General features: G+C 53.0%; 59 protein-coding genes. 41 read left to right on the plus strand and 18 right to left on the minus strand.

The window, feature by feature from the left end; all coding sequences use genetic code 11:
* Positions 1 to 371 precede the first annotated feature (371 nt).
* The 3 genes from ACQUTD_RS21045 to bfr all read left to right on the plus strand — a co-directional run bounded on the left by ACQUTD_RS21045 (position 372) and on the right by bfr (position 3,485).
* A complete protein-coding gene (locus tag ACQUTD_RS21045) occupies positions 372 to 2,603 on the plus strand; it encodes a glycosyl hydrolase family 18 protein (protein WP_473277413.1) in 2,232 nt (743 codons plus the stop codon).
* Positions 2,604 to 2,743: 140 nt separating this feature from the next.
* Positions 2,744 to 2,938 (plus strand): bacterioferritin-associated ferredoxin, encoded by a 195-nt coding sequence (gene bfd, locus ACQUTD_RS21050; RefSeq protein ID WP_088222435.1) that lies wholly within the window; start codon positions 2,744 to 2,746, stop codon positions 2,936 to 2,938.
* A gap of 73 nt (positions 2,939 to 3,011) precedes the next feature.
* Positions 3,012 to 3,485 carry a bacterioferritin gene (bfr, locus tag ACQUTD_RS21055; protein ID WP_318364834.1) on the plus strand — a complete coding sequence of 158 codons (474 nt, stop codon included), beginning with the start codon at positions 3,012 to 3,014 and terminating at the stop codon, positions 3,483 to 3,485.
* Between the two features lie 38 nt (positions 3,486 to 3,523).
* Here bfr and ACQUTD_RS21060 read toward each other — a convergent pair whose 3' ends face one another.
* Genes ACQUTD_RS21060 through ACQUTD_RS21115 form a run of 12 tightly spaced genes read right to left on the minus strand, consistent with a single transcriptional unit; the run spans position 3,524 to position 14,270 of the window.
* The gene (locus ACQUTD_RS21060; RefSeq protein WP_072571587.1) at positions 3,524 to 4,303 is read right to left on the minus strand and encodes a prepilin peptidase; all 780 of its coding nucleotides are present in this window, start codon (positions 4,301 to 4,303) and stop codon (positions 3,524 to 3,526) included.
* Positions 4,296 to 4,763, minus strand: coding sequence for a type II secretion system protein GspM (gene gspM / locus ACQUTD_RS21065; RefSeq protein ID WP_473277414.1), 468 nt, complete (start codon positions 4,761 to 4,763; stop codon positions 4,296 to 4,298). Before gspM ends, ACQUTD_RS21060 begins: the two co-directional genes overlap by 8 nt.
* Positions 4,760 to 5,878 (minus strand): type II secretion system protein GspL, encoded by a 1,119-nt coding sequence (gspL, locus tag ACQUTD_RS21070; protein ID WP_473277415.1) that lies wholly within the window; start codon positions 5,876 to 5,878, stop codon positions 4,760 to 4,762. Before gspL ends, gspM begins: the two co-directional genes overlap by 4 nt.
* 13 nt (positions 5,879 to 5,891) lie before the next feature.
* Complete coding sequence (gene gspK, locus ACQUTD_RS21075; RefSeq protein ID WP_473277416.1) at positions 5,892 to 6,878, minus strand: type II secretion system minor pseudopilin GspK; 987 nt, start codon at positions 6,876 to 6,878, stop codon at positions 5,892 to 5,894.
* Positions 6,875 to 7,444 (minus strand): type II secretion system protein GspJ, encoded by a 570-nt coding sequence (locus tag ACQUTD_RS21080; RefSeq protein ID WP_473277417.1) that lies wholly within the window; start codon positions 7,442 to 7,444, stop codon positions 6,875 to 6,877. Before ACQUTD_RS21080 ends, gspK begins: the two co-directional genes overlap by 4 nt.
* Positions 7,428 to 7,811 carry a type II secretion system minor pseudopilin GspI gene (gene gspI / locus ACQUTD_RS21085; protein ID WP_318364828.1) on the minus strand — a complete coding sequence of 128 codons (384 nt, stop codon included), beginning with the start codon at positions 7,809 to 7,811 and terminating at the stop codon, positions 7,428 to 7,430. Before gspI ends, ACQUTD_RS21080 begins: the two co-directional genes overlap by 17 nt.
* Entirely contained in the window at positions 7,808 to 8,296 is a 489-nt protein-coding gene (gspH, locus tag ACQUTD_RS21090) for a type II secretion system minor pseudopilin GspH (RefSeq protein WP_473277418.1), read from the minus strand. Before gspH ends, gspI begins: the two co-directional genes overlap by 4 nt.
* Before the next feature lie 2 nt (positions 8,297 to 8,298).
* Positions 8,299 to 8,742: a type II secretion system major pseudopilin GspG gene (gene gspG, locus ACQUTD_RS21095; RefSeq protein WP_321988156.1), complete on the minus strand. Its 444-nt coding sequence runs from the start codon at positions 8,740 to 8,742 to the stop codon at positions 8,299 to 8,301.
* A gap of 11 nt (positions 8,743 to 8,753) precedes the next feature.
* Positions 8,754 to 9,965 carry a type II secretion system inner membrane protein GspF gene (gene gspF, locus ACQUTD_RS21100; RefSeq protein ID WP_473277419.1) on the minus strand — a complete coding sequence of 404 codons (1,212 nt, stop codon included), beginning with the start codon at positions 9,963 to 9,965 and terminating at the stop codon, positions 8,754 to 8,756.
* The gene (gene gspE / locus ACQUTD_RS21105; protein WP_473277420.1) at positions 9,962 to 11,461 is read right to left on the minus strand and encodes a type II secretion system ATPase GspE; all 1,500 of its coding nucleotides are present in this window, start codon (positions 11,459 to 11,461) and stop codon (positions 9,962 to 9,964) included. Before gspE ends, gspF begins: the two co-directional genes overlap by 4 nt.
* A 12-nt stretch (positions 11,462 to 11,473) precedes the next feature.
* A complete protein-coding gene (gspD, locus tag ACQUTD_RS21110; protein WP_473277421.1) occupies positions 11,474 to 13,477 on the minus strand; it encodes a type II secretion system secretin GspD in 2,004 nt (667 codons plus the stop codon).
* Positions 13,455 to 14,270: a type II secretion system protein N gene (locus tag ACQUTD_RS21115; protein ID WP_473277422.1), complete on the minus strand. Its 816-nt coding sequence runs from the start codon at positions 14,268 to 14,270 to the stop codon at positions 13,455 to 13,457. The genes gspD and ACQUTD_RS21115 overlap by 23 nt, the downstream gene beginning before the upstream one ends.
* A gap of 161 nt (positions 14,271 to 14,431) precedes the next feature.
* Here ACQUTD_RS21115 and ACQUTD_RS21120 point away from each other — a divergent pair, with 161 nt between their 5' ends.
* From ACQUTD_RS21120 to ACQUTD_RS21275, 32 genes are all read left to right on the plus strand, one after another.
* Complete coding sequence (locus ACQUTD_RS21120; protein WP_473277423.1) at positions 14,432 to 15,910, plus strand: peptidoglycan-binding protein; 1,479 nt, start codon at positions 14,432 to 14,434, stop codon at positions 15,908 to 15,910.
* Positions 15,907 to 16,353 (plus strand): hypothetical protein, encoded by a 447-nt coding sequence (locus tag ACQUTD_RS21125; RefSeq protein ID WP_321988151.1) that lies wholly within the window; start codon positions 15,907 to 15,909, stop codon positions 16,351 to 16,353. The genes ACQUTD_RS21120 and ACQUTD_RS21125 overlap by 4 nt, the downstream gene beginning before the upstream one ends.
* 240 nt (positions 16,354 to 16,593) lie before the next feature.
* Positions 16,594 to 16,905 (plus strand): 30S ribosomal protein S10, encoded by a 312-nt coding sequence (gene rpsJ / locus ACQUTD_RS21130; protein ID WP_001181005.1) that lies wholly within the window; start codon positions 16,594 to 16,596, stop codon positions 16,903 to 16,905.
* Between the two features lie 32 nt (positions 16,906 to 16,937).
* Entirely contained in the window at positions 16,938 to 17,567 is a 630-nt protein-coding gene (rplC, locus tag ACQUTD_RS21135; RefSeq protein WP_072571574.1) for a 50S ribosomal protein L3, read from the plus strand.
* A gap of 10 nt (positions 17,568 to 17,577) precedes the next feature.
* Entirely contained in the window at positions 17,578 to 18,183 is a 606-nt protein-coding gene (rplD, locus tag ACQUTD_RS21140) for a 50S ribosomal protein L4 (protein ID WP_072571573.1), read from the plus strand.
* Positions 18,180 to 18,482 (plus strand): 50S ribosomal protein L23, encoded by a 303-nt coding sequence (gene rplW / locus ACQUTD_RS21145; RefSeq protein ID WP_000617546.1) that lies wholly within the window; start codon positions 18,180 to 18,182, stop codon positions 18,480 to 18,482. Before rplD ends, rplW begins: the two co-directional genes overlap by 4 nt.
* Before the next feature lie 17 nt (positions 18,483 to 18,499).
* The gene (gene rplB, locus ACQUTD_RS21150) at positions 18,500 to 19,321 is read left to right on the plus strand and encodes a 50S ribosomal protein L2 (protein WP_000301869.1); all 822 of its coding nucleotides are present in this window, start codon (positions 18,500 to 18,502) and stop codon (positions 19,319 to 19,321) included.
* Between the two features lie 16 nt (positions 19,322 to 19,337).
* Positions 19,338 to 19,616, plus strand: coding sequence for a 30S ribosomal protein S19 (gene rpsS / locus ACQUTD_RS21155; protein ID WP_001138115.1), 279 nt, complete (start codon positions 19,338 to 19,340; stop codon positions 19,614 to 19,616).
* 13 nt (positions 19,617 to 19,629) lie between these two features.
* Positions 19,630 to 19,962, plus strand: coding sequence for a 50S ribosomal protein L22 (gene rplV / locus ACQUTD_RS21160; protein ID WP_002919773.1), 333 nt, complete (start codon positions 19,630 to 19,632; stop codon positions 19,960 to 19,962).
* Positions 19,963 to 19,979: 17 nt separating this feature from the next.
* Positions 19,980 to 20,681, plus strand: coding sequence for a 30S ribosomal protein S3 (gene rpsC / locus ACQUTD_RS21165; protein ID WP_000529945.1), 702 nt, complete (start codon positions 19,980 to 19,982; stop codon positions 20,679 to 20,681).
* A gap of 12 nt (positions 20,682 to 20,693) precedes the next feature.
* Complete coding sequence (rplP, locus tag ACQUTD_RS21170; protein ID WP_015962145.1) at positions 20,694 to 21,104, plus strand: 50S ribosomal protein L16; 411 nt, start codon at positions 20,694 to 20,696, stop codon at positions 21,102 to 21,104.
* A complete protein-coding gene (rpmC, locus tag ACQUTD_RS21175; protein WP_000644742.1) occupies positions 21,104 to 21,295 on the plus strand; it encodes a 50S ribosomal protein L29 in 192 nt (63 codons plus the stop codon). Before rplP ends, rpmC begins: the two co-directional genes overlap by 1 nt.
* Positions 21,295 to 21,549, plus strand: a complete 255-nt coding sequence (gene rpsQ, locus ACQUTD_RS21180) for a 30S ribosomal protein S17 (RefSeq protein WP_017460070.1) — start codon at positions 21,295 to 21,297, stop codon at positions 21,547 to 21,549. The genes rpmC and rpsQ overlap by 1 nt, the downstream gene beginning before the upstream one ends.
* A 163-nt stretch (positions 21,550 to 21,712) precedes the next feature.
* Positions 21,713 to 22,084 (plus strand): 50S ribosomal protein L14, encoded by a 372-nt coding sequence (rplN, locus tag ACQUTD_RS21185; protein ID WP_015960712.1) that lies wholly within the window; start codon positions 21,713 to 21,715, stop codon positions 22,082 to 22,084.
* A gap of 10 nt (positions 22,085 to 22,094) precedes the next feature.
* Positions 22,095 to 22,409, plus strand: a complete 315-nt coding sequence (gene rplX, locus ACQUTD_RS21190; RefSeq protein ID WP_003031122.1) for a 50S ribosomal protein L24 — start codon at positions 22,095 to 22,097, stop codon at positions 22,407 to 22,409.
* A gap of 14 nt (positions 22,410 to 22,423) precedes the next feature.
* Positions 22,424 to 22,963: a 50S ribosomal protein L5 gene (gene rplE / locus ACQUTD_RS21195; RefSeq protein ID WP_072571571.1), complete on the plus strand. Its 540-nt coding sequence runs from the start codon at positions 22,424 to 22,426 to the stop codon at positions 22,961 to 22,963.
* Between the two features lie 14 nt (positions 22,964 to 22,977).
* Positions 22,978 to 23,283, plus strand: a complete 306-nt coding sequence (gene rpsN, locus ACQUTD_RS21200; protein WP_039076814.1) for a 30S ribosomal protein S14 — start codon at positions 22,978 to 22,980, stop codon at positions 23,281 to 23,283.
* Between the two features lie 33 nt (positions 23,284 to 23,316).
* The gene (gene rpsH, locus ACQUTD_RS21205; RefSeq protein WP_072571570.1) at positions 23,317 to 23,709 is read left to right on the plus strand and encodes a 30S ribosomal protein S8; all 393 of its coding nucleotides are present in this window, start codon (positions 23,317 to 23,319) and stop codon (positions 23,707 to 23,709) included.
* A 12-nt stretch (positions 23,710 to 23,721) separates the two neighbouring features.
* Positions 23,722 to 24,255 (plus strand): 50S ribosomal protein L6, encoded by a 534-nt coding sequence (rplF, locus tag ACQUTD_RS21210; RefSeq protein ID WP_072571569.1) that lies wholly within the window; start codon positions 23,722 to 23,724, stop codon positions 24,253 to 24,255.
* 9 nt (positions 24,256 to 24,264) lie between these two features.
* Positions 24,265 to 24,618: a 50S ribosomal protein L18 gene (gene rplR, locus ACQUTD_RS21215; RefSeq protein ID WP_000358960.1), complete on the plus strand. Its 354-nt coding sequence runs from the start codon at positions 24,265 to 24,267 to the stop codon at positions 24,616 to 24,618.
* Between the two features lie 14 nt (positions 24,619 to 24,632).
* Positions 24,633 to 25,133 (plus strand): 30S ribosomal protein S5, encoded by a 501-nt coding sequence (gene rpsE, locus ACQUTD_RS21220; RefSeq protein WP_002438697.1) that lies wholly within the window; start codon positions 24,633 to 24,635, stop codon positions 25,131 to 25,133.
* 6 nt (positions 25,134 to 25,139) lie between these two features.
* On the plus strand, positions 25,140 to 25,319 hold the full coding sequence (gene rpmD, locus ACQUTD_RS21225; RefSeq protein WP_001140434.1) for a 50S ribosomal protein L30: 180 nt from the start codon (positions 25,140 to 25,142) through the stop codon (positions 25,317 to 25,319).
* Positions 25,320 to 25,322: 3 nt separating this feature from the next.
* On the plus strand, positions 25,323 to 25,757 hold the full coding sequence (gene rplO, locus ACQUTD_RS21230) for a 50S ribosomal protein L15 (protein ID WP_072571568.1): 435 nt from the start codon (positions 25,323 to 25,325) through the stop codon (positions 25,755 to 25,757).
* A gap of 7 nt (positions 25,758 to 25,764) precedes the next feature.
* Positions 25,765 to 27,096, plus strand: coding sequence for a preprotein translocase subunit SecY (secY, locus tag ACQUTD_RS21235; RefSeq protein WP_072571567.1), 1,332 nt, complete (start codon positions 25,765 to 25,767; stop codon positions 27,094 to 27,096).
* Positions 27,097 to 27,126: 30 nt separating this feature from the next.
* Positions 27,127 to 27,243, plus strand: coding sequence for a 50S ribosomal protein L36 (gene rpmJ, locus ACQUTD_RS21240; protein ID WP_000868187.1), 117 nt, complete (start codon positions 27,127 to 27,129; stop codon positions 27,241 to 27,243).
* A gap of 146 nt (positions 27,244 to 27,389) precedes the next feature.
* Positions 27,390 to 27,746, plus strand: a complete 357-nt coding sequence (gene rpsM / locus ACQUTD_RS21245; RefSeq protein WP_042396003.1) for a 30S ribosomal protein S13 — start codon at positions 27,390 to 27,392, stop codon at positions 27,744 to 27,746.
* A 16-nt stretch (positions 27,747 to 27,762) separates the two neighbouring features.
* Positions 27,763 to 28,152 (plus strand): 30S ribosomal protein S11, encoded by a 390-nt coding sequence (gene rpsK, locus ACQUTD_RS21250; RefSeq protein WP_034899652.1) that lies wholly within the window; start codon positions 27,763 to 27,765, stop codon positions 28,150 to 28,152.
* 31 nt (positions 28,153 to 28,183) lie between these two features.
* A complete protein-coding gene (rpsD, locus tag ACQUTD_RS21255; protein ID WP_002438686.1) occupies positions 28,184 to 28,804 on the plus strand; it encodes a 30S ribosomal protein S4 in 621 nt (206 codons plus the stop codon).
* Between the two features lie 25 nt (positions 28,805 to 28,829).
* A complete protein-coding gene (locus ACQUTD_RS21260) occupies positions 28,830 to 29,819 on the plus strand; it encodes a DNA-directed RNA polymerase subunit alpha (protein WP_002438685.1) in 990 nt (329 codons plus the stop codon).
* Positions 29,820 to 29,859: 40 nt separating this feature from the next.
* Positions 29,860 to 30,246 (plus strand): 50S ribosomal protein L17, encoded by a 387-nt coding sequence (rplQ, locus tag ACQUTD_RS21265; protein ID WP_004106324.1) that lies wholly within the window; start codon positions 29,860 to 29,862, stop codon positions 30,244 to 30,246.
* Between the two features lie 162 nt (positions 30,247 to 30,408).
* Positions 30,409 to 30,840, plus strand: coding sequence for a Zn(2+)-responsive transcriptional regulator (gene zntR / locus ACQUTD_RS21270; RefSeq protein WP_318364930.1), 432 nt, complete (start codon positions 30,409 to 30,411; stop codon positions 30,838 to 30,840).
* Between the two features lie 50 nt (positions 30,841 to 30,890).
* A complete protein-coding gene (locus tag ACQUTD_RS21275) occupies positions 30,891 to 31,109 on the plus strand; it encodes an alternative ribosome-rescue factor A (protein ID WP_072571565.1) in 219 nt (72 codons plus the stop codon).
* On the opposite strand, the gene mscL is transcribed toward ACQUTD_RS21275, so the two are convergent.
* The 5 genes from mscL to def form a co-directional block, all read right to left on the minus strand.
* Complete coding sequence (gene mscL / locus ACQUTD_RS21280; protein ID WP_072571564.1) at positions 31,106 to 31,525, minus strand: large-conductance mechanosensitive channel protein MscL; 420 nt, start codon at positions 31,523 to 31,525, stop codon at positions 31,106 to 31,108. The two genes, ACQUTD_RS21275 and mscL, sit on opposite strands and share 4 nt — an antisense overlap.
* A 148-nt stretch (positions 31,526 to 31,673) precedes the next feature.
* Positions 31,674 to 33,050, minus strand: a complete 1,377-nt coding sequence (gene trkA, locus ACQUTD_RS21285; protein ID WP_072571563.1) for a Trk system potassium transporter TrkA — start codon at positions 33,048 to 33,050, stop codon at positions 31,674 to 31,676.
* 22 nt (positions 33,051 to 33,072) lie between these two features.
* Complete coding sequence (gene rsmB / locus ACQUTD_RS21290) at positions 33,073 to 34,362, minus strand: 16S rRNA (cytosine(967)-C(5))-methyltransferase RsmB (protein WP_473277428.1); 1,290 nt, start codon at positions 34,360 to 34,362, stop codon at positions 33,073 to 33,075.
* Between the two features lie 51 nt (positions 34,363 to 34,413).
* A complete protein-coding gene (gene fmt / locus ACQUTD_RS21295; protein ID WP_473277424.1) occupies positions 34,414 to 35,361 on the minus strand; it encodes a methionyl-tRNA formyltransferase in 948 nt (315 codons plus the stop codon).
* Positions 35,362 to 35,375: 14 nt separating this feature from the next.
* On the minus strand, positions 35,376 to 35,885 hold the full coding sequence (gene def, locus ACQUTD_RS21300) for a peptide deformylase (protein ID WP_072571560.1): 510 nt from the start codon (positions 35,883 to 35,885) through the stop codon (positions 35,376 to 35,378).
* Positions 35,886 to 36,013: 128 nt separating this feature from the next.
* Here def and dprA point away from each other — a divergent pair, with 128 nt between their 5' ends.
* Genes dprA through ACQUTD_RS21330 form a run of 6 tightly spaced genes read left to right on the plus strand, consistent with a single transcriptional unit; the run spans position 36,014 to position 39,806 of the window.
* Positions 36,014 to 37,138, plus strand: a complete 1,125-nt coding sequence (dprA, locus tag ACQUTD_RS21305; RefSeq protein ID WP_473277425.1) for a DNA-protecting protein DprA — start codon at positions 36,014 to 36,016, stop codon at positions 37,136 to 37,138.
* Entirely contained in the window at positions 37,110 to 37,583 is a 474-nt protein-coding gene (gene smg / locus ACQUTD_RS21310) for a DUF494 family protein Smg (RefSeq protein WP_072571558.1), read from the plus strand. Before dprA ends, smg begins: the two co-directional genes overlap by 29 nt.
* A gap of 27 nt (positions 37,584 to 37,610) precedes the next feature.
* Positions 37,611 to 38,168, plus strand: a complete 558-nt coding sequence (locus tag ACQUTD_RS21315) for a DNA topoisomerase family protein (RefSeq protein WP_072571557.1) — start codon at positions 37,611 to 37,613, stop codon at positions 38,166 to 38,168.
* On the plus strand, positions 38,158 to 38,730 hold the full coding sequence (gene tsaC, locus ACQUTD_RS21320) for an L-threonylcarbamoyladenylate synthase type 1 TsaC (protein ID WP_473277426.1): 573 nt from the start codon (positions 38,158 to 38,160) through the stop codon (positions 38,728 to 38,730). Before ACQUTD_RS21315 ends, tsaC begins: the two co-directional genes overlap by 11 nt.
* A gap of 3 nt (positions 38,731 to 38,733) precedes the next feature.
* Positions 38,734 to 39,552: a shikimate dehydrogenase gene (gene aroE / locus ACQUTD_RS21325; RefSeq protein ID WP_473385750.1), complete on the plus strand. Its 819-nt coding sequence runs from the start codon at positions 38,734 to 38,736 to the stop codon at positions 39,550 to 39,552.
* Positions 39,549 to 39,806 carry a DUF1488 family protein gene (locus ACQUTD_RS21330; protein ID WP_318375188.1) on the plus strand — a complete coding sequence of 86 codons (258 nt, stop codon included), beginning with the start codon at positions 39,549 to 39,551 and terminating at the stop codon, positions 39,804 to 39,806. Before aroE ends, ACQUTD_RS21330 begins: the two co-directional genes overlap by 4 nt.
* Here the strand turns inward: ACQUTD_RS21330 and ACQUTD_RS21335 are convergent.
* A complete protein-coding gene (locus ACQUTD_RS21335; protein WP_072571553.1) occupies positions 39,782 to 40,336 on the minus strand; it encodes a gamma carbonic anhydrase family protein in 555 nt (184 codons plus the stop codon). The genes ACQUTD_RS21330 and ACQUTD_RS21335 overlap by 25 nt on opposite strands.
* Positions 40,337 to 40,659 lie beyond the last annotated feature (323 nt).

Here is a 40,659-nt window from a genome sequence, read left to right on the forward strand (position 1 = left end):
GGGCGTTGTTGCTAAAGTTCTGGGCTAATTGCCGCTGAACTTAACCTTTCGGGGTTAATGTGACATGAATGCCAGCCACTTATGTGGCTGGCATTTTTTTTGCCTGATAATTAATTTGATTATTACTTTGTCGTATATTATTCATTTGTTAAATATATTTCCTCTTTTATTATTAACGACACCAGCCTCTATATGAGGTAGTTCTTAATATTTAATATTTTTACCTTATGCTTGCAGTAATGGTTAATTGATCTCTTAAATAAACCCTGAAAAAATAAAGATGAAAGTGTGAGGATATTGTCTTCTTTATTACTTTCACCTGGAAAGTATTAATCATAATTTTTCTGTATATATTTAAGAGGGATTTTATTATGCATTTTAAAAAGCATACGCTGGCGCTATTAATGGCGCTGGCGTGTACCCCTTTTGGCGCATCCGCCGGGACCTTGGCCGCTAACGATCAAACGAATACTATTAGCGGGCTTGACGCCAGCCAGATGTTATCTAAGGACAATGGAAATACCTGGCTGGCGTACAGCACCGAGAATCAGAATAACTTCCCGGGTAATGTCGTGGTCATGGTGGCCGTAAAAGACGACAAGGTAATTAATTCTCAGACCTATGATCCATCCCAGTCTTACCCTACAGCAGGCACGGTGGTTCGTTACAATGGTTATTACTGGACCAGCCAGTGGTGGGTAAATCCAGGTGAAATGCCCGGCAGCAATAGCGTATGGCTGCAGGGTAAGGAAGTGAAAATCAATACTCTGGCGACCTTTACCTTCACGCCTTATACCGGCCAGGCAGCCGTGGATTTTCAGAATGAGCAAAAAGGGAAAGTGGCTGCACAACGAAAAGTCTATGGTTACTTCCCGGAGTGGGGCGTGTATGACGCGCATAAGAACTTTACCCCGGATAAAATTGATTATACTGGCATTACGCACCTGAATTATGGCTTTGCGGTGGTTAAGCAGGGCGTTGTAGTGACACATGACACCGAAAAAGGGCCTGGTTTGATGCGCGAGCTGGATCAGCGCACGGAGCTGGCGGGCGTAACCAATATTCTCTCCGTGGGTGGTTGGAACAACTCCGAAGAGGGCCAGTTTGAAGCTGCAACCGCCACTGATGCAGGTATCGAAAAGCTGGCTAACAGCATTGTCTCTTACATGATGACCTGGGGATTTGATGGCGTTGATATCGACTGGGAGTACCCGGATACCGACGCCGAGAAAACCCAGTTCACCAGGCTGATTAAGTCCCTGCGCACTAAACTGGACGCCGAGGGTGTAAAAGAAGATCGCTACTATCAGCTTTCTGCCGCGGTAACGGCAAACCACAATAAGATCCAGTATATCAATCCGGCTGAGACGGTACCGCTGCTTGATTCGGTTAACGTCATGTCTTATGACTTCCATGGCGCATTTGATCCGATCACTGGCCACAACTCACCGTTGTTCGCCAACAGCAAGGATGCCGATCTGGAATTCAACTCAGCATCGGCAATGACCGCCTACAGCACCACCTGGAAAGTGCCTAAATCTAAACTGATGATGGGACTGGCCTGGTATGGACGTGGTTGGGGCAACGTGGAACCCACCGAAATTGTGAAGGGGTTGCCAGGGTTGTTTGCGCCGGGCACGGCTACTATACATGGCCAGTGGGATGACAACGGACAGTACACTGGTACCAACCCATGGTATTACCTGAAAGGTCTGGTGAATAACGGTCAGTATACCCGTTATTGGGATCCTGAATCGCGAGTGCCTTATTTGTACAATAGTGCAACTAAAGAGTTTTTGACTTACGACGATCCGCAGTCAATCCGGGAAAAAGTTGATTACATCAATCAGGAAGGCTACGGCGGCGCTATTGTCTGGGATCTGAGCGGCGATACGCCGGAGCATGAACTGGGCAACATTGTGAAAGAGATCATCACGACGCCTGCGCGTGATCCGGATCTGAAAGGGTTGTTTGTCACCCTGTTTGATAATCAACAGCGTGTCGTTATCAACCTCGATGCGTCTAAGTTGTCTCCTGGTAATGCCTACCGTGTGGAAGTTGACGGGCAGTATCTCTTCTCCACGGAAGGGGCAACAGCTTACTACTCATATCGCTACAACTACGGTAAAGAGGTGTCTTTACGCACAGGTAATGCGGCTTATATCCTGCACCCCGGGGCCAAAATCACCGTTAAACGTACTCAGCCTAACCCAGCCGTCATCGGCGAGCTGATCGTTACCGAAGATATGCTGCAAGGAAATAATCCGGTTGTTAACGACGGCGACGTTAAATCCTTGAAAGTTATCCAGGAAAATAATATTCCCTACGTTCTTGTCGAGTTTGCAAAAGATAAGCTGAAGAGTGCCGACGGCTCATCTTATATTGCGAAAGTTATCGATGATGACAAGAAAAAAGGGAATTACATTTTCAGTTGCGACAATGGTTCCTGTTTTTACAGTTCCGTCAGTGATAAGGGCGACACTATGGTTGTGAAATCAGATGAGCGGGATATCTCCGTAGGCGAAACTGTGGTGGTTGAGCGTACCTCCCCGAATCCGGCGACCATTGCAAAAATTGTCGTTACTGCCGATATGCTGAAATAACAGCTTGTATAAAATGTTATGCCGCCTGCTTGCAGGCGGCTTTTTTACGTTGTGCCCTGTTCCATACCACCCTCTTTTCTGGCATTGAAATCATAACCATTCTCATTTACAATCTGGATAGATTTTGAACGGGAGTGCATATGTACATTTGTCTGTGTAATGGCGTGAGCGATAAAAAGATCCGTCAGGCGGTACGCCAGTTTAGTCCTCAGTCATTTCAGCAATTGAGGAAGTTCATACCGGTTGGCAATCAGTGCGGGAAGTGCGTACGTGCGGCGCGTGAAATCATGCAAGATGAGTTGATGCAACTCCCTGAGTTTAAAGAAATCGCCTGAATTTGTTCTTTTCTTAATCGTTTTCCTTTGCATCTACTACGCTTGTAAAGAGTGGAAGCGGAGGAACGATAAAATGAAAGGTGATGTTAAGATAATAAATTATCTCAATAAATTATTGGGAAATGAGCTTGTCGCAATCAACCAGTATTTTTTACATGCTCGCATGTTTAAAAACTGGGGTCTTAAACGTCTTAACGACGTCGAGTACCATGAATCCATTGATGAAATGAAACACGCCGATAAATATATTGAGCGTATTTTGTTTCTTGAAGGGATCCCCAATCTCCAGGATCTTGGCAAACTCAACATTGGTGAAGATGTTGAGGAGATACTGCGCTCTGACCTTGCCCTTGAACTTGATGGTGCGAAGGATCTGCGCGAAGCCATTGCCTGGGCGGACAGCGTTCATGACTATGTCAGCCGTGACATGATGATTGAAATTCTGGCCGATGAAGAAGGGCATATCGACTGGCTGGAAACGGAACTGGATCTCATCCAGAAAATGGGCATTCAGAATTACCTGCAGGCCCAGATCCGCGAAGAGTAAGCATTATCCACGGAGCGGCGACAGTTCGCCGCTCTGCTTCAGTATATTTCCCACCCCAACAACTGTGCGCTGAAAATAACCCATCCCGCCAGCCCCAGCCAGGGACCGAAGGCGATTTGTGGAACCTGCGTACCCCGCGTCAGGCGCAGCGCCATCCAGCAGACAATCCCCATCAGTGACGCGCCCAGCAGCACCGTCGGTAACGCCTGCCAGCCACTCCAGGCTCCCAGCGCCCCCAGCAATTTCGCATCCCCAAGTCCCAGCCCTTCTTTACCGGTTATCAGCCGGTATATCCACCACACCAGCCACAGCGAAAGGTAGCCTGCCACCGCGCCGAACAGCCCATCCGTTAAGGTGTTCTGCTGATACAGCGCATGATAAAGCATACCGAGCCAGATCAACGGCTGCGTCAGCCGGTCCGGCAGCAAGTACGTGCGGGCATCGATTTGCGCCAGCGCCAGTACAAACCAGAACAGCAGCATCACGGCAAAGGCATCGGCATGGTCCGGGAACAGCGCGGCAATCAGCGCGAAAGCGACGCCGCAGGTCAGTTCGGTCAGAGGATAGCGAGCGGAGATGGGCTGCCGGCAGTCCCGGCAGCGGCCATGCAGCAACAGCCAGCCGAGCAGCGGAATGTTATCCACGTACCTTATGCGGTGCTGACAATGCGGGCAGTGCGAGGGCGGCCAGGCGATATGCCAGTTTGCCGGGCAGTCGTTCTCCATCATCAGCGGCAGACGGTAAACCACCACATTCATAACGCTGCCGGTAAGTAACCCTACCAGCGCCAGCATTGCGACGTACGTTTCGTTAATCATGCGTGCCTGCCTGAGCGAATTCGAGTGTTGCAATGGTGATGCTGCCCGGCGCGCTGCCAGCGCTGAAGGCTAATCGTGATACCTGCAAACCCCGGTTTTGCATCTCATCCAGCCAGCTGAAAAACGCGCTGCTGCTGGCAGCGGAAAGCGCGACGGTAAAACGACCGGGCGTGGCTGGCGTCACCACCACGTTCAGGCCCGCCTGCGCCGCGCTGTGCTGTATCAGCGTCGGGACGTCACCGGTCAGCGGCTGGCTGCCCACCAGTCCGCTGCGCTGTGCGGCCTCGCTCACCCACTGGATCTCGCTTTTCAGCCGGGCGTTTTCCTGCTGTTGTTGCAGGATGGCTTTGTTCAGCGGCTGTAGTACGCCGTACCAGAACGCCAGCAGCAGGCTGAACAGCGCGAGCAGCATCAGGCTGCGTTTTTCGCCAGCGCTTCTTGATTGCCAGAAAGAATTCATTTGCGCTCCTTTAAGCTGATCTTCACACCGTCCGGTTGTTGCAGAACGGTATATTCACCGGCGGCCTGGGCCATAAATCCGCTGAGCTGTCCGGCATCGTTCGCGTGGAGGATCGCCTCAAAACGGTGAGTATCGAGATCGTAACTGACATGGCTTAGCGTCAGCCCCGGCCAGGGCTGTAACTTTTCCTGAAGCTGCGTCAGCAACGTCAGCACGTCCGAATGACGGTTTTTAACGGAGGAGGCGAAGAAAAATTTGAAGTTATTACTGCGATCCTCGCCGGGAAAATAGCGGCTCCACAGCGTCCGTCCTTCGGATACCAGCGCCTGTTTTTGCTGATGCAACTGCCAGAGCGTCAGCCCTTTCAGACCGAAAAAGAGCGCCATTGCCAGGCCTGTCATTACCGCTGCGCCATATTTCAGCGCGCGTGGCGCCTGTCTCACAGGCCGGGCCGGGCGAAACGCGCCCTGAATGAGGTTAACCGCAGGCAGGGTGTCAGCGTCGTACCAGTGTCCGGGCTCCTGAATATATTCAACCGCGGTGTGCTCCACCGGAAATGGGCTGGCGCTCACGACAGGCATCTCCGGGCAGGAGCTGAGCAAATAACCTAGCAGCGCCTCGTCCAGCACGCCCGTTTTCCAGGCGTCGTAACGGATCATCCACCGCGACGCCTCCCGATTCAGACTCCAGCCGTTCGCCACATGAGGCAGCCAGAAACCATCCGGCACCATATGGGTGAGCGTCACGCCCGCCACGGAGAACGCCGCCAGCATCTCCGCGAGGGCGCGCCGGGCGATCCCCGCCAGATGCAGCGTATTCTCTTCCCGGCAAAGTACCGTCCACAGCAGATCGTCGGCGTTGCCGGTTACGCTGTCTTCCACCAGCCAGCTCAGGGTTTGCGGCGTAATTTTGTAATTTGCAGCAGGAAGTTCGGCGCGGCGAAAACAGAGATATTCCGGCGACAGCAACAGGCAGACGGTATCGGCGGGCGGCAGATGTGCCAGCGCGCCCGGCTGAAGATAGTCCTCCAGTTCGTGAAGCGTCGGCGCGGGTGTTTCACCGGCAATGCACCACACCAGTTTTCCTGGTAAAGGGCGTAAGATAATTTTCTGCACGAGGTAAATCCTTTTAATGCCCGACCGCCGCGCGTCGGCGGGCGGTGATAAAGAGTTGCGACTTTTTCGTATCAAATTCCAGATCGCTGATCGTGCCGCTGCGGCTCTCCCCCTGATCCACGATGGTTTCCAGCCGGAAATACTGGCTGGTGGTGGCAGCGATATTTTTGAACGCCTCCAGTTCTTCCTTGCGTCCCGGAAAGGATTTTTCGATGGATGCTTTCAGCGCGGCAATGCTCGTCCAGCCCTGACGCTTCTGTTTATCAAACAGGGCGCGAATGTCGCTGACCTGCACGGCGTTATTCAGCATCGCCGCCAGCAGAGGCGCATCGTCACGTGTCAGAGTGCTGATGTTGATCTTCAGCTCATCGTTCGGCAGCGCACACGTAAAAGGGATGAGCTGCTGGTACAGCGCAGGCGTCATCCCTTTGATCTGCCGGAGTTCGCTCACCGAATACAGGCGGCGTCCGCCGATGGTATGGGGATCGCCACTGGTGCGGTAATAGTCGTTTTCCGCACCGGCACGGCGCGGCGTTTCATCGCTGTCGATATAATCAGCAATGGCGTCGATAAGCGCTTCGGCTGGTGCGCCGGTCACGCCAAGATTGGCGAGCAGGGCGGTAAAGACCTGTACGCTGGCGGGCACGTCCGCCATGATGTCAGTGGGCGCATTCACCAGCGCATTGATGTTAAAGCAGGCCTGGCGGTCAGTCAGTTGCCAGTTGATGGTCTCGCCGCTGGCAAGCGCCAGCCGCTGTGGCTGCGCCCACAGTTGATCGCGCGTCAGCAGTTTGGCGTTATCGCGCAGATCCTGCGCAAGCGTCAGCATCGCCTGATGCTCAGCCAGTCCGAGCAGCCAGTTCTGCTGCAACTGTTGCCGCGTATAACCGGTGCGCTTGATATTGATCTGATAGCGCAGCGTCATTTCACTGGCCAGCGCGGCCATGATCGCGAGGATCATCAACACCACCAGCAGCGCCACGCCTTTTTGCGATCTCATGGCGTGCCTCCGTTGCGGCGGTTTTCCGGCAGCAGAAGCAGGCGCGTGATCGTGCCTGACCCTTTGATATTGATTTCGGCTTCGATCGCCCTCGGGTATTCCCCGGGCGGAAGCGTGGTCACCACGGCATCCTTAAGGTAATAACGCAGGGTAAAGGCGATCACGTCCGTCAACATGGGCTGCGTGATGGACGGCTGCTCATCCTCCGGATAGCGCCAGATGGCGCGGTAAAGGGTGTGATTTTTAAGCGACCACTCGACGCGCTGCAGATCCGGCGCACAGCAGATATCCGGCATGTCATTGTTGCTGGCGGTGGTGAGCATCAGGCGGCTTTTTTCCCCCTCCGGCGACATCAGCGGCACGATCTGCCAGACATCTTTATCCAGCAGATTGACCGCGCGAACCAGGGTCGCAAAACGTTGCTGATGCTGTTTCGTCACCTCATTGCTGTTTACCGTTGCCCTCAGTAACTGGCCGGTGAGCAGGCTGAGCACCGCAAAGAGCGCAATCGCCAGCAGCACTTCCAGCAGCGTGAAGCCGGTCTGTGCTTTAGCGTGTCGGGGCATCGGCGGCTCCTTTCTCTGCGGGCACATAGCGGCGGAGCCGCATTTTCTGCCCGTTATCAATAGAAACTTCCGCCGTTAATAGCTGCATACCCGGCACGTCCGATGCCGACGCCGTTAGCGTCCATGTCCAGCTTCGTTGGCCCATCTGGCTTTTACCCTGCGCGGTGACGGCCAGCGGTGTGGCGGATAGCTGCTGCTTTTTCAGCACATTATCGGCAACCCAACTGGCGAACACCTGCTCTTCCATCTTGGAGGTGGCGGCGATTTGCCCGCTCAGGCTGTTGATCAGCGTCAGCGAGACGGAGGCGAAGATCACCATCGCCAGCAGCACTTCCAGCAGGGTCATGCCGGTCTGCTGGCGGCTCATGGTGTTGCTCCACTGCTGAATTGCAACGGCAGGCCGCCGGTGCTGGTCAGGGTGAAAAGTACCGCTCTGCTTTGCCGATCCTGGATTTGCAGCGTAAAGGGCGTGATTTCGCCGTCCGGACGGATAAGGATTTGCGGCGTCCCGGCGGCCTGTCTGGCCAGAGAGGCGGGCGAGAGCGTGACCCGCCAGCTGTCGTGCCAGTCGCCTTCGGTCGCCAGCCGGAAATAGTTTTCAGGGGGCTGCCAGCGGTTACGTACTGGCGTCACAATGCGCCAGCCCCGTTCACGGATCTCAATACCCGCGCTGCGGTCTTCCATGGTTGACCAGTCAGCGGTGTATTCCATCAGCGCCGCCAACTGCTCACCGGCGGTGATGGCTTTTTTGCGATCGTCGTCGCTCACCATCATCACCAGCGTGGCGCTTAACGCCAGCAGCGTCAGCACCAGTAATATTTCCAGCAGGGTAAATCCTTTTACCGCCTTCATGGTCAGGGCTTCGCGTTATCCATTTCCCAGTTCGTGATGTCATCCTGGGTACCGGCTTCACCGTCAACGCCCGCAGAGATAATGTCGTAATCCCCGTGTTCGCCAGGGCTGACCAGTAGATAATCATTCCCCCAGGGATCCTGCGGCAGGCGTTTGATATAGCCGGAGGTGTTGTAATTTTCCGGGATCGGCGAGCTGGTGGGCTTTTCAACCAGCGCTTTCAGCCCCTGAGCCGTTACCGGATAGCGATGGTTGTCGAGCTTGTACATATCCAGCGCGTTTTCCAGCGCCACAATGTCGCTGATGGCTTTCTGCTTGTCGGCGCGCTCTTTATTACCCATTAAGTTAGGCACCACCAGGCTTGCCAGCACGCCAAGAATAACGATTACCACCATCAGTTCGAGCAGGGTAAACCCCTGCTGCCGTTTCTGAGACTCTGTGTTCATATTGCTTTTCCTTAAGTCACTAATGAATTGAGTTGTAAGATTGGTTGCAACACCGAGACGATAATGAACAGTACAATCATCGCCATGGTGATAATCAGCCCCGGCTCAAACAGTGCCAGCGCCAGCGCGATGCGGTTTTGCAATAAGGTTTCCTGCTGTTCGGCGGCGCGGGCCATCAGCTCGCTGAGCTGGCCACTCTTCTCGCCGGAGGCGATCATATAGAGCATCATCGGCGGAAAGAGATCGCATTTATCCAGCGCCAGGTGAAAACCCGATCCCTGACGCACACGGTCGGCGGCGTCGCGCAGTCGGGCCTGGATCTCACGATTGTTAATGCCCTCTGCCGCCAGACTCATACCTTCCAGCAGCGGCACGCCGCTGGTATGTAAAATGCTTAAGGTATGCAGATAACGGGCGCAGTGCACGGCGCGCAGTAGCCCCCGGCTGAGCCGGAAAGCCAGCAGCCAGCGGTCGAACTGATGACGTTTGCCGGGTCTGGTAAGCCAGTGGCGGAACAGCAGCAGCGCGACCACCAGCGCCGCCAGCAAAAAAGGACCAAAATCGCGAAGCGCATCGCTGATCGTAAGGAGTGCGCGCGTGGACAGCGGTAACTGCTGTTTCATATGCAGAAACTGCTCCACGACTTTAGGTACCACCGTGGTCAGCAAAATGGTCACCACGATCACCGCGACGCTGGTCAGCATGGTGGGATACACCAGCGCCTGGATGAGCTTACTGCGCATTTTTTGCCGCAGCTCGTTATAGTCCGCGAGTTTTTCCAGCACCGTGCCGAGCTGGCCGCTTTTTTCGCCGGCTTTGACCAGCGTGCGGTAAATGGTGTCGAAAATACGCGGCCAGGCGGCCAGCGCATCGGAAAGCGTGTGCCCGGCGAGAATATGCTCGCGCAGATCGGTCAGGATATGGTTGAGCTTGCTGTTCTGGTTCTGACGGCCAATAACGGCCAGCGCTTCCTCCAGCGGCAGGGAGGCGCTGGCGAGGGTGGCCAGCTGGCGGGTAAAAAGCGCCAGTTCGTTGCCGCTCAGCCGCAGCCGCGCGGTTTTTGTCGGGGGGGTAAACCATGACACCGACTTTTTTTCCCGCAGCGTCAACGGGTAAAGCCCCTGAGCGCGCAGCGTGTCACGGGCCTCTTTACTGCTGGCCGCGCTTAAAGTTCCATGGCGGGTCACGCCGCTGGCATCCATTGCCTGCCACTGAAATTTCATTGCAGTTCTTCCTGCGCTGAGGTGACGCGCATGACTTCTTCAATGGTCGTTTCACCGGCAAGGGCGCGCAGCAGACCGTTTTCCCGCAGGCTGCGGCTTTGCTGGCGCAGGCACTGCTCCAGCGCATGTTCGTCGGCATCACGATGAATAATGCTGCGCATATGCTTATCCACTACCATGATCTCGTGGATCGCCAGTCGCCCCTGGTAACCTGAACCCCGACAGTCGCTACAGCCCACCGCCTGCCAGCAATGGGTGGCATCCGGGGCGAGGGTACGCAACAGGGCTTTTAGCTCCCCGGGCAGGGCGGTTTGCGTGCGACAGGAAGGGCACAACCGGCGCACCAGACGCTGGGCAATCACGCCGGAGAGGGAGGACGACAGTAGAAACGGCTCCACGCCCATATCGCGCAGGCGCGTGATCGCCCCGCAGGCGCTGTTAGTGTGCAGCGTCGATAAGACCAGGTGGCCGGTCAGGGAGGCCTGCACCGCAATCTGCGCAGTTTCCGTATCGCGGATCTCACCCACCATCACCACGTCCGGATCCTGACGCAGAATGGCGCGTAAGCCGCGGGCAAAAGACATGTCCACGCGGCTGTTCACCTGCGTCTGGCCGATGCCTTCCAGCTCGTATTCAATAGGATCTTCCACGGTCAGGATATTGCGCTGGGGGGAGTTCAGCTCAGAAAGCACCGCGTACAGCGTGGTGCTTTTACCCGAACCGGTCGGGCCGGTCACCAGGATGATGCCGTGCGGCTGCCGCACCAGAAAATGCAGACGCTGCGCATCGCCGGCGGTCAGCCCCATCGTGTCCAGCGACAGCCGTAAATTGTTTTTATCCAGCAGGCGCAGCACGGCGCGCTCGCCGTACTGCGAGGGCAGCGTCGAGACACGCACATCGATATTTTTACGCCCGAGGCGCAGGGAGATGCGGCCGTCCTGCGGCAGGCGTTTTTCCGCAATATCCAGACGCGCCATCACTTTAATACGTGAAATCAGCAGCGGCGCGAGTTTTTTGCCCGGCTGCAACACCGGCTTCAGGATGCCGTCAACGCGAAAGCGCACCACCAGCGATTTCTCGAAGGTTTCGATATGAATATCCGATGCGCCTTCTTTTACCGCCTCGTGAAGAATGGCGTTGATCAGGCGGATCACCGGCGCGTCATTTTCATCGCTAAGCAAGTCCGCATTATCCGGCAGCTCTTCGCTCAGCGTCGCCAGATCGACATCCTGATCGAGATCTTCGGCAATCTGCCGCGAGTCCCCGGTGCCGTTGCGGAACAGCGGCTCCAGATAGTCCTCAAACTGTGCAGGCTCCAGACGCGTGAATCGGACACGGTCGGGCAGGGCGTAGCGGGCTTCCAGTAAGATTTCCAGCGGCGTATCGGTACGGCAGATCAGTTCATCGCCGGTCACTGCCACGCCCTGTTTTTGCACCTGCGCATAGCTCACCGGCAGCGGTTGTCCTGGCGGGATGCGTTTCCATAAATCAGCCATGTTGCGAACCCCCTATTCCCTGAAAGGATTGCGTGCTGACGGGCCGGGCGCGGGCGCCAGATCCTCATCCATCTCTTTCAGCATCGGGCGCTCGTCATCATCGACTTTGATCAACGCGCTGGTGGACTTATCGATACGCTGCTTTTGCATATCGCGGTAGCGGGTGTATTTGTCTTTCGACAGCGAACGGTACACCTCATCATCGCGAATAATGGTCGGGCGGATAAAGACCATCAGATTGCGTTTGGCGCTGTCGGTGGAGGTATAGCGGAACAGCTGGCCTATAAGCGGAATGTCCCCCAGCAGCGGCACCTTGGAGACCTGCTCTTTGGCGGACTCATCCAGCAGCCCACCCAGCACCACGGTTTCACCGCTTTTCACCAGCACGGCGTTTTGTATGGTGCGGGTATTGAACGTGGGGCCGAGGGAGCTGGCGTTACCGGATGAGCTGTCAACGCTGGACACCTCCTGCTCGATCTCCATCAGGACGGCGTCGCCTTCGTTGACCTGCGGTGTCACTTTCAGTTTAGTACCGACAGTTTTACGCTCAACGGTGTTAAAGACGTTGTCGCCGGAGGTGGTTTGCGAGCCGGAAAGAACAGGGACATCCTGGCCTACGTTAAAGGACGCTTCTTTGTTATCGAGGGTGACGATACTGGGAGTGGCGAGAATATCGTTCTTGTTATCAGACGCCAGCGCGGTGAGCAGCACGCTCCAGTCGCCCTCGAAAAAGCCCGTCGCCAGCCCGTTAAAACTGCTCAGCGCGCTGGAGATAGCGTTATCGCTGCTCATGGAACCGCTTTTTTCAAACTGGCGCGCTCCCTGGGAGGCGTCAAAGATCGGCAGCCCGGTCTGGGTAAACTGCTGACCGCCCACATTGCTGTTCGCCCACTGCACGCCCAGGTTCAGCCCTTTGCCATCCTGTACTTCAACGATGATGGCCTCAACCAGCACCTGCGCGCGGCGAATGTCCAGCCGCGCAATCACCTTTTCCAGCTCCTGGAGAGTGCTTTGATCGGCGGTGATAACGATTGAGTTGGTCTGTTCATCGGCGGTAATGGAGACATCGCTGGAACCCGATGACACGCTCTGCGGCGAGGACTGTTTGTCTTCAGACAGCTTCGCCGAGACGCCGGTCAGCACTTCGACAATTTTGCTGGCTTTTGCATACTGCAGATAGAAAACGCGGGTGTTGCCGAGGTTGGTCTGCTCAATATCCAGCTTGTAGACCAGGGATTTCAGGCGCTGGCGCACGTTGTCGGGCCCGCTGATGAGCAGGGCGTTGGTACGTTTGTCGGCGACGACTTTCGGCAACAAGATCTGCGTCGGGTTTTCTTTTGATTCTTCGCGTAGCAGGTTATTGATCACTTCCGCGAGATCGACCGCCGAGGCGTAACGCAGCTTCACCAGTTCCCGCTCCTGTGTGCCAATCACATCCACCCGCTTCACCACTTCAAGAATGCGGTTAACCATAGTGGCTTTGCCGGTCACCAGCAGCACGTTCGAGGGATCGTAATGCACCACGTTACCGATGCCGCCGCCCTCCATCATCTGGCGTAATAGCGGCGCAAGATCGCGCGCAGGCACGTTTTTCAACGATACCACGCGGGTGATAAACTCATCGCCCACTGCTGGCTGCGAGGACTCCTGCAGTACGCCGGGCGCGGTTTTAAGCGCAGCGGAACGCACCACCTTCAGCAAGCCGTTATCCAGCGTAACCACGGTATAACCGTAGATATCCAGTACGCTGAGGAAGAACTGGTAATACTCCGCCTCATTGAAGTTATCAAAGCTGCGGACCGAGATACTTCCCTGGACGGAGGGATCGACCAGAATGGTTTTGCCGATTTGCTTACTGACTGAAGAGATAAAATCCCTGATGTCGGCATTTTTGAAGTTTGCAGAGTACTGCGCCGCCACCGATGAAGGGGCACTGCAACAAAGTTGTAAGGCCAGCATCCATGCGGCGGTTCGTGTCATTCCCTTGAGCAATTTAGTTATCCTTATTATTGTCATCCGCGTCCGTTGACACGTTGACCAGTTCTTCCTGTCCATCGCGCAGCACGGTGAATTGCGCGCTGCGTAATGAGGCCAGCGCCTGAATGGCCGCTTCTGCGGAATCTTTGCGCGTCAGGCTGTAGCTGTTCATCTTAATCGCCAGATCCCCGGGCTTGAGTCCCGCCGTAAGGGATCCGGCGGCGTCGGTACGCATATTCAACCTGATGCCCTGTAAAGCGTCCTGCTGATAAACCAGATTGGTAATCAGGAGATCGCCGAGATAAACCGTGCCAGTTTCCGAAGCCGCTGACGATAACGATGTCGATAATGATAATTCGGGTGAATCATTTAAAATAAAATTTTGTGGCTCACCGTTGTTATTAATGGTTACGCTGTTGCTGTCGATCGAGGAAATAAAGACGCCGGGAAGATCTTCTATATAATCACCAAAATTATATATTTCTGTTTTGTTATTCACCGTAATAATGGCCTGGGAACGATCTTTTAAGTTGCTGGCGATGACACCATTAACAATGAGATTGAGCGGCGTGCTTTGGTGTTGTCTGGGGTTATCACTATTTTTCGGCAAGGCCTCGGTATTCTGCGGCATGTTCATTGGCAGGCTGAATGCGGCCATGCGCCGCGAAACGCCTGCGGGCTCATCTTGCGGAGTAAATTTACGGGACAATTGCGCGTAATCATACACGGAATAAATAATAAGTATCGCGGATAAGCAAACCAGCAGTCCGCATAATACGGTCTGTCTTTGTTGTTTAATAGCGTCAGCCAGCTGCTGAATTCTTGTATCCATGAGTCTGCGTACTTATCCTGAAGAAGCTGAATATGGTATAGTCTTTAAATATCGTATTCAACCTCATCATATTTAATGATGATTGTAGTGAAATAACTGTACGATTCTTCTTATATTCTGTGGTGATAATATTAACGGCTCTGATGGATGACCTTTTATAAATGAGCAGTACAGAACGTCTATCGACGTTATATCCTTTTTCAGGATATGAATTAATTAAAACCTTTATTGTTCAGGAGCTGCGGTCTGGCAGTGTGGGCCTGTTGTATGGTGCGCCCGGATGTGGAAAATCGACGCTGGCGCACCAACTCGCGGCGGGTTACACCGGACACGCCTGCGTCTGGCGGGCTGGTGGCGAAGCGTACCGTTGCCGGATGATGCCCGCCGCGCCCGTTAATGCAGAGCCTGTTGCGATAACGCAGTTCTGGCAGCACGCGATGTCAGCGGTGCCGGAGGCCGAACAACCTGTACTGTTCATTATTGATAATGCGGATGTGCTGACCCGTCACCTGCCGGTGCTGATACATGATTTCCGTCAGCTGGCAGCGTCCCGACAGGCTGGCGTCAGCCTGCTGTTGGTAGGCAGCAAGGCGTTAATGCGCCATAGGAAAATCAAATCGCAAATCGATTTTCCGATCGGCATGCCTCTGCCCGACAGTGACGAAACCCATGCTTTTATGCTTCACCAGATGAATAAGGGAGAAGCGGTAAGTCTGCGCCGGGCATTTACCGATCGGGCGGCAAACGCGGCGCGGGGCAACCTTGCACTGCTCAGCCGTATAGCCAGATCGGCGTATCAGCTGGCGCTTGCAGGCCAGATGACCACGCTGACAGCGCGACAGGAAGGGCAATTACTGAATCTGCTGGCGCCGCAACGCAGCGCGGCACGCTGTGGCAGCCTGCTGGCGCTATACGCCGGGCTGGCATTCACCGTTGGCTGGCTGAGTGTCGATACGCTAAAACCGGCGCTTCCTGTTCCGGGCTGGATGATGATCCCCACAGAAGAAAAAGAGCCGGTCGTTGATATCACCGATAGCGGAACCCACATGCGCGACGGCATGCAACAACTGTTCAGCACCTGGGGCTATGACGTCCTCCCTGAAGAGGCCTGGTGTGATCAGGCCGGACGCGCAGAACTTGCCTGCGAAAGTGGCAAAGCGAGCCTGAACGATCTGGCCGGGCGTGGGCTGCCGTGGATGGCGCAGTTACGCATAAATAAAGGATTACATGCGGTGGTGATGCGCATGTCGGACACTGAACTTGATCTGCTGATTGCCGGTAAGACGTGGACCGTGCGGCGCGACTGGTTTGCAGCGCACTGGGACGGGAACTATGTGCTGATGGAGAAGCAGACGCCGGACGGAAAAATGACCGTTTCCGATAAAAGCTCGCCGGAAAGTATCGTCTGGCTGGATGCGTTACTCAGCCGGGCGCTCAACGTGCCGGTCGACAAGCAAGGTGAATGGACGCCGGCGCTCACCGAGAAAGTGAAGCTCTTCCAGCAACGGGAAAATCTCAGGCAGGATGGCAAACCGGGAAAACGCACGCTGATCCGTTTACAGCAAGCGCTGGGCGAGGCGCCGCAACTTATTAATGAAAGTACGTCAGATACAGTAGCAATAAAGGAAAGCGCAAAATGATGCGGATCTTCAGGGCTTACCAGGCGCAAAATGGGGACAAAGGCGCCGTCACGCTGAAAGCAACACCCGACGAGCGCAGGCGCCATGGTCTGCGGGCAGGGGGCTGGACACTATGGATCATGCTGATGCTGGCGTGCGGCTATTACGGGCACGTCATCGGGCAGCAGTTCTTCCCTGAGATCTCTGACCGCGCTGCATATGAACCAGCCCGTAACTACTGGCTTTCCGATGTGCATTATGTGTTTAAAAAGAAACCGTTGCCTGCCCGCATTGAGATTGAAACCGATGAAGCAGAAGAAGAGGGGATAATGGCCGATGAACTGCTGTCCAGCGATGAGGATGCGGCTTTGGACGACGAGCGCGAGGACACCGCAAGCGACCATGACGCATTGCGGCTGCGCGTCCGGCAAGCGCTGAAAGAGGTGCAGGGTGAAGAACAGTGACGGGGCCGCGAATATCGTGCAATTTTGAAGCGTAAGACCTTGCATCCAGGCCATGTATAAGTATAATACGCCGGCTTGTCGTAATTGACGGCTGGTTCAATATGAACCCTGGCAGCGCTTTTGGCTACCAAACAATGTTCCCAATCGGGGAACTCTGTAAGAACGGTTACACTCTCCCATCAATCGTAATGGGTATGAGGAGTAGCTATTTGTCTATAAAATAATTGGAGCTCTGGTCTCATGCAGAACCAAAGAATCCGTATCCGTCTTAAAGCGTTTGATCATCGTCTGATCGATCAATCAACCGCGGAAATCGTCGAGACTGCCAAGCGCACTGGTGCGCAGGTCCGTGGTCCGATCCCGCTGCCGACCCGCAAAGAGCGCTTTACCGTTCTGATCTCTCCGCACGTTAACAAAGATGCGCGCGATCAGTACGAAATTCGCACTCACAAGCGTCTGGTTGACATCGTTGAGCCAACCGAGAAAACCGTTGATGCTCTGATGCGTCTGGACCTGGCTGCCGGTGTAGACGTGCAGATCAGCCTGGGTTAATCAGGTCATCGAGCGATTGAGAGGTTGATACAATGATTGGTTTAGTCGGTAAAAAAGTGGGTATGACCCGCATCTTCACTGAAGATGGCGTCTCTATCCCAGTAACCGTAATCGAAGTAGAAGCAAACCGCGTGACTCAGGTTAAAGACCTGGCTAATGACGGCTACCGTGCTGTTCAGGTAACCACCGGTGCTAAAAAAGCTAACCGCGTCACCAAGCCTGAAGCGGGTCACTTCGCTAAAGCTGGCGTAGAAGCTGGCCGTGGTCTGTGGGAATTCCGTCTTGCTGACGGTGAAGAATTCTCCGTAGGCCAGGACATTAGCGTTGAGCTGTTTGCTGAAGTTAAAAAAGTTGACGTAACCGGTACCTCTAAAGGTAAAGGTTTTGCTGGTACCGTTAAGCGCTGGAACTTCCGTACCCAGGACGCTACCCACGGTAACTCCTTGTCTCACCGCGTTCCGGGTTCTATCGGTCAGAACCAGACTCCGGGCAAAGTGTTCAAAGGCAAGAAAATGGCAGGTCAGCTGGGTAACGAACGTGTAACTGTTCAGAGCCTGGACGTAGTACGCGTTGACGCTGAGCGCAACCTGCTGCTGGTTAAAGGTGCTGTCCCGGGTGCAACCGGTAGCGACCTGATCGTTAAACCAGCTGTGAAGGCGTGAGGAGATAGCAATGGAATTAGTATTGAAAGACGCGCAGAGCGCGCTGACTGTTTCCGAAACTACCTTCGGTCGTGATTTCAACGAAGCGCTGGTACACCAGGTTGTAGTTGCTTACGCAGCTGGGGCTCGTCAGGGTACTCGTGCTCAGAAGACCCGTGCTGAAGTAACTGGTTCTGGTAAAAAACCGTGGCGTCAGAAAGGTACTGGCCGTGCGCGTTCTGGTTCTGTTAAGAGCCCGATCTGGCGTTCCGGTGGCGTAACCTTCGCTGCGCGTCCGCAGGACCACAGTCAAAAAGTTAACAAAAAGATGTACCGCGGCGCGCTGAAAAGCATTCTGTCCGAACTGGTACGTCAGGATCGTCTGATCGTTGTCGAGCAGTTCTCTGTAGAAGCGCCTAAAACTAAGCTGCTGGCTCAGAAACTGAAAGACATGGCTCTGGAAGATGTGCTGATCATCACCGGTGAGCTGGACGAGAACCTGTTCCTGGCCGCACGTAACCTGCACAAGGTTGACGTACGTGACGCAGCAGGTATCGACCCGGTTAGCCTGATCGCCTTCGACAAAGTCGTAATGACTGCTGATGCTGTTAAGCAAGTTGAGGAGATGCTGGCATGATTCGTGAAGAACGTCTGCTGAAGGTGCTTCGTGCGCCGCACGTTTCTGAAAAAGCGTCTACTGCGATGGAAAAAACCAATACCATCGTTCTCAAAGTTGCTAAAGACGCGACCAAAGCAGAAATCAAAGCTGCTGTGCAGAAACTGTTTGAAGTCGAAGTCGAAGTCGTTAACACCCTGGTAGTTAAAGGGAAAGTTAAACGTCACGGACAGCGTATCGGTCGTCGTAGCGACTGGAAAAAAGCTTACGTCACCCTGAAAGAAGGCCAGAACCTGGACTTCGTTGGCGGCGCTGAGTAAGTCGGAGGAGTAATACAATGGCAGTTGTTAAGTGTAAACCGACATCTCCGGGTCGTCGCCACGTTGTTAAAGTGGTTAACCCTGAGCTGCATAAGGGCAAACCTTTTGCTCCGCTGGTTGAAAAAAACAGCAAATCCGGTGGTCGTAACAACAATGGTCGCATCACCACTCGCCACATCGGTGGCGGCCATAAGCAGGCTTATCGTATTGTTGACTTCAAACGCAACAAAGACGGTATCCCGGCTGTTGTTGAACGTCTTGAGTACGATCCGAACCGCTCCGCGAACATCGCGCTGGTTCTGTACAAAGACGGCGAACGCCGTTACATCCTGGCCCCTAAAGGCCTGAAAGCTGGCGACCAGATTCAGTCTGGCGTTGATGCTGCTATCAAAGCGGGTAACACCCTGCCGATGCGCAATATCCCGGTTGGTTCTACCGTTCATAACGTAGAAATGAAACCAGGTAAAGGCGGTCAGCTGGCGCGTTCTGCTGGTACCTATGTTCAGATCGTTGCTCGTGATGGTGCTTATGTCACCCTGCGTCTGCGTTCTGGCGAAATGCGCAAAGTTGAAGCTGACTGCCGCGCAACTCTGGGCGAAGTTGGCAATGCTGAGCATATGCTGCGCGTTCTGGGTAAAGCAGGTGCTGCACGCTGGCGTGGTGTTCGTCCTACCGTTCGCGGTACGGCGATGAACCCGGTAGATCACCCACATGGTGGTGGTGAAGGTCGTAACTTTGGTAAGCACCCGGTAACTCCGTGGGGCGTTCAGACCAAAGGTAAGAAGACCCGCAGCAACAAGCGTACTGATAAATTTATCGTACGTCGCCGTAGCAAATAATATTAGAGGATAAGCCATGCCACGTTCTCTCAAGAAAGGTCCTTTTATTGACCTGCACTTGCTGAAGAAGGTAGAGAAAGCGGTGGAAAGCGGTGACAAGAAGCCCCTGCGCACTTGGTCCCGTCGTTCAACGATCTTTCCAAACATGATCGGTTTGACCATCGCTGTCCATAATGGTCGTCAGCACGTTCCGGTATTTGTTTCCGACGAAATGGTCGGTCACAAACTGGGTGAATTTGCACCGACACGTACTTATCGCGGTCACGCGGCTGATAAAAAAGCCAAGAAGAAATAAGTAGGAGGAAGAGATGGAAACTTTAGCTCAACATCGCCACGCTCGTTCTTCTGCTCAAAAGGTTCGCCTGGTGGCAGACCTGATCCGCGGTAAGAAAGTGTCGCAGGCCCTGGACATTTTGACCTACACCAACAAGAAAGCGGCTGTACTGGTCAAGAAGGTTCTGGAATCTGCCATTGCTAACGCTGAACACAACGATGGCGCTGACATTGACGATCTGAAAGTTGCGAAAATTTTCGTAGACGAAGGCCCAAGCATGAAGCGCATTATGCCGCGTGCGAAAGGTCGTGCAGATCGCATCCTGAAGCGCACCAGCCACATTACTGTGGTTGTGTCCGATCGCTGAGACTCTGGAGACTAGCAATGGGTCAGAAAGTACATCCTAATGGTATTCGCCTGGGTATTGTAAAACCATGGAACTCTACCTGGTTTGCGAACACCAAAGAATTCGCTGACAACCTGGACAGCGATTTTAAAGTTCGTCAGTACCTTACTAAGGAACTGGCGAAGGCGTCCGTATCTCGTATCGTTATCGAGCGTCCGGCTAAGAGCATCCGTGTAACTATTCACACTGCTCGCCCGGGTATCGTTATCGGTAAGAAAGGCGAAGACGTCGAAAAACTGCGTAAGGTCGTAGCGGATATCGCTGGCGTTCCTGCACAGATCAATATCGCCGAAGTCCGTAAACCGGAACTGGACGCTAAATTGGTTGCTGACAGCATCACTTCACAGCTGGAACGTCGCGTTATGTTCCGTCGTGCTATGAAGCGTGCTGTACAGAACGCAATGCGTCTGGGCGCTAAAGGTATCAAAGTTGAAGTTAGCGGCCGTCTGGGCGGCGCGGAAATCGCACGTACCGAATGGTACCGTGAAGGTCGCGTTCCGCTGCACACTCTGCGTGCTGACATCGACTACAACACCTCTGAAGCGCACACCACTTATGGTGTAATCGGCGTTAAAGTGTGGATCTTCAAAGGTGAGATCCTGGGTGGTATGGCTGCTGTTGAACAACCGGAAAAACCGGCTGCTCAACCTAAAAAGCAGCAGCGTAAAGGCCGGAAATAAGGAGCGTCGCTGATGTTACAACCAAAGCGTACAAAATTCCGTAAAGTGCACAAAGGCCGCAACCGTGGTCTGGCGCAGGGTACGGATGTTAGCTTCGGCACTTTCGGTCTGAAAGCTGTTGGCCGTGGTCGTCTGACTGCACGTCAGATCGAAGCAGCACGTCGTGCTATGACCCGTGCAGTTAAGCGTCAAGGTAAGATCTGGATCCGTGTATTCCCGGACAAACCGATCACCGAAAAGCCGCTCGAAGTGCGTATGGGTAAAGGTAAAGGTAACGTGGAGTATTGGGTTGCCTTGATTCAGCCAGGTAAAGTCCTGTACGAAATGGACGGTGTGTCTGAAGAGCTGGCCCGTGAAGCATTCAAGCTGGCAGCAGCGAAACTGCCGATTAAAACCACCTTTGTAACTAAGACGGTGATGTAATGAAAGCAAAAGAGCTGCGTGAGAAGAGTGTTGAAGAGCTGAACACCGAGCTGCTGAACCTGCTGCGTGAGCAGTTCAACCTGCGTATGCAGGCAGCCAGTGGCCAGCTGCAACAGTCTCACCTGTTGAAGCAAGTGCGTCGTGATGTCGCACGCGTTAAGACTTTACTGACTGAGAAGGCGGGTGCGTAATGACCGATAAAATCCGTACTCTGCAAGGTCGCGTTGTTAGCGATAAAATGGAGAAATCCATCGTTGTTGCTATCGAACGTTTTGTGAAACACCCGATCTACGGTAAATTCATCAAGCGTACGACCAAACTGCACGTACATGACGAGAACAACGAATGCGGTACTGGTGACGTGGTTGAAATCCGCGAATGCCGTCCGCTGTCCAAGACTAAGTCCTGGACGCTGGTTCGCGTTGTAGAGAAAGCGATTCTGTAATACAGTACGCGTTCTCAACGATAAACGGTCCAGAAATGGGCCGTTTATTTTTTCTACCCATATCTAAGAAGCGGTGTTATAATGCCGCGCCCCCGATATGGGGCTTTTTAACGACCCGAGATTTGGGTCCCAAAGTAGTAGTTGACATTAGCGGAGCACTGAAATGATCCAAGAACAGACTATGCTGACCGTCGCCGACAACTCCGGTGCACGTCGCGTAATGTGTATCAAGGTTCTGGGTGGCTCGCACCGTCGCTACGCAGGCGTAGGCGACATCATCAAGATCACCATCAAAGAAGCAATTCCGCGTGGTAAGGTCAAAAAAGGTGATGTGCTGAAGGCGGTAGTGGTGCGCACCAGGAAGGGTGTTCGTCGCCCGGACGGTTCTGTCATTCGCTTCGATGGTAATGCATGCGTTATTTTAAACAATAACAGTGAGCAGCCTATCGGTACGCGTATTTTTGGGCCGGTAACTCGTGAACTTCGTACTGAAAAGTTCATGAAAATTATCTCTCTGGCACCAGAAGTACTCTAAGGAGCGAATCATGGCAGCTAAAATCCGTCGTGATGACGAAGTTATCGTGTTAACCGGTAAAGATAAAGGTAAGCGCGGTAAAGTAAAAAATGTCCTGTCTTCCGGCAAGGTCATCGTTGAAGGTATCAACCTGGTTAAGAAACACCAGAAGCCGGTTCCGGCTCTGAACCAACCAGGCGGCATCGTAGAGAAAGAAGCAGCTATTCAGATCTCTAACCTTGCTATCTTCAATGCGGCAACCGGCAAGGCTGACCGTGTAGGCTTTAGATTCGAAGACGGCAAAAAAGTCCGTTTCTTCAAGTCTAACAGCGAAACTATCAAGTAATTTGGAGTAGTACGATGGCGAAACTGCATGATTACTACAAAGACGAAGTAGTTAAAAAACTCATGACTGAGTTTAGCTACAATTCTGTCATGCAAGTCCCTCGGGTCGAGAAGATCACCCTGAACATGGGTGTTGGTGAAGCGATCGCTGACAAGAAACTGCTGGATAACGCAGCAGCTGACCTGGCAGCAATCTCCGGTCAAAAACCGTTTATCACCAAAGCACGCAAATCTGTTGCAGGCTTCAAAATCCGTCAGGGCTATCCGATCGGCTGTAAAGTAACTCTGCGTGGCGAACGCATGTGGGAGTTCTTTGAGCGCCTGATCACTATTGCTGTACCGCGTATCCGTGACTTCCGTGGCTTGTCCGCTAAGTCTTTCGACGGTCGTGGTAACTACAGCATGGGTGTCCGTGAGCAGATCATCTTCCCAGAAATCGATTACGACAAAGTCGATCGCGTCCGTGGTTTGGATATTACCATTACCACTACTGCGAAATCTGATGAAGAAGGCCGTGCTCTGCTGGCTGCCTTTGACTTCCCGTTCCGCAAGTAAGGTAGGGTTACTGAATGGCTAAGCAATCAATGAAAGCACGCGAAGTAAAACGCGTAGCTTTAGCTGATAAATTCTTCGCTAAACGCGCTGAACTGAAAGCTATCATCTCTGATGTGAACGCAACCGACGAAGATCGTTGGAATGCAGTTCTGAAGCTGCAGACTCTGCCGCGTGATTCCAGCCCGTCTCGTCAGCGTAACCGCTGCCGTCAAACTGGTCGTCCGCACGCTTTCCTGCGGAAGTTCGGGTTGAGCCGTATTAAGGTCCGTGAAGCCGCTATGCGCGGTGAAATTCCGGGTCTGAAAAAGGCTAGCTGGTAATTGTCACCAATTGAATCACGGGAGTAAAGACAGATGAGCATGCAAGATCCGATCGCGGATATGCTGACCCGTATCCGTAACGGTCAGGCCGCGAACAAAGTTGCGGTCACCATGCCTTCCTCCAAGCTGAAAGTGGCAATCGCCAACGTGCTGAAGGAAGAAGGTTTTATTGAAGAATTTAAAGTTGAAGGCGACACCAAGCCGGAACTGGAACTGACTCTTAAGTATTTCCAGGGTAAAGCTGTTGTAGAAAGCATTCAGCGTGTCAGCCGCCCAGGTCTGCGCATCTATAAGAAAAAAGATGAGCTGCCGAAGGTTATGGCCGGCATGGGTATCGCAGTTGTTTCTACCTCTAAAGGTGTTATGACTGATCGTGCAGCGCGCCAGGCTGGTCTTGGTGGCGAAATTATCTGCTACGTAGCCTAATCGGAGGAAAAAATGTCTCGTGTTGCTAAAGCACCGGTCGTTGTTCCTGCCGGCGTTGATGTAAAAATCAACGGTCAGGTTATTACGATCAAAGGTAAAAACGGCGAGCTGACTCGTACTCTCAACGATGCTGTTGAAGTGAATCATGCAGATAATGCTCTGACCTTCGGTCCGCGTGCTGGTTTCGTGGATGGATGGGCTCAGGCTGGTACCGCGCGTGCCCTGCTGAACTCAATGGTTATCGGTGTTACCGAAGGCTTCACTAAGAAGCTGCAGCTGGTTGGTGTAGGTTATCGCGCAGCGGTTAAAGGCAATGCAGTAAACCTGTCTCTGGGTTTCTCGCATCCTGTTGACCATCAGCTGCCAGCGGGGATCACCGCAGAATGTCCGACTCAGACTGAAATCGTGCTGAAAGGCGCTGATAAACAGCTGATCGGTCAGGTTGCAGCGGATCTGCGCGCCTACCGTCGTCCTGAGCCTTATAAAGGCAAGGGTGTTCGTTACGCCGACGAAGTCGTGCGTACCAAAGAGGCTAAGAAGAAGTAAGGTAACACTATGGATAAGAAATCTGCTCGTATCCGTCGTGCGACCCGCGCACGCCGCAAGCTCCAGGAGCTGGGTGCAACTCGCCTGGTGGTACATCGTACCCCGCGTCATATTTACGCACAGGTAATTGCACCGAACGGTTCTGAAGTTCTGGTAGCTGCTTCTACTGTAGAAAAAGCTATCGCTGAACAATTGAAGTACACCGGTAACAAAGACGCTGCTGCAGCTGTGGGTAAAGCTGTTGCCGAACGCGCTCTGGAAAAAGGCATCAAAGATGTTTCCTTTGACCGTTCCGGGTTCCAATATCATGGTCGTGTCCAGGCACTGGCAGATGCTGCCCGTGAAGCTGGCCTTCAGTTCTAAGGTAGAGGTGTAAGATGGCTCACATCGAAAAACAGGCTGGCGAACTGCAGGAAAAGCTGATCGCGGTTAACCGCGTATCTAAAACCGTTAAAGGTGGTCGTATTTTCTCCTTCACAGCTCTGACTGTTGTTGGCGATGGTAACGGTCGCGTTGGTTTTGGTTACGGTAAAGCGCGTGAAGTTCCAGCAGCGATCCAGAAAGCGATGGAAAAAGCCCGTCGCAATATGATTAACGTCGCGCTGAACCACGGCACCCTGCAGCACCCGGTTAAAGGTGTTCACACGGGTTCTCGTGTATTCATGCAGCCGGCTTCAGAAGGTACCGGTATTATTGCCGGTGGTGCAATGCGCGCCGTTCTGGAAGTCGCTGGAGTTCATAACGTTCTGGCTAAAGCATATGGTTCCACCAACCCGATCAACGTGGTTCGTGCAACTATTGATGGCCTGGAAAATATGAATTCTCCAGAAATGGTCGCTGCCAAGCGTGGTAAATCCGTTGAAGAAATTCTGGGGTAATTGACCATGGCAAAGACTATTAAAATCACTCAAACCCGCAGTGCAATCGGTCGTCTGCCGAAACACAAGGCAACGCTGCTTGGCCTGGGTCTGCGTCGTATTGGTCATACCGTTGAGCGCGAGGATACTCCCGCTGTTCGTGGTATGGTCAACGCGGTTTCCTTCATGGTTAAAGTTGAGGAGTAAGAGATGCGTTTAAATACTCTGTCTCCGGCCGAAGGCTCTAAGAAGGCGGGTAAACGCCTTGGTCGTGGTATCGGTTCTGGCCTCGGTAAAACCGGCGGTCGTGGTCACAAAGGTCAGAACTCTCGTTCTGGTGGTGGCGTACGTCGTGGTTTCGAGGGTGGTCAGATGCCTCTGTACCGTCGTCTGCCGAAGTTCGGCTTCACTTCTCGTAAAGCGATGATCACGGCAGAAGTTCGTCTGTCCGATCTGGCTAAAGTAGAAGGCGGCGTTGTAGACCTGAATACGCTGAAAGCAGCAAACATTATCGGTATCCAGATCGAGTTCGCGAAAGTGATCCTGGCTGGTGAAGTTTCAACTCCGGTAACTGTTCGTGGCCTGCGTGTTTCTAAGGGCGCTCGTGCTGCTATCGAAGCTGCTGGCGGTAAAATCGAGGAATAAGTAGCAGATGGCTAAACAACCGGGATTAGATTTTCAAAGTGCCAAAGGTGGCTTAGGCGAGCTGAAACGCAGACTGCTGTTTGTAATCGGCGCGCTGATTGTGTTCCGCATTGGCTCTTTCATTCCGATCCCTGGTATTGATGCCACTGTACTTGCCAAACTGCTTGAACAACAGCGAGGCACCATCATTGAAATGTTTAACATGTTCTCTGGTGGTGCACTCAGCCGTGCTTCAATCTTTGCTCTGGGTATTATGCCGTATATTTCGGCGTCGATTATTATCCAGCTGTTGACGGTCGTTCACCCGACCCTCGCAGAAATGAAGAAAGAAGGGGAGTCTGGTCGTCGTAAGATCAGCCAGTACACCCGCTACGGTACTCTGGTGTTGGCGATATTCCAGTCGATCGGTATTGCTACCGGTCTGCCGAATATGCCTGGTATGCAAGGTCTGGTAATCAATCCAGGCTTTGCATTCTATTTCGCTGCTGTTGTAAGTCTGGTCACAGGAACCATGTTCCTGATGTGGCTCGGCGAACAGATCACTGAACGCGGTATCGGTAACGGTATCTCAATCATTATCTTCGCTGGTATCGTTGCGGGACTCCCGCCAGCCATTGCCCATACGATCGAGCAAGCGCGTCAAGGCGACCTGCACTTCCTCCTGTTGCTGTTGGTTGCAGTATTAGTATTTGCAGTGACGTTCTTTGTTGTTTTCGTTGAACGTGGTCAACGCCGCATTGTGGTAAACTACGCGAAACGTCAGCAGGGTCGTCGTGTCTATGCTGCACAGAGCACACATTTACCGTTGAAAGTGAATATGGCAGGGGTTATCCCGGCAATCTTCGCTTCCAGCATTATTCTGTTCCCGGCGACCATCGCGTCATGGTTCGGGGGCGGTACCGGTTGGAACTGGCTGACAACAATTTCGCTGTATTTGCAGCCAGGGCAACCGCTTTATGTGTTACTCTATGCGTCTGCAATCATCTTCTTCTGTTTCTTCTATACGGCGTTGGTTTTCAACCCGCGAGAAACAGCAGATAACCTGAAGAAGTCCGGTGCATTTGTACCAGGAATTCGTCCGGGAGAGCAAACGGCGAAGTATATCGATAAAGTAATGACACGTCTGACCCTGGTCGGCGCGCTCTATATTACTTTTATCTGCCTGATCCCGGAGTTCATGCGTGACGCAATGAAAGTACCGTTCTACTTTGGTGGGACCTCACTGCTTATCGTTGTTGTTGTGATTATGGACTTTATGGCTCAAGTGCAAACTCTGATGATGTCCAGTCAGTACGAGTCTGCATTGAAGAAGGCGAACCTTAAAGGCTATGGCCGCTAAAGGTCGCTCGAGAAGTTACGGAGAGTAAAAATGAAAGTTCGTGCTTCCGTCAAGAAATTATGCCGTAACTGCAAAATCGTTAAGCGTGATGGCGTCATCCGCGTGATTTGCAGTGCCGAGCCGAAGCATAAACAGCGCCAAGGCTGATTAATTCGCATATTTTTCTTGCAAAGTTGGGTTGAGCTGGCTAGATTAGCCAGCCAATCTTTTGTATGTCTGTGCGTATCCATTTGAGTATCCTGAAAACGGGCTTTTCAGCATGGTGCGTACATATTAAATAGTAGGAGTGCATAGTGGCCCGTATAGCAGGCATTAACATTCCTGATCAAAAACACGCTGTGATCGCGTTAACCTCGATCTACGGTGTCGGCAAGACCCGTTCTAAAGCCATTCTGGCTTCTGCGGGTATCGCTGAAGATGTTAAGATCAGTGAGCTGTCTGAAGAACAAATCGACACGCTGCGTGACGAAGTTGCCAAATTTGTCGTTGAAGGTGATCTGCGCCGTGAAGTTAGCATGAGCATCAAGCGCCTGATGGATCTTGGTTGCTACCGCGGTTTGCGTCATCGTCGTGGTCTGCCTGTGCGCGGTCAGCGTACTAAGACCAACGCACGTACCCGTAAGGGTCCGCGCAAACCGATCAAGAAATAATCGGGGTGATTGAATAATGGCAAAGGCACCAGTTCGTGCACGTAAGCGTGTAAGAAAACAAGTCTCTGACGGCGTGGCTCATGTCCATGCTTCTTTCAACAACACAATCGTTACTATTACTGATCGTCAGGGTAACGCTTTGGGTTGGGCAACAGCCGGTGGTTCCGGTTTCCGTGGTTCTCGCAAATCCACTCCGTTTGCAGCTCAGGTTGCAGCTGAGCGTTGCGCTGACGCCGTGAAAGAATACGGTATCAAGAATCTGGAAGTTATGGTCAAGGGACCGGGTCCGGGTCGCGAATCTACCATTCGTGCTCTGAACGCCGCTGGTTTCCGCATCACTAATATTACTGATGTGACTCCGATCCCTCACAACGGTTGTCGTCCGCCGAAAAAACGTCGCGTATAACGCTCGTTTTTAGGAATGTTGGAGAAAGAAAATGGCAAGATATTTGGGTCCTAAGCTCAAGCTGAGCCGTCGCGAGGGCACAGACCTGTTCCTGAAGTCTGGCGTTCGCGCGATTGATACCAAGTGTAAGATTGAACAAGCTCCTGGCCAGCACGGTGCGCGTAAACCGCGTCTGTCTGACTATGGTGTACAGTTGCGTGAAAAGCAAAAAGTTCGCCGTATCTACGGTGTGCTTGAGCGTCAGTTCCGTAACTACTATAAAGAAGCAGCACGTCTGAAAGGCAACACCGGTGAAAACCTGTTGGCTCTGCTGGAAGGTCGTCTGGACAACGTTGTATACCGTATGGGCTTCGGCGCCACTCGTGCTGAAGCACGTCAGCTGGTTAGCCACAAGGCTATCATGGTAAACGGTCGTGTTGTTAACATCGCTTCTTATCAGGTTAGCCCGAATGATGTGGTTAGTATCCGTGAGAAAGCGAAAAAGCAATCTCGCGTGAAAGCCGCTCTGGAGCTGGCTGAGCAGCGTGAAAAGCCAACCTGGCTGGAAGTTGATGGTGGCAAGATGGAAGGTACGTTTAAGCGTAAGCCTGAGCGTTCTGATCTGTCTGCGGACATTAACGAACACCTGATCGTCGAGCTTTACTCCAAGTAAAGCTTAGTACCAAAGAGAGGACACAATGCAGGGTTCTGTGACAGAGTTTCTAAAACCGCGCCTGGTAGATATCGAGCAAGTGAGTTCGACGCACGCCAAGGTGACCCTTGAGCCTTTAGAGCGTGGCTTTGGCCATACTCTGGGTAACGCACTGCGCCGTATTCTGCTCTCATCGATGCCGGGTTGCGCGGTGACCGAAGTTGAGATTGATGGTGTACTTCATGAGTACAGCACCAAAGAGGGTGTTCAGGAGGATATCCTGGAAATCCTGCTCAACCTGAAAGGGCTGGCGGTGAGAGTTCAAGGTAAAGATGAAGTTATTCTTACCCTGAATAAATCTGGCATTGGCCCTGTGACTGCAGCCGACATTACCCATGATGGTGATGTCGAAATCGTCAAGCCGCAGCACGTGATCTGCCACCTGACCGATGAGAACGCGTCTATTAGCATGCGTATCAAAGTTCAGCGCGGTCGTGGTTATGTGCCGGCTTCTGCCCGAATTCATTCGGAAGAAGATGAGCGCCCAATCGGCCGTCTGCTGGTCGACGCATGTTACAGCCCTGTAGAGCGTATTGCCTACAATGTTGAAGCAGCGCGTGTAGAACAGCGTACCGACCTGGACAAGCTGGTCATCGAAATGGAAACCAACGGCACAATCGATCCTGAAGAGGCGATTCGTCGTGCGGCAACCATCCTGGCAGAACAACTGGAAGCTTTCGTTGACTTACGTGATGTACGTCAGCCGGAAGTGAAAGAAGAGAAACCAGAATTCGATCCGATCCTGCTGCGCCCTGTTGACGATCTGGAATTGACTGTCCGCTCTGCTAACTGCCTCAAAGCAGAAGCTATCCACTATATCGGTGATCTGGTACAGCGTACCGAGGTTGAGCTGCTTAAAACGCCTAACCTTGGTAAAAAATCTCTTACTGAGATTAAAGACGTGCTGGCTTCCCGTGGTTTGTCTCTGGGCATGCGCCTGGAAAACTGGCCACCGGCAAGCATCGCTGACGAGTAACCGGATCACAGGTTAAGGTTTTACTGAGAAGGATAAGGTCATGCGCCATCGTAAGAGTGGTCGTCAACTGAACCGCAACAGCAGCCATCGCCAGGCTATGTTCCGCAACATGGCAGGTTCACTGGTTCGTCATGAGATCATCAAGACGACCCTGCCTAAAGCGAAAGAGCTGCGTCGCGTAGTTGAGCCGCTGATTACTCTTGCCAAGACTGATAGCGTAGCTAATCGTCGTCTGGCATTCGCCCGTACTCGTGATAACGAGATCGTGGCAAAACTGTTTAACGAGCTGGGCCCGCGTTTCGCGAGCCGCGCCGGTGGTTACACTCGCATTATGAAGTGTGGCTTCCGTGCAGGCGACAACGCGCCGATGGCATACATCGAGCTGGTTGATCGCTCTGAATCGAAAGCAGAAGCTGCTGCAGAGTAATCTGCAGTAATATAGAAAAACCCGCTTCGGCGGGTTTTTTTATTTCCGTCCCGCCCCCTTTATCACCCCTCCCTTTAATGCCTTCACAAATGCCTTTCTGATTTTATTCGTTACCCTGTGCGGGTATGCTTAAAATTTGCCATAACTGCATGAGGAGCTCTTATGTATCGCATTGGAGAACTGGCCAGACTGGCTGAGGTGACCCCTGATACCATCCGTTATTATGAAAAGCAGCAAATGATGGATCACGAAGTGCGCACCCAGGGCGGTTTTCGCCTTTATACCGATAACGATCTTCAGCGTCTGAAGTTTATACGTCATGCCCGGCAACTGGGATTCACCCTGGAGTCGATTCGGGAGCTTTTGTCGATACGCGTTGATCCTGAGCACCACACCTGCCAGGAATCAAAAAGTATCGTACAAGCCAGGCTAAGCGAAGTTGAAGAGCGGATAGAAGAGTTACAAACTATGCGGCGCTCTTTGCAGCGACTAAACGATGCCTGCTGCGGTACTGCCCATAGCAGCGTCTATTGTTCGATCCTTGAAGCCCTGGAGCAGGGAAGTGGCAGTAAAACTGAGGCAGTTGATCTTTAGCAAAGTCAGATCTACACTCGCCACGTTTTATATAACATTCCGGAGAAAATATGAGTCGCTATCAGCACCAGAAAGGGCAGATTAACGATAACGCCCTGGAAGCATTACTCCATGATCCGCTGTTTCGTCAGCGTATTGAGAAAAACAAGAAAGGCAAAGGCAGTTATCTGCGAAAAGCGAAACATGCAAAACGGAGTGGTCAGGAGGCCAGTGGCAAGAGAGTGAAGCACTTTTTTGCCACTGGCCTTCTTGTTTCCGTCGTCTGTTAAAGACCGGGACGGCTGTTTTGCTCTTTCAGTAAATCACGGATTTCCGTTAACAGTACTTCTTCTTTGGAAGGCGCAGGCGGTGCTTTTGGCTCTTCCTCTTTCTTCCGATGAAGTCTATTGATCAGTTTGATCGCCAGGAAAATAGCGAACGCCACGATCAGAAAATCAAAAATATTCTGAATAAACACGCCGTAATGCATCACTACCGCAGGAATATCGCCCTGCGCTTCACGTAGCGTAAATGCAAACTGTTTAAAATCAATCCCGCCAATCAACAGGCCCAGGGGTGGCATGATGATGTCAGCCACCAGAGAAGAGACAATTTTACCGAATGCCGCACCAATGATGACACCCACTGCCAGGTCGATTACATTCCCGCGCATCGCAAACGCGCGAAACTCTTTTAACATGCTCATTTTATTCTCCTTATCACCGCAGACCCACCTAAGTCTAACAAAGCTCCCTTTATTTTCCATGTAAGCAGGACAATTGAGTTAAATTACTAACCCTTTATAAATGAAGGGATTAAATAAAAAAGGCGCTATTTTTAGCGCCTTTAAAAGATTACAGGAAGAAGGGACTGGGCTGGAATAGTCTTTCAACGTCAGAAATAAACTTCTTATCTGTCAGGAACATAATAACGTGATCGCCCTGCTCAATGCGTAAATTGTCATTAGCGATCATGACATCATTGCCGCGCACGACCGCGCCAATAATGGTACCGGGAGGAAGTTTAATATCATCGATCACTCTGCCCACCACGCGAGATGTACTTTCGTCACCATGCGCCACGGCTTCAATGGCTTCAGCCACGCCGCGGCGTAGTGAGGAGACGCCGACAATATCGGCTTTACGGACGTGACTGAGCAGGGCAGAGATAGTGGCTTCCTGCGGTGAGATCGCAATGTCGATCACACTACCCTGTACCAGATCCACATAGGCGCGGCGCTGGATCAATACCATCACTTTTTTCGCCCCCATGCGTTTTGCCAGCATGGCAGACATGATATTTGCTTCATCATCGTTGGTGACGGCAATAAAGAGATCCACCTGATCGATATGCTCTTCCGCCAGCAACTCCTGATCCGACGCATCACCATAGAAGACGATGGTGTTTTGCAGCTTTTCCGCCAGCTCAGCGGCGCGCTTTTGATCGCGCTCGATCAGTTTCACGCTGTAGTCTTTTTCCAGCTGACGCGCGAGACCCGCCCCCACATTGCCACCACCAACCAGCATGATGCGTTTGTAAGGCTTTTCAAGACGCTGAAGCTCACTCATTACCGCGCGTATATGCTGCGAAGCGGCGATAAAGAAGACCTCATCACCTGCTTCAACGATGGTTGATCCCTGCGGCCTGATAGGACGGTCATGACGAAAAATTGCCGCGACACGCGTATCGATATGCGGCATGTGTTCGCGCATGGTGGACAACGCATTGCCGACCAGCGGCCCGCCATAATAAGCTTTTACCACCGCCAGGCTGACCTTGCCTTCGGCAAAATTCACGACCTGCAACGCGCCCGGGTATTCAATCAGACGGTGAATGCTGTCGATGACCAGTTGCTCAGGAGCAATCAGGTGATCGATAGGAACCGCCTCGGTGTGAAAGAGCTTATCAGCATCACGGATATAATCAGGTGAACGAATACGCGCGATGCGGTTAGGCGTATTGAAAAGGGAATAAGCGACCTGGCAGGCAACCATATTGGTTTCATCAGAGCTGGTCACAGCGACGAGCATATCGGCATCATCGGCCCCTGCTTCCCGCAGAACGCGCGGATGCGAGCCATGACCCTGCACCACGCGCAGATCAAACTTGTCCTGCAGGTTATGCAGCCTGTCACCGTTAATATCAACAATAGTAATATCGTTGTTCTCACCGACCAGGTTTTCTGCCAGCGTGCCGCCAACCTGTCCGGCACCCAGAATGATAATCTTCATCAGTTGCGGCCCGTCATTTCAGTCACTGTTTGATTAGCTTAGCGTAATAGAAGCCATCGCCGTCTTCCAGACCCGGCAGATTCTGCTTGCCAGGATTGTCAGGCGTGCCGGTGACGCTGAGTGTTGCTCCAGGCGTGCGCGCCAGGAACGCGGCGATTTGCTGACTGTTCTCTTCCGGCAATACGGAACAAGTCGCATAGACCAGCGTGCCGCCAGGCTTAAGGTGCGGCCAGATGGCATCAAGAATTTCCGCCTGTAACTGAGCAAGCTCGGCAATATCGCGATCGCGACGTAGCCATTTAATGTCGGGATGACGGCGGATAACCCCTGTCGCCGAACACGGCGCATCCAGCAGGATACGATCAAACTGCTGCTCACCGCACCACTGGGCCGGGAAACGCCCGTCGCCCTGTTTCACCTGCGCTTTCATGCCCAGACGTTTCAGGTTGTCGTAAACGCGCGACAGGCGTTTTTCATCGACATCAACCGCCAGCACCTGAGCGTCAGGCGCCACTTCAAGAATATGCGTCGTTTTGCCGCCAGGCGCCGCGCACAGATCGAGAATGTGCTCACCGTTTTCAGGCTCAAGAAAAGTCATGCATCCCTGGGCCGACGCATCCTGTACGGTCACCCAGCCTTCTTCGAAGCCTGGCAGGGTATGAACAGGGGCAGGGTTCTCAAGACGCACCGCATCCGGATAGTCTGGATGCGTAAAACCTTGCTGCCCTGTTTCTTCCAGTAAGGCCAGCCAGGCATCGCGTGAGTGGTGATTGCGATTCACGCGCAGCCACATCGGTGGACGCTGGTTATTAGCTTCGACAATAGCTTCCCACTGCTGCGGATACGCTTTACGCAGGCGGGTCAGCAACCACTCCGGATGGAGAAAGCGGCTCTCGCTGGAAGCGAATTCGGCCAGCAACGTTTCCTGCTGACGCTGGAACTGACGCAGCACGCCGTTAATCAGGCCTTTTAGCTGTGGTCTTTTTATCGCCACGGCCCCTTCAACGGTTTCCGCAAGCGCGGCATGCGGCGGGATCCGGGTATGCAGGAGCTGGTAAAACCCTACCATGATCAGATAATGAATGGTGCGTTGCTTTCCGGTCATCGGGCGTGACATCAATTTATTGATCAGCCACTCCATCTGCGACAGGGTACGCAGAACGCCAAAACACAACTCCTGAAGCAGGGCTTTATCTTTATCGGATACTTTTTGCTGTAACAGTGGCAGGACATTGCTGAGGGACTGGCCTTTTTCAACGACCTGTTCGATAGCCTGGGCTGCCATGCTGCGTAAATTAATATTTTTTTTCATAGCCACAAAATAAAAATGCCCGGTAACCCCGGGCTTGAGACGTGATGCTCGTCAGGCAAGACGATGTCCGGGAACAAACCATTCCCGGCGGGAGTTGAGCAGGTCTTGCGCGCTCATTGCTTTTTTACCGGCCGGTTGCAGCGATTCTATATTCAGAATACCGTCGCCCGTAGCGACCTGGATGCCCTGTTTAGTGGCGTCCACAATTGTGCCCGGCCCGGCGGTAGTCTCAGAATGGATAACTGACGCTTTCCAGATTTTCAGCGGCTGGCCGTCGATTTCAAGCCAGCTCATCGGCCATGGATTGAACGCGCGGATACAGCGCTCAAGTTGCACGGCAGGCAGGGACCAGTCCATGCGAGCTTCCTCTTTGCTGAGTTTCTCCGCATAGGTTACCTGCGCTTCATCCTGTACCTGCGGTTGGGCTGTGCCACCCGCCAGCTGTGCAAGGGTTTCAATCAGGCCGGCAGGCCCTAACCCTGCAAGCTTATCGTACAGCGTCGCGCTGGTATCTTCGGCCGTGATTGGGCAGACAAGCTTATGCAGCATATCGCCCGTATCCAGGCCGACGTCCATTTGCATGATCGTGACGCCGGTTTCCGCATCGCCTGCCCAAAGCGCGCGCTGTATTGGCGCCGCTCCGCGCCAGCGGGGAAGCAGTGAACCGTGAACGTTAATGCAGCCCAGACGGGGCATATCCAGCACGGCTTTGGGCAGAATCAGACCATAGGCCACTACAACCATCACATCTGCGTGTAATTCGGCGACCAGGTGCTGGTTTTCCTGCGGACGTAAAGACGCTGGCTGAAACACCGGTAAACCGTTCTCTTCCGCCAGCACTTTTACCGGGCTCGGCATCAGCTTTTTGCCGCGTCCGGCCGGGCGATCCGGTTGGGTAAATACGCCAACGACGTTATGTTCGGATGACAACAGGGCGTCAAGATGACGCGCTGCAAAGTCAGGTGTACCCGCAAAAATAATACGTAGTGAATCTGACACGTTGATTCTTATCCTTAAGCCCGTGCGTTCAGGCGGTCGAGTTTCTCAACTTTCTGACGAATACGTTTTTGCTTCAGCGGCGACAGGTAATCGATAAACAGCTTACCGACCAGGTGATCCATTTCATGCTGAATACAGATCGCCAGCAGGCCATCCGCTTCCAGCTCAAACGGCTTACCGTCTCTGTCGAGCGCGCGAATTTTTACTTTCTCTGCACGCGGCACCAGAGCGCGCTGCTCCGGGATCGACAGGCAGCCTTCCTCAATACCGGTTTCGCCACTTTTTTCCAGCAGTTCCGGATTGATCAACACCAGGCGACCATCGCGATTCTCGGAGACGTCAATAACGATAATGCGCTGATGAATATCAACCTGCGTTGCGGCGAGGCCAATACCCTCTTCGGCATACATGGTATCGAACATATCATCAACGATACGCTGAATGTCTGCATTCACTTCTTTTACCGGTTCAGCGACTTTGCGAAGACGCTCGTCCGGGATATGTAACACGTGCAAAACTGCCATAAATTTCCAGAGTTGTGTTCAGGAGTAGAAAAGATTATTCCTCCTATTCTAGACAAATCCCCCTCTGATTGACAGCATCAGTGACCAATCGCAAAGATTGCTGAGGCTGCCTGTGGCAAGGGGAAAGGATGACTCTGACAGAGATTTGGTTGCGCCTGATTTACGTAGGGGATCTGTATGGCGACAAGATGCTTAACGTCGCGCATTCTTTATTGCAGAACCCGGCTATCACGACCCCGACATTAAGTCACGCTGGCCTGACCCCACAGCAGATCGCAAAATTTCAGGCGCTGGCTGCGGGTGACATTGAACGCAGCCTGGCGTGGCTTACGGCTCCCGACCACCATCTGTTGCTGGCCACTGATGCCGCTTACCCGCCGCAGCTAAGAGCCATCAGCGATTACCCCGGCGCGCTCTTTGTCGAAGGGGATATCGGCGTACTGAAGTCGCAGCAACTGGGTGTCGTCGGTAGCCGGGCCCACTCATGGTATGGCGAGCGATGGGGCCGTCAGTTCTGTGAACAGCTTGTGCGTTATGGCGTGACCATTACCAGTGGTCTGGCTCTGGGAATCGACAGCATTGCCCATCGCGCAGCGCTTAACGGCAAAGGTAAAACGGTGGCGGTACTGGGAAACGGTTTACACAGCGTTTATCCAAAGCGGCATCGCGCGCTTGCCGACGGCATCCTTAATGCTGGCGGCGCGCTGGTTTCAGAGTTCCCTTTATCTGCGGTGCCCTGGCCGGGGAACTTCCCGCGACGAAACCGCATTATTAGTGGACTAAGCCGCGGCGTGCTGGTGGTGGAAGCGGCGCTGAAAAGCGGTTCGCTGGTCACGGCACGTTGCGCGCTGGATCAAGGACGTGAGGTTTTTGCTCTGCCAGGCCCATTGGGCAACCCTGGCTGTGAAGGACCGCATAGTCTTATCAGGCAGGGGGCAATGCTGGTGACATCGCCTGAGGAGATTCTGGAAAGTTTGCAATATGGGCTACATTGGGTGCCAGATCACAGCGATAAGCTAATTAATTCTTCAGAACCGGATAACGCGGCATTGCCATTTCCTGAGCTCCTGGCTAACGTAGGAGATGAGGTAACACCTGTTGACGTCGTCGCTGAACGTGCCGGCCAACCTGTGCCAGTGATTGTGGCTCAGCTACTCGAACTGGAGTTAGCAGGATGGATCGCAGTTGTACCCGGCGGCTATGTCCGATTAAGGAGGGCAAGCCATGTTCGACGTACTAATGTATTTGTTTGAGACTTACATCCACAACGAAGCTGAATTGCGCGTGGATCAGGATAAACTGGAGTCAGATCTGACAGACGCTGGTTTTGATCGTGAGGACATCTACAACGCGTTATTGTGGCTGGAAAAGCTGGCTGATTATCAGGAAGGCCTCGCCGAACCGATGCAGCTCGCTTCAGACCCACTCTCTGTTCGTATTTATACTGCAGAAGAGTGTGAGAGGCTGGATGCCAGTTGCCGGGGATTCTTGTTATTCCTGGAGCAGATTCAGGTGCTAAACCTCGAAACGCGGGAAATGGTCATTGAACGCGTGCTGGCGCTGGATACCGCAGAGTTCGATCTGGAAGATCTAAAATGGGTCATTCTGATGGTACTGTTTAATATCCCCGGATGTGAAAACGCCTATCAGCAGATGGAAGAATTACTCTTTGAAGTGAATGAAGGTATGCTGCACTAAATCATCGTTGCAGCAGCAAGAGTTGTTATGGCCAAATCAGCACTGTTCTCGGTGCCTAATCAGGAGCCCTGTCCACAATGCGGGGCTCAGCTTGTTATTCGTTCCGGGAAGCACGGACCTTTCCTTGGTTGTTCCCTGTATCCGGAATGCGATTTTGTTCGTCCGCTAAAAAACCAGGCTGACGGTCATATCGTTAAAGTTCTGGAGGGGCAGCTTTGTCCTGTATGTGGCGCTGAGCTGGTGCTGCGTCAGGGGCGCTACGGCATGTTTATCGGCTGTAGTCAGTATCCCACTTGCGAACATACCGAACTGATCGATAAACCTGATGATACTGCCATTACCTGCCCGCAGTGTCAGACGGGGCATCTGGTGCAGCGTCGTTCCCGTTACGGCAAAACCTTCTACTCCTGCGATGGTTATCCTGACTGTCAGTTCGTTATCAATTTTAAACCGATAGCTGGCGAGTGTCCTGTCTGCCAGTATCCGTTACTCATCGAAAAGAAAACCGCGCAGGGCGTTAAACGCTTTTGCGCCAGTAAACAATGTGGAAAGCCGGTTCCGGCGGAATTAAACAGTGAAGAATAACCTGCAATCAGATCGCATCGCTGACGCGGTGGCGGTACTGAATAATAAAGAAGTCATCGCTTATCCTACAGAGGCTGTTTTTGGTGTCGGCTGCGATCCTGATAGTGAGATCGCGGTCCAGCGTCTGCTTGAGATAAAACAACGCCCGGTGGAAAAAGGTTTGATCCTTATCGCGGCGAATTTCGAACAGCTTAAACACTATATCGACGACAGCGCCCTGAATGAATCGCAGCGTGAGGCCGTCTTTGCCAGCTGGCCAGGTCCGGTGACATTCGTGTTCCCGGCGCGACCCACGACGCCGCGCTGGTTAACCGGCCGTTTTGATACGCTGGCTGTACGCGTTACCAATCATCCGCTGGTGGTGGCCTTATGCGAGGCCTACGGCAAACCGCTGGTTTCGACCAGCGCTAATCTGACGGGCTTACCGCCGTGCCGTACAACAGAAGAAGTACGCGCGCAGTTCGGTGATCATTTTCCGGTGGTGGAGGGCGAAACTGGCGGGCGTCAGAATCCTTCAGAAATACGTGACGCGCTGACCGGCGAGCGCTTCCGACAGGGGTAATATATGGAAAGCTATGCGGTATTCGGTAACCCGATCGCCCACAGTAAGTCTCCGTTTATTCATCAACAATTTGCGCAGCAGCTGCAAATTGATCACCCTTATGGTCGTGTGCTGGCGCCAGCAGATGATTTTGTGAATACCCTGAATGCGTTTTTTGCGGCGGGGGGGGAGGGGGCTAACATCACGGTCCCCTTTAAAGAAGAGGCGTTTGCCCGGGCCGATGAACTGACAGAGCGCGCAGCGCTGGCGGGCGCAGTGAATACCCTCAAGCGGCTGGAGGATGGCCGTTTGCTGGGGGATAACACCGATGGTACGGGCTTGTTGAGCGATCTTGAGCGGCTGGGCTTCATTAAGCCTGGTTTCCGTATTTTGCTGGCAGGCGCAGGCGGCGCTGCCCGTGGGGTTCTTCTCCCCTTACTGTCTCTGGATTGCCAGGTAACCATCACTAACCGTACTTTTGCGCGGGCTGAGGCGCTGGCAAACGTCTTCATGCATACCGGCAGCGTCAAGGCGGTGGCAATGGATCAATTAGGGGATCATGAATTTGATCTGATCATTAATGCGACATCCAGTGGCATTAGCGGCGAGATCCCCGCGATCCCGGAATCGCTGGTTCATCCGCATCTGTACTGTTATGACATGTTCTATCAGAAAGGAAATACGCCGTTTTTGAACTGGTGTGAGCATCATGGCGCAAAACAGTGCGCAGATGGAGTGGGTATGCTGGTGGCGCAGGCTGCTCATGCTGTTCTGTTATGGCACGGGGTGTTACCGGAAACTGAAGCGGTGATTAATCAGCTGAAGCAGGAAATAGCGCAATGAATCAGGCCATCCAGTTTCCGGATCGCGAAGAGTGGCATGCAGAATTGCAGGCGGTGTGCTTTCCCGTGCTGGTAAATGGTATGCAGCTTACCTGTGCAATAAAGGGCAGCTCGCTGGCGTATCGTTTTAAAGGCGATACGCCGGAACAGTGGTTGCAAAATTTTCAGGCTAACCGCTGGGATATTGAAGAAGAAGCTGAACAGCTGATCCACGATCAGCAAGAAGACGATCAGGGCTGGATCTGGTTACCCTGAGCCAGATAGTCGTCTTTCCATTTGACGTAGTTATTAGCTGAATATTGCAGTCCTTCGATTTCCGCCTCAGTTAAGGGGCGGATCTGTTTAACCGGACTGCCCAGATAGAGATAACCCGTTTCGAGCCGTTTGTTTTGCGGCACCAGGCTACCTGCCCCAATCATCACATCATCTTCCACAACAACGCCATCCAACAGAATCGATCCCATGCCGACCAGAACGCGATTGCCAATGGTGCACCCATGTAACATCACTTTATGCCCGACGGTGACGTCTTCGCCAATAGTCAGCGGATTACCCGCCGGGTTATAAGCAGACTTGTGCGTGACATGCAGCACGCTGCCGTCCTGAATATTAGTGCGTGCGCCTATCTCGACATGGTTCACGTCACCACGGATCGCGACAAGCGGCCAAATCCCCACATCATCAGCCATGCGGACGTCGCCAATGACGACGCTGGTGGCATCGATCATCACGCGTTGTCCCACTTTTGGGAAAAGATCCTTATAAGGACGTAAGACAGCAGACATATTTACCTCAGTACTTGCGAAGGATAATGATGACTTTGGGTCCATTATTCGCACGGCGCAAGCCTTTTACGCCTCAAAATTTGCGCAGATCGAACAGGATCACAGCGATAAGAGTGAAAAATCAGCACTCAGAAAAAAAGATCCAAAAAAGGCTTGTGCAAAAAAATGGGATCCCTATAATGCGCCTCCACTGACACGGAACAACGGCTTACAGGCCACCGGGTCAGGAGGTCTCCTCCGGGAAGGCCGCCAGAGAAAAGCGAAAATAAACGCTTGACTCTGAGGGAGGAAAGCGTAATATACGCCACCTCGCGACAGAGCGC

This window comes from Enterobacter sp. K510 (assembly GCF_055804875.1).

What these genes read in the sequence shown, in the direction of transcription:
- secY (WP_072571567.1), top strand. Translation starts at nt 25,765, where the DNA reads ATGGCTAAACAACCGGGATTAGATTTTCAAAGTGCCAAAGGTGGCTTA.
- rplV (WP_002919773.1), top strand. Translation starts at nt 19,630, where the DNA reads ATGGAAACTTTAGCTCAACATCGCCACGCTCGTTCTTCTGCTCAAAAG.
- rpmJ (WP_000868187.1), top strand. Translation starts at nt 27,127, where the DNA reads ATGAAAGTTCGTGCTTCCGTCAAGAAATTATGCCGTAACTGCAAAATC.
- rplP (WP_015962145.1), top strand. Translation starts at nt 20,694, where the DNA reads ATGTTACAACCAAAGCGTACAAAATTCCGTAAAGTGCACAAAGGCCGC.
- def (WP_072571560.1), bottom strand. Translation starts at nt 35,885, where the DNA reads ATGGCAGTTTTGCACGTGTTACATATCCCGGACGAGCGTCTTCGCAAA.
- rplE (WP_072571571.1), top strand. Translation starts at nt 22,424, where the DNA reads ATGGCGAAACTGCATGATTACTACAAAGACGAAGTAGTTAAAAAACTC.
- ACQUTD_RS21335 (WP_072571553.1), bottom strand. Translation starts at nt 40,336, where the DNA reads ATGTCTGCTGTCTTACGTCCTTATAAGGATCTTTTCCCAAAAGTGGGA.
- gspG (WP_321988156.1), bottom strand. Translation starts at nt 8,742, where the DNA reads ATGAACACAGAGTCTCAGAAACGGCAGCAGGGGTTTACCCTGCTCGAA.
- rplB (WP_000301869.1), top strand. Translation starts at nt 18,500, where the DNA reads ATGGCAGTTGTTAAGTGTAAACCGACATCTCCGGGTCGTCGCCACGTT.
- rplR (WP_000358960.1), top strand. Translation starts at nt 24,265, where the DNA reads ATGGATAAGAAATCTGCTCGTATCCGTCGTGCGACCCGCGCACGCCGC.
- rpsQ (WP_017460070.1), top strand. Translation starts at nt 21,295, where the DNA reads ATGACCGATAAAATCCGTACTCTGCAAGGTCGCGTTGTTAGCGATAAA.
- ACQUTD_RS21315 (WP_072571557.1), top strand. Translation starts at nt 37,611, where the DNA reads ATGGCCAAATCAGCACTGTTCTCGGTGCCTAATCAGGAGCCCTGTCCA.
- rplO (WP_072571568.1), top strand. Translation starts at nt 25,323, where the DNA reads ATGCGTTTAAATACTCTGTCTCCGGCCGAAGGCTCTAAGAAGGCGGGT.
- ACQUTD_RS21115 (WP_473277422.1), bottom strand. Translation starts at nt 14,270, where the DNA reads ATGGATACAAGAATTCAGCAGCTGGCTGACGCTATTAAACAACAAAGA.
- bfd (WP_088222435.1), top strand. Translation starts at nt 2,744, where the DNA reads ATGTACATTTGTCTGTGTAATGGCGTGAGCGATAAAAAGATCCGTCAG.
- rplW (WP_000617546.1), top strand. Translation starts at nt 18,180, where the DNA reads ATGATTCGTGAAGAACGTCTGCTGAAGGTGCTTCGTGCGCCGCACGTT.
- rplC (WP_072571574.1), top strand. Translation starts at nt 16,938, where the DNA reads ATGATTGGTTTAGTCGGTAAAAAAGTGGGTATGACCCGCATCTTCACT.
- rplX (WP_003031122.1), top strand. Translation starts at nt 22,095, where the DNA reads ATGGCAGCTAAAATCCGTCGTGATGACGAAGTTATCGTGTTAACCGGT.
- trkA (WP_072571563.1), bottom strand. Translation starts at nt 33,050, where the DNA reads ATGAAGATTATCATTCTGGGTGCCGGACAGGTTGGCGGCACGCTGGCA.
- dprA (WP_473277425.1), top strand. Translation starts at nt 36,014, where the DNA reads ATGACTCTGACAGAGATTTGGTTGCGCCTGATTTACGTAGGGGATCTG.
- mscL (WP_072571564.1), bottom strand. Translation starts at nt 31,525, where the DNA reads ATGAGCATGTTAAAAGAGTTTCGCGCGTTTGCGATGCGCGGGAATGTA.
- aroE (WP_473385750.1), top strand. Translation starts at nt 38,734, where the DNA reads ATGGAAAGCTATGCGGTATTCGGTAACCCGATCGCCCACAGTAAGTCT.
- zntR (WP_318364930.1), top strand. Translation starts at nt 30,409, where the DNA reads ATGTATCGCATTGGAGAACTGGCCAGACTGGCTGAGGTGACCCCTGAT.
- ACQUTD_RS21260 (WP_002438685.1), top strand. Translation starts at nt 28,830, where the DNA reads ATGCAGGGTTCTGTGACAGAGTTTCTAAAACCGCGCCTGGTAGATATC.
- rpsC (WP_000529945.1), top strand. Translation starts at nt 19,980, where the DNA reads ATGGGTCAGAAAGTACATCCTAATGGTATTCGCCTGGGTATTGTAAAA.
- rplN (WP_015960712.1), top strand. Translation starts at nt 21,713, where the DNA reads ATGATCCAAGAACAGACTATGCTGACCGTCGCCGACAACTCCGGTGCA.
- rpmC (WP_000644742.1), top strand. Translation starts at nt 21,104, where the DNA reads ATGAAAGCAAAAGAGCTGCGTGAGAAGAGTGTTGAAGAGCTGAACACC.
- rpsN (WP_039076814.1), top strand. Translation starts at nt 22,978, where the DNA reads ATGGCTAAGCAATCAATGAAAGCACGCGAAGTAAAACGCGTAGCTTTA.
- ACQUTD_RS21120 (WP_473277423.1), top strand. Translation starts at nt 14,432, where the DNA reads ATGAGCAGTACAGAACGTCTATCGACGTTATATCCTTTTTCAGGATAT.
- gspD (WP_473277421.1), bottom strand. Translation starts at nt 13,477, where the DNA reads ATGACAATAATAAGGATAACTAAATTGCTCAAGGGAATGACACGAACC.
- rpsH (WP_072571570.1), top strand. Translation starts at nt 23,317, where the DNA reads ATGAGCATGCAAGATCCGATCGCGGATATGCTGACCCGTATCCGTAAC.
- gspH (WP_473277418.1), bottom strand. Translation starts at nt 8,296, where the DNA reads ATGAAGGCGGTAAAAGGATTTACCCTGCTGGAAATATTACTGGTGCTG.
- gspE (WP_473277420.1), bottom strand. Translation starts at nt 11,461, where the DNA reads ATGGCTGATTTATGGAAACGCATCCCGCCAGGACAACCGCTGCCGGTG.
- gspM (WP_473277414.1), bottom strand. Translation starts at nt 4,763, where the DNA reads ATGAATTCTTTCTGGCAATCAAGAAGCGCTGGCGAAAAACGCAGCCTG.
- rplD (WP_072571573.1), top strand. Translation starts at nt 17,578, where the DNA reads ATGGAATTAGTATTGAAAGACGCGCAGAGCGCGCTGACTGTTTCCGAA.
- rsmB (WP_473277428.1), bottom strand. Translation starts at nt 34,362, where the DNA reads ATGAAAAAAAATATTAATTTACGCAGCATGGCAGCCCAGGCTATCGAA.
- bfr (WP_318364834.1), top strand. Translation starts at nt 3,012, where the DNA reads ATGAAAGGTGATGTTAAGATAATAAATTATCTCAATAAATTATTGGGA.
- gspF (WP_473277419.1), bottom strand. Translation starts at nt 9,965, where the DNA reads ATGAAATTTCAGTGGCAGGCAATGGATGCCAGCGGCGTGACCCGCCAT.
- rpsJ (WP_001181005.1), top strand. Translation starts at nt 16,594, where the DNA reads ATGCAGAACCAAAGAATCCGTATCCGTCTTAAAGCGTTTGATCATCGT.
- rpsK (WP_034899652.1), top strand. Translation starts at nt 27,763, where the DNA reads ATGGCAAAGGCACCAGTTCGTGCACGTAAGCGTGTAAGAAAACAAGTC.
- rpmD (WP_001140434.1), top strand. Translation starts at nt 25,140, where the DNA reads ATGGCAAAGACTATTAAAATCACTCAAACCCGCAGTGCAATCGGTCGT.
- rplQ (WP_004106324.1), top strand. Translation starts at nt 29,860, where the DNA reads ATGCGCCATCGTAAGAGTGGTCGTCAACTGAACCGCAACAGCAGCCAT.
- rplF (WP_072571569.1), top strand. Translation starts at nt 23,722, where the DNA reads ATGTCTCGTGTTGCTAAAGCACCGGTCGTTGTTCCTGCCGGCGTTGAT.
- rpsE (WP_002438697.1), top strand. Translation starts at nt 24,633, where the DNA reads ATGGCTCACATCGAAAAACAGGCTGGCGAACTGCAGGAAAAGCTGATC.
- ACQUTD_RS21330 (WP_318375188.1), top strand. Translation starts at nt 39,549, where the DNA reads ATGAATCAGGCCATCCAGTTTCCGGATCGCGAAGAGTGGCATGCAGAA.
- gspI (WP_318364828.1), bottom strand. Translation starts at nt 7,811, where the DNA reads ATGAGCCGCCAGCAGACCGGCATGACCCTGCTGGAAGTGCTGCTGGCG.
- ACQUTD_RS21275 (WP_072571565.1), top strand. Translation starts at nt 30,891, where the DNA reads ATGAGTCGCTATCAGCACCAGAAAGGGCAGATTAACGATAACGCCCTG.
- rpsD (WP_002438686.1), top strand. Translation starts at nt 28,184, where the DNA reads ATGGCAAGATATTTGGGTCCTAAGCTCAAGCTGAGCCGTCGCGAGGGC.
- rpsS (WP_001138115.1), top strand. Translation starts at nt 19,338, where the DNA reads ATGCCACGTTCTCTCAAGAAAGGTCCTTTTATTGACCTGCACTTGCTG.
- ACQUTD_RS21080 (WP_473277417.1), bottom strand. Translation starts at nt 7,444, where the DNA reads ATGCCCCGACACGCTAAAGCACAGACCGGCTTCACGCTGCTGGAAGTG.
- ACQUTD_RS21045 (WP_473277413.1), top strand. Translation starts at nt 372, where the DNA reads ATGCATTTTAAAAAGCATACGCTGGCGCTATTAATGGCGCTGGCGTGT.
- ACQUTD_RS21060 (WP_072571587.1), bottom strand. Translation starts at nt 4,303, where the DNA reads ATGATTAACGAAACGTACGTCGCAATGCTGGCGCTGGTAGGGTTACTT.
- smg (WP_072571558.1), top strand. Translation starts at nt 37,110, where the DNA reads ATGTTCGACGTACTAATGTATTTGTTTGAGACTTACATCCACAACGAA.
- gspK (WP_473277416.1), bottom strand. Translation starts at nt 6,878, where the DNA reads ATGAGATCGCAAAAAGGCGTGGCGCTGCTGGTGGTGTTGATGATCCTC.
- ACQUTD_RS21125 (WP_321988151.1), top strand. Translation starts at nt 15,907, where the DNA reads ATGATGCGGATCTTCAGGGCTTACCAGGCGCAAAATGGGGACAAAGGC.